Here is a 56093-nt window from a genome sequence, read left to right as displayed (position 1 = left end):
GTCCACGAGACACTCGTCGAGCAGATCGTCGCACTCACCGGGCGCAGCATCGACGAGATCGACCCCGAGGGCGGGTACTGATCCCGAGCCGCACGTCACACGGCACGACGACGCAGCTTGCGCCGTTCTCGCTCCGACAGGCCTCCCCAGATACCGAAGCGCTCGTCGTGGGTGAGGGCGTACTCGAGGCACTCGCCACGCACCGAGCATGCCTGGCAGACCTTCTTGGCCTCGCGCGTGGAACCGCCCTTCTCGGGGAAGAAGGCCTCCGGATCGGTCTGCGCGCAGAGGGCATTGTCACGCCAGGAGAGCTCGCCGCCCTCACTGAGGTCCACCAGCGACAGCTCGCGCATCCGCACATCCTCTCCATCCGATCGGCGGACCACCGACATGACACTGGACACCATCTCGCAGAAGCTGGTCCGGCCCACCACGAGTGGACCGGCGAACCACGTCAGCGGAATTACATGGATGAAAGCTACCATGCAGGCCGTTTCGCCGCATGTCGAAGAAGATTCAAGCAACCGCTTGGCTGGACGATGTCATCCCCGTCCTGCCCCTCCGAATCCCACCTGACCAGGGATTTCAGGTAATACAAGAGTCAATTCATTCAGCTCTGAGAGAATTCCACCCCCTAGGGGTCTGCTGAGGGTCGGGTGGCTGCTGACCGGCTGCGAGCTGCCCGGCCGTCAGCCATGGCACGGACGGCCTCGGCGCGTCCTGCTCCGACTCACCTCCCGGACGGGACGGACCGCGGGCGCCGGACCCGCCGTCCTGCTCCAACTGCGGACCCTGCTCACCCGGATCGTGACCCGGTCCCCCAGGAACCATGGTCGCGGCATCAGCGGCCCTGCCCCAGGTACGCCCGGTGGCCTGCTCCGGAGCCCACACCGCACCCTGGGCCGGGACGGGATCACCGACAGCCCGGTCACCCGAATGCGCTCTGGCCGCCAGGAGCCGCCACAGCACGACGGCCGCAGCGATCTTGGCCGCCACCTCGAGCAGCCCGCCGATCGTCTCGAGGACCCGGGAGAAGACCGGGGCCTCGGCTCCGAGCACACCCACGGCGAGGATGAGGACGTCATAGCAGGCGGCCACCGACATGATGACCGCGGCGGTGCGCGTCAGCGCCCTGGCCCTGCCGATGGCCGCCGTGCCGAAGATGCAGACCAGGACCATGGTGACGTCGACGAGTGCCCACACGAGCGGGACGGCCGCCCCGGCCTGCCGGGCCGCGGCCGACAGACTCATCGATTCGTGCGTCATGCTCCAGCCGAGCCGCACACCACCGAGCACGAGGTAGGCCACCGTGACGGCGAGGACGAGCCAGGCGATCGGTTCACGCATTCGCAGCAACGTCCCGAGGACCCCGCCCCTGGACCGGCGGGGCCGATCAGGCGAGTTCGGCACCGTACTGCTCCTTGACGAGTCCGACGAGGGCCTTGACCTGCTGGGAGTCCGACAACGGGCAGACGAGAGTGGCGGTCGCGGTCCGGACGACGGCCATGTCCCTCAGTCCTGAGACGGCCAGCACCGACTGGCCGGGGTCGGCGTTGACGAGCAGGCATCCCGTACTGCCGGAGGCGACCACATTGCCCTGGGTGACATTGCCGTCACCGTCCTGACCGAGCTCGGCGTGCAGATCGGCGAAGCTCCCGACGTCCGCCCAGCGGGCGGTGAGGGCGACACCGATGACGTGGGCCCCGGTCCTGCCCTGACTGACCGGTTCCATGACGGCGAAGTCGACGGAGGTCTTGAACAGCTCGGGGTAGATCCGCTCGATCCGGTCGGGATGGGCGGCGAGCTCGGTGATCTTCTCGTAGCTGTCGGGCAGCAGCACGCGCACCTGGTCGAGCAGGCTCGCAGCACGCCACACGAACATCCCGGCGTTCCACCAGTACTGCCCGGAGGAGACGTACCGGGCCGCCAGTTCGGCGTCCGGCTTCTCCTTGAACTCGACGATCCGGGCCACGTCGGTGAACCCCTCGACGAATTCACCGCGGTGCAGATAGCCGTAGCCGGTGTGCGGCCCGGTGGGGACGATCCCGAAGGTGACGAGCGCCTGGTCGTCCGCCTCGGCCACATCGAAGGCCGTGATCAGGCGGGACGCGAACTCCTCGACGGGTTCGATGATCTGGTCTGCGGTGACCGTGGCGACCACGGCGTCCTCGTCCCGCCGGGCGAGCACGGCGGCGGGCCAGATGACGGCGTTGAGGGAGTCCCGGCCGACGGGCTCACCGAGGAGATTCTCGGGACGCAGCTCGGGCAGCTGGGCGGCCACCTCGGTGGCATAGGCCGCACCGGTGCACACGAGGACGTTCTCCGGGGCGACGACGGAGACGACCCGCTCGAAGGCCAGCTGCAGCAGGCTGCGGCCGTTGATCATCTTGAGGAGCTGCTTCGGCTCGCCCTGGCGACTCAGGGGCCACAGCCTGGTGCCGGAACCGCCGGCCATGATCACTGCGTATCTCACGCGTTCACCATAGGACCGTGCCGGGCCGGCACCCCGCAACCACGCGGCGCCACGCCGATCATCGGAGCAACCGGAAGGGTAAACCCTTAGCAAACCCCTAGGAAATACCTGAGGATTGCCTCAGGGTCTCGGGTATCGTTCGCCCCAGGACCGGCGTGCACCGGTCCTGCCGGTGGCATGGCGCGCCGTGACGGCGATCCGCTCTGGTCGTCGGCTCATGCCGCTAGGTTAGGTGCCATGGCTGACAGCAGGGACGAATCAAGCCGCCGGGAGGATCTGGACTGGCTCTACCACCGGGCTCCCGGCGACGAGGCGACGAGGACTCCCCCGGCGGCTCCGGCCACCAACATAGCCAATGACGCCGACATCAGCCGTCGCGAGCAGGCGTTCCTGGAACAGCACCGCCGGCAGCAGGCCGCGCAGGGCCGGTCTGCGCCGACGAGCCGGTATCCCCGCCAGCAGGGCCGGCCGGCGGCCTCGGGTTGGACGCGCCCCACCCGTGAGGACATCCGGCGTGAACCCGTCCCGGCTCCCGCTCCGGCCCCGGGACGCCGTGGCCGGCCGGCGAGGCCCCGGCGCAGGGGCCGTCGGCTGCGCCGCACAGTCCTCACCCTCGTCCTGGCGTGGCTGGTCTTCACGATCGCCACCCCCGGGTACGCCTGGGCCCAGATGGCGACGGTCGACTGGGAGCCCGCCTACGCCGACCGGATCGCCAACCAGCCGGGCTCGGCGATCCTGCTCGTCGGCTCCGACTCGCGCGAGGGCCTCAGCGACGAGGAGAAGGCCGAGCTGGGCACCGGCGATGCCGAGGGGCAGCGCACCGATTCGATCATGCTGCTCTACACCCCCCTGTTCGGTGACGCGGTTCTCATCTCGATCCCCCGCGACTCCTATGTGAGCATCCCCGGCTACGGCATGGGGAAGATCAACGCCGCCTACAGTTACGGCGGCCCGCAGCTGCTCACCCAGACCGTCGAGCAGGCCACCGGCATGCGCATCGACGGTTTCATGGAGGTCGGTTTCGCCGGCTTCGCCGCCATGGTCGACGCAGTGGGCGGCGTCGACGTCTGCCTGGACGAGCCGATGGCCGACGAGAAGGCGAACATCGACCTGCCGGCCGGGTGCCAGACGCTCGGCGGATCCGACGCGCTCGGCTACGTGCGCCACCGCTACGGCGACTCGGAGGGCGACCTGGGACGCGCCCGGCGTCAGCGGGAGGTCATCGCGCAGATCGCCACCAAGCTCAAGACGCCGTCCACCGTGCTCAACCCGGTGAAGTGGTGGCGCATCAACATGGCCATGTCGGGTGCCGTCAGCCGTGGCGAGGACATGGGGCCGCTCACGATGGGGGCCATGGCGCGGGGGGTCCTGTCGGTCGCCGGTGGCGGCGGGACGAGTCTGCAGGTGCCGCTCGAGACGGCGGAGGGCTGGTCCGCGGACGGCCAGTCCGTCGTCATCTGGGACAGCGAGCGGGCCTCGGCCATGTTCGGGGAGCTGTCCGAGGGGGACACGAGCAACATCGCCCAGTACGCCGACTGAGCACCGCCACGGCTCCCGGCCGCGGATCCGCGACGGAGCCGGCCTCGCGGCGGATCAGGCCCCGGCCCGCCGGCCTCGCACCCTCGCCCCCTTGTCGAGCGCCGTCTGGCGCAGGGCCTGCTGGAAGTCGACCATCTTCTCGGTGAGCTCCGGGTCGCCGCTGGCCAGGATGCGGACGGCCAGCAGCCCGGCGTTGCGGGCGTTGCCGATGGCCACGGTGGCGACGGGCACCCCGGCCGGCATCTGCACGATCGACAGCAGCGAATCCATGCCCTCGAGGTGCTTGAGCGCGACGGGCACGCCGATGACGGGCAGGGGAGTCAGGGCCGCGAGCATGCCGGGCAGGTGGGCCGCTCCCCCCGCACCGGCGATGATGACGCGCAGGCCGCGTTCGTGCGCCCGACGCCCGTAGGCGACCATGTCCTCGGGCATGCGGTGCGCCGAGACGACATCGGCCTCGTAGCCGATGCCGAACTCCTCCAGGGCACTCGCGGCCGGTTCCATCGTCGGCCAGTCCGAGTCCGAACCCATGACGATGCCCACGAGGGGCGTGGCCTCAGTCATTGTCTGCTCCCATCAGATAGGCGGCCGCGGTGCGGGCACGCGCCTGCACCTGGCCGCAGTCGTCGCCGTAGGCGGTCACGTGGCCGCGTTTGCGGCCCGGACGCATGCTCTTGCCGTAGAACTGCACCCGCAGGCCGGGGTCCGCGGCGGCGGCATGGGCGAAGTCGCCCACGACATCGTCGCTGCGTCCGCCCAGCACATTGCGCATCGTGCACCACGGGGCCCTGGCGGCGGTCGAACCGAGCGGCAGCCCGGCGACGGCGCGCAGGTGGTTCTCGAACTGGCTCGTCACCGCGCCGTCGATCGTCCAGTGCCCGGTGTTGTGCGGGCGCATGGCCAGCTCATTGATGACGACCCGGCCGTCGGGGCGCTCCATGAGTTCGACGGCGAGCAGGCCGACGACGTCGAGCGCGTCGGCGACGCGCCGGCCGAGTGCCTGGATCTCGGACTGCCGGGCATCGGACAGGCCCGGCGCGGGCGTGGTGGTCTCGACGCAGACGCCGTCCTGCTGGATCGTCTCGCTGACCGGGTAGGAGAGCACCTGGCCGTCGGGGGCGCGGACGACGATGACCGACAGTTCCCGGGTGAAGTCGATGAACTCCTCGCCGATGATGACGATGCGCTCACCCCCGCTCGCCGCCCCCGACTCGCGGAAGGGGCGTTCGGCGTCCCCGGGACCGTCGAGCCGCCAGACGCCGTGACCGTCATAGCCGCCCCGGGACGCCTTGGCGATGAGCGGCCAGCCGATCTCGGCGCCGAAGGCGCGCAGCGCGTCCGCGTCCGCACAGACGCGCCACGTCGGGCAGGGCAGGCCGAGGTCGCCGCCGAGCCGGGCGCGCATGCGGTGCTTGTCCTGGGCGTGGACGAGGGCCTGCGGACCGGGCCGGACGCCGACGCCGGACGCCTCGAGCCGGGCGAGCAGCCCGGTGGGAACGTGCTCGTGGTCGAAGGTGATGACATCACAGCCCGCGGCGAAGGCCTCGACGGTGGCCCGGTCGGTGTAGTCGCCGACCGTCACGTCGCGGACGACCCGCGCCGCGCTCACGTCAGGCCCCTCGGCAAGCAGTTTCACCGTGAGGTCGAGACCGATCGCCGCCTCGTACATCATGCGGGCCAGCTGCCCGCCCCCGATGATCCCCACCGTGCGCACCGCTCTCACGTCTCAACCCTAGCGGTGGCGTGAAAAGATGGGCCCATGAGCACTCACATCGTGGCAATGGGCGGTGGCGGTTTCTCCATGTCGAGCAACGGCGCCCCGACGAGCCTGGACCGTTACATCGTCGACCTGGCCGACAAGAGCGCCCCTCTCGTCTGCTTCGCCCCCACTGCCTCGGCGGACAACGCCACGTACATCAACCGCTTCCTCATGGCCTATTCGGGGCTCGGGGTCCGGACGATGGTGCTCACCCTGTGGCAGGGCGCGGCCGAGTCGGTCCGCCGCCTGCCCGAGGCCGACGTCGTCCTCGTCGGCGGCGGCAACACGGCCAATCTGATGGCCCTGTGGGATGCCCACGGCGTCTCCAGCGTCCTGCGTCGCATGGCGGAGGAGAACGGCCGGACCACGGTGCTCGGCGGCATCTCGGCGGGCGCCGCCTGCTGGTTCGAGGGCTGCCTGACCGATGCCTTCGGTGATCTGCGCGGCTGGCGCGGCGGGCTGGGCCTGCTGCCGGGCAGCTTCTGCCCGCACCTGGACGGCGAGGACCGCGGGGCGGTCTACACCCAGGCCGTCGCCTCCGGCATGATCGCCGGCGGTTACGGGGTCGACGACGGCGCCGCCCTGCACTTCATCGACGGGCAGCTGTCGAGAGTCGTCGCAGAACGCGAGGGCGTTCGTGCCCTGCACGTCGTGCCGAGCGACGAGCCCACCGCCTCGGGCGTCCTCACCGAGGTCCTCACCCCCGAGCTGCTCTGACCGGCGGGACCGACGGGCTCAGTTCCCCGGATGGTCCGTCACATCGGCGGATTGCTCCTCGAACATCCCGATGAGCAGGCGCACCGCAGTTGCGAGGTCCTCACGGGCCTCGTCGAGTCCGACGGTGTCGCGTTCGACGGCGTTCATGGTGGACATGAGCAGGCCCCGGGTCATGACGCCGGCGATCCGCGCCTTGGCCGGGTTGATCTGCGCCCAGAGGCGATCCAGACCGCTGAAGAGGGCGGCATGGGCCCGGCCGACGCTGCGTGCGGCGCTCGGTTTGAGACGACCGTCACCGACGCGCATCAGCCAGCCGTGACCGGCGATGGTGGCCTGCTCCAGGTTGGCGATGGCCCAGGCGACGATCTGCTCACGCGGGTCGTCGCTGGCGGCCAGGGCCTCCTCGACGGCCTTGAACCAGCCCGGCATGTAACGTTCGACGACGAGTCCGCGCAGGTCGTCGACGGACTCGACGTACCGGTAGATGGAGTTCCGGGCGACACCCGCGCCAGAACTCACGGCACCGGCGGTGAGGGCTGCGGGCCCCTCCTCGCGCAGGATCTGCTCGGCGGCGTCGATGAGGGAGGTCATGACCTGCTCGTGATGCTCGCGCACGGTCGGTGCGTTGATCTTCGGCATGTGCCCCTCTCCCTGTGACCGGTGCACCCACGACTCAGCCACGAGGTATGCGGCTCCGGCGCTGCGTCGATGGTATCCGGCGGCGCCGCCCGGCCTCAACGGTCTCACACGTCATGGATCTGATCGGCGTCGGTCACGTAGACCAGTTCCCCGAGCACGCGCCGGACGCCCGCCAGGTCGGGTACCGAGCGCAGCGTGAGCGGGGTCGGGCCCTGGGTGGCGACGATGACCGTGCCCGAGCCGAAGACCCGATCGGCGAGGCTGCGGTGGTAGGAGAGCCCGCTCACCCGGTTCAGTGCGACGTCGACGCCTGCGCGGCGGAGCAGGCCGGTACGCACCATGATGCGCCGGCTCGTGATCGTGTAGGTGGTGGACACCCAGCGCAGCACGGGCACGAGGACGAGCAGGACGGTCAGGACGGCGAAGACGGCGACGAGCGCCCAGTTGCCGACCGGTTTCACGCTGGCGGGCAGCGCCGCGAGCAGCACCCCCAGGCCGGCGGCGAAGAGGAACAGCACGAGGACGGGCCAGGTCAGTGCCCGCCCGTGGGGACGGCAGCGAACCATCACGTACTCGTCATCGGCGAACTCGCCGCGTCGTCTGCGCACCACACCATTGTTGCGCGTCCTGCGGCAGCCGCATCCCCGAGCCGGGGCGTGGGGTCTCAGCGCAGATGGATGACGTCACCGGCGCCGAAGGCGCGCCGCCTACCGGCGGCGTCCTCGATGAGGATGGCCCCGGTCTCGTCGACGCCGACGGCGGTGCCCTCGACGACGGCTGCCGTCGCGGACTCCACGTCCTGGTGGAGCCGGACGGCGCTGCCGATGGTGGCGCAGACGGACATGAACTCCCGGCGCAGCTGGCCGGTGCGCTGCCACTGCTCGAACCAGCGTTGCAGGCTCGTCAGGACGTGCGCGGTGACCTCGTCCTTGCCGCAGGGCAGTCCCGCCAGGTACAGCGAGGTGGCGGTCGGCACGGGCAGCTCGTCCTCGTCCATGGAGATGTTCAGTCCCCAGCCGAGCACCGCCAGGTCACCGACCCGTTCGCACAGGATGCCGCAGATCTTCCGGCCGTCCAGGAGCACGTCGTTGGGCCACTTCAGGCTGACGCGGCCGGGCGCGGCACCGGTGCAGGACTCGACGCCCTCCCGCACCGCCAGCCCCACGAGGATGCTCAACCATCCCCAGCGGGCCGGTTCGGGTCTCGGCGCGACGAGCACCGAGACGGCGATCGAGGTCCCCGGGGCGCCTTGCCACCGGCGGTCGAAACGGGCCCGGCCGACGCTCTGGTACTCGGCGACGAGGACGAGGCCGGGCCGGGCACCGGTACGGGCCCGGTCGGCCAGGTCCTCGTTGGTCGAGCCGGTCCGCTCGTACCACTCGATGGGACCCCAGCAACTGTCCGGGCCGAGCAGTTCGACCAGGTGGGGCACGTTCAGGGCGTCGGTGGCGGGCACGGCCAGCAGTCTATGCACACACCGGGGCGGACGTGCGCGGGGACTGGCCCGGGGCCGCCCGCTAAGGTTGGCCCCATGGCAATGGATCCGCACACCACCGCCGGGAAACTCGCGGACCTCGGCGAGCGCATCGACGAGGCCATCCACGCCGCGTCCCCGCGCAGCGTCGAGAGGCAGCACGCCCGCGGCAAGATGACCGCCCGGGAGCGCATCCTGGCCCTGCTGGACGAGGGCACCTTCACCGAGATGGACGAGTTCGCCCGCCACCGCTCGCACGCCTTCGGCATGGAGAAGCACCGGCCCTACTCCGACGGCGTCATCATCGGCCTGGGCAACATCCACGAACGCCCGGTCTGCGTCTTCAGCCAGGACGTCGGCGTCTACGGCGGTTCCCTCGGCCAGGTCTACGGCGAGAAGATCTGCAAGATCATCGACTTCGCCGTGAAGACCGGCGTGCCGCTCATCGGCATCAACGAGGGCGGTGGCGCCCGCATCCAGGAGGGTGTCGTCTCGCTCGGCATGTACGGCGAGATCTTCCGGCGCAACACGATGGCATCCGGCGTCATCCCCCAGATCAGTCTCATCATGGGCGCCGCGGCGGGCGGGCACGTGTACTCGCCGGCCCTGACCGATTTCGTCGTCATGGTCGACCAGACCAGCCAGATGTTCATCACCGGACCCGAGGTCATCAGGACCGTCACCGGCGAGGACGTCTCGATGGAGGAGCTGGGGGGCGGTCGCACGCACAACGCGATCGCCGGGAACGCCCACTACCTGGCCACCGACGACGCGGACGCCATCGAGTACGTGCGCGATCTCATCACCTATCTTCCCCAGAACAATCTCGAGGACCCCCCGGTCTACGACTACCCCGACGACATCGACGTGCCGATCACCGACCGCGACCACGCGCTCGACACGCTCATCCCGGACTCCCCGTCCCAGGCCTACGACATGCGCGAGGTCATCAGGACCGTCATCGACGACGAGGAGTTCCTCGAGGTCATGGCGCTGTACGCCCCCAACGTCATCTGCGGTTTCGGCCGCGTCGAGGGGCGCACGGTCGGCGTCGTCGCGAACCAGCCGACGAACCTCGCCGGCTGTCTCGACATCAACGCCTCTGAGAAGGCGGCTCGTTTCGTCCGCACCTGCGACAGCTTCAACATCCCGGTGTTGTCCTTCGTCGACGTGCCCGGCTTCCTGCCCGGTGTCGAGCAGGAGCACAACGGCATCATCCACCGCGGCGCGAAACTCATCTACGCCTACGCCGAGGCCTCGGTGCCGAAGATGACCATCATCACCCGCAAGGCCTACGGCGGCGCCTACATCGTCATGGGCTCGAAACACCTGGGAGCCGACGTCAACCTGGCCTGGCCGACGGCCCAGATCGCCGTCATGGGCGCCGAGGGCGCGGTCAACATCCTGTACCGCAAGCAGCTTGCCGAGGCGAGCGACCCGCAGGCCGAACGTGAACGCCTCAGGCAGGAGTACGACGACGAGTTGTCGAACCCGTACATCGCGGCCGAACGCGGCTACGTCGATCAGGTGATCTACCCGCACGAGACGCGCTCGCAGGTGGTGCGCTTCCTGCGTCTGCTGCGGTCCAAGCGCGAGGCGCTGCCCCCGAAGAAGCATGGGAACATCCCGCTATGAGCAACATCCCGCACACGCCACCGCACAGCATCGTCGAGTCGGCCGAGGGCGTGCAGATCACCCGCGGCAACCCCACCGATGAGGAACTCGGTGCGCTCACGGTCGTCCTGGCCGCCGAACTCGCCGAGGCCTCGATCCACGAGAACCTGGACCGCAACGAGATCCCGGGGTGGAAGTCGTACTGGCGGGTGATCCGCCAGCCCCTGGTGCCCGGGCGGGAGTTCTGGCGCAGCTCGCTGCGTTGAGAGCAGTTGCGAAGGAGATGATCATGCAGCTCGTTCTGGCGTCCTCGTCACGGGCCCGGCTCGGCACCCTGCGCGCCGCGGGGCTGCAGCCGGTGGCGATCCGTCCCGAGATCGACGAGACCGCCCGCATCGACGAGTCCGTCTCGGAGCTGGCCTGCCGCCTGGCCAGGCAGAAGGGCGAGAGCGTCCTGCAGATCCTGCGCGAGCGCGATCTGCTCGACCGTGAGACCGTGCTGCTGGCCTGCGACACGATGCTCGAGTTCGAGGGGCGGATCCATGGGAAACCGGGCACGAAGGCCTCCGTGATCTCACGCTGGATGCGGATGCGGGGACGCCAGGGCGTCGTCCACACGGGCCACTACGTCGCCGTCATCCGCGGCGGGCGGATCACCGAGTCCACCCGCGAGGCGGTCACCGTGCTGTCCTTCGCCGATCTGACCGAGCAGGAGATCGCCGACTACGCGGCGACCGGTGAGCCCGAGTCGGTCGCCGGCGGCTTCACCATCGACTCCTTCGGCGGCCCCTTCATCACCCGCATCGAGGGCGATCCGCACAACGTGGTGGGGCTCTCGCTGCCGCTCGTCCGCCAGATCCTGCTCGACCTGGGGGTCGCCTGGTTCGACCTGTGGCCGGTTCCGCCGGGCACCCAGGTCCGCGGCTGAGCAACCGTCCTCCCCCCATCAGGCCGCGCCGGCCCGGCCTCATGGCCGGTCTCAGCCGGGACCGGCGTCCGCCTCCAGGCGGCGCAGCGTCAGGCCGGCCTGCTCGCCAGTCATGGTGAAGGCGCCCTCCCAGCCACTGGTGGTGAAGACGATCGAGTCGCCGCTGGAGGCCTCGATCGTCCAGCCGGCTCCGGGCAGGACGGTCATGAGGTAGTCGTGCACCCGCCGGCCCTGCTCCTGGTCCATGAGGAGTGTCACCACGTTGTCCTGGTCGACGCGGCCGGTCAGCACGAGCCCGTCCGGGACGCGGAAGTCATCGGGTCCATGGCGAAAACCCAGCTCGGACAGCCGCACACCACCCGCGCCGGCCTCGGTGGTGACCTGTTGCCTGGCCGTGGACGAGGCGGCGGCAGGACTGGGCCAGGACGCGGCCTCACCCGAGGAGCATGCGGTCAGGGCGAGCAGCAGCACCCCCGCCGCGCCGAGGACGGTGCGGGGACGCAGGCGGTTCGACCGGGGCCAGTTCACCCCTCCAGGCTAGTGGCAAGCGCTGCCGCAGCGGTGGACACGAGCGCGTGGCGCTTCGGGGGTGCGGCACAGTTGGTACATGCCCGAAGGCCATGTGATCCACCGTCTCGCCAACCGCACCAACGAGTTGTTCGCCTCCCAGCAGGTCGCCGTGAGTTCCCCGCAGGGGCGGTTCGCGGAATCGGCCGCCCTCATCGACGGCACGAGGCTGGACCACGCCGAGACCTGGGGCAAGCACCTGTTCATCACCTTCGAGGCCGACACACCATCGAACATCCTGCAGATCCACCTGGGGCTCATCGGCCAGCTGACGTTCACGCCGCTCGCCGACCCGGTCGGCCAGGTGCGGGTGCGTATCGCCGACGACGCGTGGGCCGCCGACCTGCGCGGACCCCAGATGTGCCGCCTCATCACCGACTCGGAGCAGGCCGCGGTGACCGCGAAGCTCGGCCAGGACCCGCTGCGCACCGACGCGGACCCGCAGCGGGCCTGGGCGAGGGTGCACCGCTCGGCCAAGCCGATCGCCGCGCTGCTCATGGACCAGGGGATCTTCGCCGGCGTCGGCAACATCTACCGCGCCGAGGTGCTCTTCCGGCACCGCATCGACCCGGCCTGCCCGGGCAATGCGCTCGACCGCGCCAGTTTCGACGCGATCTGGACCGACCTGGTCGAGCTCATGACGCTCGGCGTGCGGGACGGACGCATCGACACCGTCCACCCCGAGCACACGCCCGAGGCGATGGGCCGCCCACCGCGCGTGGACGCCCATGGCGGTGAGGTCTACGTCTACCGACGCGCCGGCCTGCCCTGCCTGGTCTGCGGCACGCCGGTGGAGGAGGCCGCGCTGTCCGGCCGGCACCTGTTCTGGTGCCCGGGCTGCCAGCGTCGTCACTGAGCAGGACGTCCCGCCGTGGCCGGCGCGTCCGCGGAAGCCGTCACCGGCATGGGGGCGTGGCGAACGCCGATATCATGATTGCCCTACACTCGCCGTGTAGTGGGGGCGGGTTCTGCGTCCGCTCAGGCCTGACCGTTCAGGAGGAAACGTGGCTCTTGCCCACAGCACACGCACCATCTCGAAGGTTCTCATCGCCAACCGCGGTGAGATCGCGGTCCGCGTCATCCGCGCGGCCCGGGACGCCGGAATCGCCTCGGTCGCCGTCTACGCCGACTCGGACTCGCAGTCGCTGTTCGTCCAGCTCGCCGACGAGGCCTTCGCGCTGAACGGGTCGACGCCTGCCGAGACCTACCTCGATGTCGAGAAGATCCTGGCCATCGCCGAACGCAGCGGCGCCGATGCGATCCATCCCGGCTACGGTTTCCTGTCGGAGAACCCGGACTTCGCCCGCGCCGTCAGCGACGCGGGACTGGTCTGGATCGGCCCGCCGCCGGAGGCCATCGAGAACCTCGGCGACAAGGTGTCGGCTCGTTCGATCGCCACGAAGGTGGGGGCGCCGCTGGTGCCCGGGACCGTCGACCCGGTGGGTCCGGACGAGATCGTCGAGTTCGCCACCGAGTACGGCCTGCCGGTGGCCATCAAGGCCGCCTACGGCGGTGGCGGGCGGGGCCTGAAGATCGCGTACACGCTCGAGGAGATTCCCGCGATGTACGACTCGGCGACGCGCGAGTCCGTCGTTGCCTTCGGCCGTGGCGAGTGCTACGTCGAACGCTTCATCGACAGGCCACGGCACGTCGAGACCCAGTGCCTGGCCGACCAGTACGGCAATGTCGTGGTCGTCTCCACTCGTGACTGCTCGCTGCAGCGCCGCCACCAGAAGCTCCTCGAGGAGGCCCCGGCCCCGTTCCTGACCGACGAGCAGGTGGAGCGCCTCTACGCCAGCTCGAAGGCCATCTTCAGGGAGGCCGGGTACGTCGGCGCCGGCACCTGCGAGTTCCTCGTGGGCCGGGACGGCACGATCAGTTTCCTCGAGGTCAACACCCGTCTTCAGGTCGAGCATCCGGTCACCGAGGAGATCAGCGGCATCGACCTCGTCCGCGAGCAGTTCCGCCTCGCCTGCGGCGGCCGGATCGACTACCCGGACCCGCAGTTGTCCGGCCACGCCTTCGAGTTCCGCATCAACGCCGAGGACCCGGGCCGCGGCTTCATGCCGGCTCCCGGCACCCTGACTCGTTTCCGTCCCCCGTGCGGTCCCGGCGTCCGCATGGACGAGGGCTACCGCAGGGGCATGAGTGTGCCCGGCGCCTTCGACTCACTGATCGCCAAGCTCATCGTCACCGGCGCCACCCGGGACATCGCGCTGCAGCGCGCCCGTCGTGCTCTGGACGAGATGCGCATCGAGGGCATGCCGACGGTCCTGCCGTTCCACCAGAAGGTGGTCAACGACCCGGCGTTCACCGCCCCCGACGGTGCCTTCAGCGTGTTCACCACGTGGATCGAGACCGAGTTCGACAACGACATCGAACCGTACTCCGGAGAGCTCGGGGTCGCCGACGAGGCCCTCGAGCGCCGCCATGTCGTGGTCGAGGTCAACGGCCGGCGCCTCGAGGTCGTCCTGCCGTCCGGCCTGCAGGCCGCCTCCGGCCGGGGCACGGAGAAGCGCCGCAAGCCCACCAAGCGCGGCCGGGGCGGCGGAAAGCTGGTCGTCACGGGCGCCGAGCTCACCAGCCCGATGCAGGGCACCATCGTCAAGACCTCGGTCACCGAGGGACAGCGCGTGGAGGAGGGCGACACGGTGCTCGTGCTCGAGGCCATGAAGATGGAGCAGCCGATCGCCGCCCACCGCGCCGGCGTCGTCCACGAGCTCGTGGCGGCCGGTACGGCCGTGGCCTCCGGCGACGTGCTGTGCCAGATCACCGAGGAGTGAGGACGGCCCGGCCATGGGCCGGACGGCACTGCGCAGCGGCTCGCGCCGGCGGAATAGAGCCGCGCCTCGCGCGGTTGTACCGGATGTCGCACACATCAGCCGATCCGAACGAGGAGAACAACAATGAGCGCTACCGTTGTCGCCCCTGTCGCCACCGACACCGTCACCAAGGCCCTTCAGCAGGCCCTGGTCGACCTCACCGACCTCCACCTGCAGGCCAAGCAGGCCCACTGGAACATCAAGGGCGAGGGATTCCGCTCGCTTCACCTCTTCCTCGATGAGATCGTCGATGGCGCCCGTGACGCCGCCGACGAGGTCGCCGAGCGTCTCGCGGCCCTGGGCGGCACCCCGGACGGCCGCGCCGCCACGGTTGCCGCCACGAGCAGCCTCGACACGGTTGAGGGCGGCGACCTGAAGGTCGCCGACGTCTACGCGCAGTTCGCCGAGCGCACCGCCAAGGTCGCCGACGCCATCAAGTCCACGCTCGAAGCCGTCGACGCCGAGGACCACCTCACCAACGATCTGCTCATCGGCATCGCCTCCGAGCTGGAGAAGCAGGCCTGGATGCTGCGCGCCTCGCTCGCCTGAGGCGCCGCGCACCGGCCCGGCAGGGCTGGTCCATAATGCGTACGTGGCCGCGCCGAGGACATCCCGAGCCCCTGAGGGGCAGGATGCCTGGCGCGGCCACTGCGTTCTGCTCATCCCGGTCCCCCAGCTGGAACCCTTCGTCCGGGCGCGGACCGTCTTCTACGACGAGTCGTTCCTGAGCGCCGACCCGGCGTTCACGCACGCGCACGTCACGTTGCTCGCGCCCCTGGACCCGGCACCCGCCCATGACGAGGTGGCCCGGGCCCTGGCGGGCCATGGGCCCTTCGACTTCGTGCTGTCTCGCCTGGGCGTCTTCCGCGACGGCGGCATCCACCTCAAACCCGATCCGCCGGGGCCCTTCCGCGCGCTCATCGGCGCCCTCATGGCCGCCTACCCGCAGGTGAGGCCCTTCGGCGGACCGGATCCGGAACCGCATCTGACGCTCGACATGGTCTCCGGCGACGTGAGCCTCGCCTCCACCCGCGCCCTGCTGGGTGATCTCGTCCCGGCGCGCTGCAGGGCGGAGCGGGTCGAGCTGCACCGCTACGAGGCGAACGCCTGCCGTGTCCTCGACAGCTGGCCGCTGCCCGGCTGACCGCCTGGGACTTGTCCCCGCACCGCACCGTCCGGTAGACCGTTGTCCGTGGGTGCGCGAGAGGAGGTCCTCCGGGTCCTGGACGAGCTGGGGATCGGGTACGAGCTGACCGAGCACGAACCGGTGTTCACCATGGCTGCCGCCGCCCGGCTCGACGTGCCACGCCCCGAGGCGACGGCCAAGACGCTGTTCGTCCGGGACAAGAAGAAGCGCTCCTACTGGCTGCTGGTCGTCCCGCACGACGGGCGGGTCGACCTGGCCGAGGTGGCGGACCAGCTCGGCTCGGGCGGGCTCTCGCTGGCCTCCCCCGCGGATCTCGCGCGGATGCTGGGCGTCTCGCCCGGTCAGGTGGGGCCCTTCGCCGCGCTCAACGATGCGGCAGGACGGGTCGTGGTGTGCCTGGACGAATCCTTCGAGGGCGGATCAATCGCCACGCACCCGAACGACAACACCGCAACGGTGACGCTGAGCACGGTCGGCCTGCGCCGCTTCCTGGCCGCCATCGACCATCCCGCGCGGGCCCTGCGGGTCTGAGGGGCTCACGCCCAGGAGTGCAGCACCTTCATGTACTGGGCGCGTTCGTAGGCGGCCGGGTTCTCGACGGAGTGGGCGTCCATGGCGCCGCGCAGCTGGTCAACCGATTCGTAGTCTCGCGCCTCCAGCCAGTCGCGGGCCTCGTCGAGCATCGTCGTGACGGAGCCGGTGCCGCCGGTGAGGACGGCCGAGGTGGTGCAGGCCACCTGGGCGCCGACGATGAGGGACTTCACCACGTCGGCACCGGTGTGGACGCCCCCGGTGACGGCGATCTGCAGGCCCGGGCACTGGGCCGCGAGAATGGCGGTCCAGCGCAGGCGCAGTGGCAGCTCGGCCGGGGTCGACAGGGCCAGCTGCGGGGTGACGGCCAGGGCGGCGAGGTCGATGTCGGGCCCGTAGAAGCGGTTGAACAGCACCAGGGCGTCGGCGCCCTCCTCGTGGGCACGCGGGGCGAAGCTGGACAGTGAGGACAGGTACGGCGAGATCTTCAGGGCCAGTGGCAGGTCGCCGACGGCCTGTTTCACCTCGGCGATGACCTCGAGGTAGCCGTCCTCGACGTCTGAGGAGCTGCGTGCCGGATCAGCGGCGACGTCGTAGAGGTTGAGCTCGAGGGCGTCCGCGCCGGCCTCGGCGAGCAGCCTGCCGTAGTGCGCCCAGTCGCCGGGGCGGGTGCCGTTGAGCGAGGCGATGACCGGGATCGACAGGCTCGCCGTGGCGCCGGCCAGCAGTTCGACGTAACGGTCGGTCGCGGCGGAACCGCTCACGGGCACCTCGGCCAGCGGAGCGGAGTCGAATTCGGCGAAACCGTCGCCCATGTCGAGCACCGAGTTCACCGCCATCTCCTCGGCCTCGATCTCCTCGGCGAAGAGACTGGGCAGCACGACGGCGCCGGCGCCGGACGCCTCGAGTTCGACCAGCGTACCGAGCTCGTTGTTGAGCGGGCTGGCCGAGGCCACGACGGGGCTGGGCAGGCCGAGCCCGAGGTACGTCGTGCTCATCCGGGGACCGCTCATCAGGACTCCTTCCCCTCGGTCTCCGCGGCCTGGGCCGCCCGCTCGGCGGCCAGCCTCGCCCGGCGGGCAGCAATCGCCGCAGCCCGTTCTTCCTTCGACGGACGAGCAGCCGCCCCGTCCCCGGTAGGAGCCTCACCGGCAGCCGCCCGCTCGGCGGCCAGCCTCGCCCGGCGGGCAGCAATCGCCGCAGCCCGTTCTTCCTTCGACGGACGAGCATCGGCCCCCGGGGCGTCGTCTGCCGGGCTCCTGGTGCCCGTCGCCTGGCGGCGGGTGCTCTGCGCGGCGTCGCCGTCGGGGTTGGCCTTCGCGGCGGGCCGGACGACGACGGCGTCCTCGTCCTGCCGCTGCGGGTCCCCCGACCTGCCGGTGGGCAGGGCCCGTTCGATGCCGGCGACCTGGCTGTAGTAGCGCCAGCGCTCGTCGGCGTCGGCCTGGGCGAGTTTCTCGAGTTCTGCCGCCCGCTCCGGGTTGGAGCGTTTGAGCATCGCGAACCGCGCCTCCTTGGCCATGAAGTCGGCGATCCGGCCCGTGGGCGCCTTCGAGTCGAGGTGCAGCGGCACCGCGTGCTCGTCCTCACTGGGGCGGAAACGGTACAGGGGCCAGTAGCCGCTGGAGACGGCCTCGGCCTGGTGCGTCATGGACGTGCCCATGTCGATGCCGTGGGCGATGCAGGTGGCGTAGGCGATGACCAGGCTCGGTCCGGGCCAGGCCTGGGCCTCGCGCAGGGCACGAACCGTCTGCTGCTGGTTGGCGCCCATGGAGACCTGGGCGACGAAGACGTCGCCGTAGGCCTGGGCGATCAGACCCAGATCCTTCTTGGCACCGCCCTTGCCCTTCGCCGCGAACTTGGCCGCGGCCCCCCTCGGGGTGGCCTTCGATGCCTGACCGCCGGTGTTGGAGTAGACCTCGGTGTCGAGCACCAGGATGTTGACGTTCCGGCCGCTGGCGAGCACATGGTCGAGGCCGCCGTAGCCGATGTCGTAGGCCCACCCGTCGCCGCCGATGATCCACACCGACTTCTCGACGAGTTCGTCGGCCAGTGAGGCGAGGCGTCTGGCGGCGGCGTCGTCCCGGCCCGCCAGGACCTTCTTCAGCCGGGCGACGCGCTCCCTCTGGTCGACGACACCCTGCTCCTGGCTCATGTCGGCCTCGAGCAGGGCCGTGACGAGGTCGGGGTCGAGCCCCGGCAGCTCGCTGACGAGTCGCCGCGCCTCGTTGTGCTGCTGCTCCCAGGCCAGGCGCAGGCCCAGGCCGAACTCGGCGTTGTCCTCGAACAGCGAGTTGCTCCAGGCCGGGCCCCGCCCGTACGGGTCCTTCGCGTACGGGGCGGTCGGCAGATTGCCGCCGTAGATGGACGAGCAGCCGGTGGCGTTGGCCACGAGCATGCGGTCTCCGAACAGCTGGGTGAGCGTGCGGATGTACGGCGTCTCGCCGCAGCCGGCGCAGGCCAGCGAGAACTCGAACAGCGGCTGCAGCTGGGCGACGCCCTTGACCTGGTCGTGGCGCACCTTGGTGCGGTCGATCTCCGGCAGGCTCAGGAAGAAGTCGTAGTTGGTGCGCTCGGTCTCGAGGTGGTCGCGGCGCGGCTCCATGTTGATGGCCTTGTGCTTGACCTCCGTCTTGGACCTGGCCGGGCAGACGTCCACGCAGATGGAGCACCCGGTGCAGTCGTCCGGGGCCACCTGGACGACGAGCCTGTGGTCGGCCAGTTTGCGGTCGCGGTAGTTCTTCGACGCGAATCCCTCGGGGGCGTCGTCGAACTCCCAGGCGGGGGCGACCTTGATGCGGATCGCCGCATGAGGGCAGGCGATGGCGCACTTTCCGCAGTCGATGCACAGGCTCTCGTCCCAGATCGGGATCTCCTCGGCGATGCCGCGTTTCTCGTATTTGCTGGTGGCGATCGGCCAGGTGCCGTCGACGGGCATCAGGCTGACCGGCAGACGGTCCCCGTCACCGCGCAGCATGGCACCGGTGACGCGCTTGACGAAGTCGGGGGCCTCGTCCGGCAGCGGCTTCATGCGCGCCAGGCCGGAGAACTCCTCGCCGGGGGTGATGTGGATCATCTGGTCGATGGCCGCGTCGACCGCCTTGAAGTTGCGTTCGACGATGATGCGCCCGCGCTTGCTCAGATAGGTCTTCTCGATGCTCTCCTTGATCCTGGCGATCGCATCGGCCCGGTCGACGACGCCCGAGAGGTAGAAGTAGCAGGGCTGCATGACCGTGTTGATGCGCTGGCCCAGCCCCGCCTCACTGGCGACCCGGGTGGCGTCGATGACCCACAGGTCGAGCCCGCGGTCGACGATGATGCGCTGGACGTCCTCGGGGAGCCGGTCCCAGGTGCCGGTGCCGTACGGGGAGTTGATGAGCACTGTTGCACCGGGCTTGGCCAGGTCGAGGGTGCGCATCTTCTCGAGCATCTCGAACTGGTGCACGGCGATGAAGTCGGCCTCGTCGACGAGGTACGGGGCGTCGATGGGTTCGCTGCCGAAGCGCAGATGGCTGACCGTCGTGGCCCCCGACTTGCGGGAGTCGTAGACGAAGTAGCCCTGCGCGTAGCGGCCGGGTTCGGAGGCGATGATCTTCACCGAGTTCTTCGCCGCGCCCACGGTGCCATCCGCCCCGAGCCCGTAGAAGACCGCGGTCAGGCCCTCGGGCGTGATCGTGAAGTCCTCGTCGACCGGCAGCGACAGCCCCGTCACGTCGTCGTCGATCCCGACGGTGAAACGGCGGTGGGGCCCAGGGCCGGCAAGATCGTCGAAGACGGCCCTGGCCATGGCGGGGGTGAACTCCTTCGAGCCCAGGCCGTAGCGGCCGCCGGTGATCCGTGGCAGGCCGCCGGTGAAGTGCTCCCCGGCCTCTGCGACGGCCATGACGACGTCGGCGAAGAGCGGCTCGCCGGCGCTGCCCGGCTCCTTGGTGCGGTCGAGGACGGCGATGCGGCGCACGCTGGCGGGCAGGGCCCCGATGAGGGCCTCGGACGGGAACGGCCGGTACAGGCGCACCTGGGCGACGCCGAGCCTGGCGCCGGTGGCGTTGAGGGCCTCGACGGTCTCGCGGACGGTGGCCCCGGCCGAGCCCATGACGACGATGACGTCCTCGGCGTCGGGGGAGCCGACGTAGTCGACCAGGTGGTACTGACGTCCGCAGCGGGCGGCCAGTTCGTCCATGACGTCCTGGACGACTCCCGGCGTGACCTCGTAGAAGGGGTTGACCGCCTCACGGGCCTGGAAGTAGACGTCGGGATTCTGCGCGGTGCCACGCAGCTTCGGGTCGTCGGGGGTCAACCCGCGCTCGCGGTGCGCCAGGACGTCCTCCTCGCGGACGAGCGCGACGAGGTCGTCCTTGGTGAGGGTCTCGATGGTGTTGACCTCGTGGCTGGTGCGGAAGCCGTCGAAGAAGTGCAGGAAGGGTACGCGGGTGCGCAGTGTCGCGACGTGCGAGACGGCGGCGAAGTCGTGGGCCTCCTGCACGTTCGAGGCGCACAGCATGGCCCAGCCGGTCTGCCGGCAGGCCATGACGTCGGAGTGGTCGCCGAAGATCGACAGCGCGTGCGTCGCGATGGCGCGGGCGGCGACGTGGATGACGGCCGGGGTCAGCTCACCGGCGATCTTGTACATGTTGGGGATCATGAGCAGCAGCCCCTGGGAGGCCGTGAAGGTCGTGCCCATGACGCCCTTGGTGACGGCACCGTGCAGGGCACCGGCGGCACCGCCCTCGGACTGCATCTCGACGACGTCGGGGACGCCGCCCCAGATGTTCGTCCGGCCCGCGGCGCTCCACGCGTCGCAGCTCTCGGCCATCGCCGAGCTCGGGGTGATCGGGTAGATGGAGATGACCTCGCTCATCGCGTGGGCGACGCGGGCGGCCGCCTCGTTGCCGTCCATGGTCTCGCGACAGGCCTGCGACTGGGGCGCGCCGGAAGCGCCAGCCCTGGCGGGCACCGCGTGGTCGATGGTCCTCGCCTCGCCGGCGGGGCGGGCATACGTGGTCATACCGAACTCCTCCCGCCCTCCAGAATCCCACAGATTCCAAATCCCGCGGCTCGTGCGAGATGACCTCACAGCCGGCCCGGCGCCTCCGTGATGGCGCACAGCGGACCCTCAGTGCACCGAACGGATCAGCGCCGGCGCCGGCGCCGACTGGTGGAGGGTCGGGTTTCCTGCGGGAGCGGGCCGCGGTCCCGGCTTCCGGCTCCCGCCCGAGTCGACTAACCTGCCCACGTGACCGTCTTGCCCGCTCGCGGCGGCGCGCCCCGCTCCCGCTGGGCGCGCCCATTCTGCGCCCTGTGCTCGGTACTCCTGGTGAGCGTGGTGCTGCTCGCCGCGGCCCCCGCCCGCGCGGCGGCCGCACCGAACCCCGCCTCCGGGCGTTTCGTGAGCGTCGACGAACGCATCGAGCTGGACGAGCAGGGCCTCGCGCGGGTACGCATCGACCTCGTCTTCGATGCGGGGACAACGCCCCTCGACGGGCCGGTCATCCAGGTGCCGCGCCGCGTCGAGGCCGACGAGGACGACGGCCACCGGCGCTACCGCATGATCGAGACGTCCGACGTGAACGTCACCAGTTCGACCGGCGCCAGCACCGAGCTGCGCTCGGACCGGACACTGGACAAGCGCCTCTACCGGATCGGCAGCCGCAACGCGCGGGTCACCGGCGTCCAGCACTACACGATCACGATGACCGTCTCGGGGCTCGTCACTCCTGGCAGCGGGCTGGACACCTTCGCCTGGCCGATCGTCCTCGACGACGGCCCGGCCTGGGGCCGGCTGGCCGCTGTCGTCGTGGCCCCGGCCGATGCGCGCGACGGCGACTGCACATCGACCGGCGCCGCCACGTGCCAGGTGGTCACCGCCGGCACCGTCACCCGTTTCTCGGCGCAGGACGTGGCGGCCGGTGACACGCTGACGATCCGGACGCACTACCGGCAGGGTTCCTTCCGGGACGTCGACGAGTCGTACACGATCGTCAAGACCCTGGCGGACCGTTTCGCCCTCGACGGCCTCGACCTCGGCGGCGCGGTGGTGATCCTCGTCATCGGTGCCGGCGCCGTCCTCACCTATGTCATCCTGGCCAGCCGCGACCACCGCTGGGCCAGTCCGGTCCCGGGCACCATTCCCCCGCCATCGGGCACCCGGGTCGTGCGCGGCGTCGCCCGCCACCTACCACGGCGGTCCTGCCCGCCCGACGCCCGCCCTGCCGAGGTGGGCATGCTCATCGACGCCAGGCCGGAGTTCGCCCACATCACCGCGACGATGCTCGACCTGGCCGTCCGCGGCTTCATGACGATCCACCGCGAGGAGGATCACGCCTGGACCTTCCGGCGCACCACCAAGGAGGCCGGCTCCCTGGAGCTGTACGAGCGGACCGTGCTGAAGAAGATGTTCCCCAAGGTGAAGGGCCGTATCGTCACCGTCACCAGCACCCAGCAGATCTGCAACACCAAGGGCGGTTTCCTCACCACCATGGAGGGCATCGAACGGCGCATGACCGAGCTCGGCTGGTTCCGGGTGGCGCCCAACAAGGCGCGTACCCGCTGCCGCGCGATCGGCACGGTCGTCGGCCTGAGCGGTCTGCTCTCGGTCGTCCCCTTCGCGGGCCTGCTCGACCTCGGCCTGTGGTCGGTGGCGATCACCATGATCGGCCTGCTCATCCTGGCCGTCATCCCGTTCATGCCCTCGCGCACGCCGGTCGGCAGCGCGGTGCGCGAGCAGGCGCTGGGTTTCCGCTCCTTCCTGGCCGACCTCGACCCCGACAGCGTCGACTGGGTGGAGTCGGGCAACATCTTCGGCCGCTATCTGCCCTGGACGGTCACCTTCGGTGTCTCGAAGGCCTGGATCGACCGCTTCCAGGAACTCACCGACGAGGGCCGTTACCGCCCGAAGTTCGTCTGGTACGAGGGACTGTCGGCCTCCCCCCGGCGTGACCAGGGCGAACTCGAGGCGCTCAACCACCTGGTGACGGATTTCTCGTTCGCGCTGGCCCTGGCCGCGCGCTACGCCTCGACGGGCGCCGCCGAGGACACCACCACCCCGTGAGGAATCCGTCCCCGGCTCGTCTCAGCTCGCCGGGGCGAGCAGCCGCGGCAGCACCTGTGTCAGGGGCTCGTCCAGTCTGACGGCGGCCAGCTCGTCGGCCCTCGTCGCCCCGTGGTTGATGACGATGACGGGTTTCCCGGCCCGGGCCATCGCCCGGACGAAACGCAGGCCCGACATGACGGTCAGGCTCGAGCCGGCGACGAGCATCACCTCGGCGGCGTCGCACCAGGCGAAGGCCGAGACGACGCGGGCCCTGGGCACCGGCTCGCCGAAGAAGACGACATCGGGCTTGAGCAGGCCGCCGCACCACGGGCAGTCGGGGACGACGAAGTCCTGCCAGTCCTCGACCTCGGCGTCCGCGTCGGGACGCAGTTCGGCCTGCACGACGTCGTCCGCGGCCGGAACGGCCGGGTTGAGTTCGGCCATGCGGTCCTGCAGCGCCCGGCGGGCCATGATCCGGCCGCAGCCCAGGCACACCACGTCGGCGCTGCGCCCGTGCAGGGTGATGAGCTGGCGGCTGCCGGCCGCCTCGTGCAGGCCGTCGACGTTCTGGCTGATGATGCCGATCATCGGGCCGACCGTGTCCTGGTGCTCCCAGCGGGACAGCGCGTGATGGGCCTCGTTCGGCTCGGCGCGGTCGAGGCTGGCCCAGCCCCGGTAGTTGCGGGCCCAGTAGCGCCGCCGGGTGGCCGGGTCGGCGAGGAACTCTCCGTACAGGATCGGGGTGGCGCGCACCGCACGGGGCCCCCGGTAGTCCGGCACGCCGGAGGCCGTGCTCATGCCGGCGCCGGTCAGGACGACGGCCTGCCGGCCGCCGAGCAGTTCGCGGGCCTGCTCCACGGTGCCGTGCACATGGGTGGAGGGCTGCCAGCCGCTCGTCGCCTGCCGCGCGTGGAGCCGGATCCCGGCCGTCGGTGCATCGGTCACGCCCCCAGGGTAGCCGCAGCACCGGCGGCCCGGCCCCGGGCAGCGACCGGGCGACGAACCATGGCCCGTGCGCCGGGCGCGGTCAATGCGACGCGGGGCCCTGCCGCCGGCCGGCAGTCGACCGATCAGATGCGGGCCCACTCGGGGCCGTTGGCGGCGAGCGCCTCGTCCAGCTTGCGGAACAACGGCACCGGCTTGCTCAGCGGCGTACCGGGCACGACCGGACGGGAGGCCCACACGGCCTGCTGGCTGGCGTAGTCGCCCATGAGCACCGGGTAACCGTGCTCGGCCTCGCCCTGGCCCTCGGTGACCTGCCTGATCTGGGGCTGAGCGGCCCAGACGCCTTCGCCGCCCAGCATCTCGAAGATCTTCTGCGCGGCGTGCGGCATGAACGGGGTGAGCAGCGTGTTGGCGTCCTGCACCACCTGCAGTGCGGTGTTGAGGACGGTGTCCCGCCGGGCGGGATCGTCCTTGAGCTTCCAGGGCTCCTGCTGGGAGATGTACTGGTTGGCCAGCCCCACGATGCGCATGGCCTCGGTGATGGCCGCCTTGAACCGGCACTGCTCGATGAGGCCGCCGACGGTGCCGAAGGCGTCCTGGGCGGCGTCGAGCAGTTCCAGGTCCACCTGGGTGCGTTCGCCGGCCTCGGGGATGGCGCCGTTGTTCTTGAAGGCCATCGAGATCGAGCGGTTGACGAGGTTGCCCCACTCGTTGGCCAGCTCGTTGTTGTTGCGGCGGACGAACTCGTCCCAGGTGAAGTCGGTGTCCTTGTTCTCGGGGCCGGCCACGGCGATGTAGTAGCGCAGCGTGTCGGGGCCGAACTCGCGGATGAAGTCGCCGACGTAGATGACGACGCCGTGGCTCGTGTCGACCTTCGAGCCCTTCATCGTGAGGAACTCGCTGGAGACGACCTCGGTGGGCAGGTTGAGCGTGCCGAGTTCGGCGCTGCGGGCCCCGCCGTGGCTGCCCTCGCCGTTGAGGCCGAGCAGCATCGAGGGCCAGATGACCGAGTGGAAGACGATGTTGTCCTTGCCCATGAAGTAGTAGGAGCGGGCCTGCGGATCCTGCCACCAGGCCTTCCAGGCGTCGGGCCGGCCGGTGCGCCGGGCCCATTCGATGGAGGCCGACAGGTAACCGATCACCGCGTCGAACCACACGTAGATGCGTTTCATGTCCTCGTCCTGCCAGCCCTCGACTGGCACCGGGACGCCCCAGTCGAGGTCACGGGTGATGGCGCGGGGCTTGAGCTCCTTGGCGAAGTTGTAGCTGAAGTTCAGCACGTTCGGCCGCCAGTCGGTGCGCGAGTCGAGCCAGGCCATGAGGGCGTCGGCGAGTGCCGGCAGGTCGAGGAAGAAGTGCGTGGTCTCGACGAACTTCGGCTCCTCTCCGTTGATCCGGCTGCGCGGCGAGATGAGGTCGGTGGGGTCGAGCTGGTTGCCGCAGTTGTCGCACTGGTCGCCGCGGGCGCCGTCGAAACCGCAGATCGGGCAGACGCCCTCGACGTAGCGGTCGGCAAGGGTGCGGCCGGTGCTCGGCGAGATGGCGCCGAGCTGGGTCTGCTCGATGATGTAGCCGTTCTCGTGGAGGGTGCGGAAGATCTCCTGCACGACCGCCTGGTGGTTGAGGGTCGTGGTGCGGGTGTACAGGTCATAGCTGAGCCCCAGGCCGGCCAGGTCCTCGACGATGATGCCGTGGTACTTGTCGGCGGTCTGCTGGGGTGTCATGCCCTCGGCCTCGGCCTTCACCTGGATCGCCGTGCCGTGCTCGTCCGAGCCGGACACCAGCAGCACCTGGTGGCCCGCCATGCGCATGTAGCGCGCGAAGACGTCGGAGGGGACGCCGAACCCGGACACGTGCCCGATGTGGCGGGGTCCGTTGGCGTAGGGCCAGGCAGCAGTGGCGAGAATATGGGCGCACATGCGGCCAAGGATAGTAGGAGCGGCCCTGCCTCCGCGCGCCCGCCCAACCGCGCGCTCGCCCGCCCCGGCACCGCCCCACGGCATGCGGTCACCGGGTGCGGCCCGTCCGCACCCGGCGGGATGGCCCCGCGCCTGCGGTACGTGACACGTCGGGCATGCAGGAGCCGTGCGCGAACCGATAGTCTCGGACCGTCCCCGCGGACCGCCCAGCGGCCCGTCCCGGCCCCAGGAGGTCACATGAACGATGTCGTGTTCGAGGTCAACGACGGCACTGCCGTCCTGCGCCTGAACCGGCCGAGGGCGCTCAACGCCCTGTCCACCGAGATGTTCCAGGCGATCGCCCCGCAGCTGACCGCCTGGCGCGAGGACCCGGCCATCAGCGCCCTGCACCTGTACGGCGAGGGCCGGGGTTTCTGCGCGGGCGCCGACGTGCGCGCCATGCGCCAGATGATGCTCGACGGCGGCGTGGCGCCGGCACTGGAGTTCCTGGCCCTCGAGTACGCCACCGACAAGATCGTCGCCGGCTTCGGCAAGCCCGTCACCGCACACCTGCACGGCGTCTCGATGGGCGGCGGGCTGGGCCTGTCGATGCACGGCACCCGCCGTGTCGCATCCGCCGACCTGGCCATGGCGATGCCCGAGGTCCAGATCGGCCTGTGGCCCGACGTCGGCATGACCTGGGAACTCTCCCGGCTCCCGGGGCAGGCGGGCGCGTGGCTGGCCATGACCGGCCTGACGATCGACGCGGCCACCGCCTACGGGCTGGGTCTGGTCGACGAGGTGGAGGGCATGGACGCCCCACCGGTGCTCGACCTGGGCTGGGTGGACGAGTGCTTCGCCGGCGACGACCCGGTCGCGATCCTCGCGCGGCTCGAGGCCAGCGGCGACGAGCGGGCCCGTGAGGCGGCCCGCCAGATCCGGTCCAAGTCGCCGTTGTCGGTGTGCGTGTCGCTGGCCGCGGTGCGCCGCGCGGCCGCGCTGGCCGACCCGGCCGAGACACTCGACCAGGACCTGCGGATCGCCCGCGGCCTGCTGCCCGACTGCGACTTCGTCGAGGGCGTGCGCGCCCAGCTCGTCGACAAGGACCGCGACCCGCACTTCGCGCATGCGCGCGTCGAGGACGTCGACCCGGACCGCGTGCGGGCGATCGTCGGCTGAGCCGGGCTCGCTGCAGGCCGGCTCAGGACCTGGTGGCGGTGCCCTGCGCGAAGAGCAGGCGCCAGCGCGGCCGCCCGAGCGCGTCGTCGCGCACCCAGACCGAACTGCGCAGGCTCGACGCGGTCCGGGTGGTGGCGCGCCAGCGCAGCAGCACGGCGTCGGGGCCCAGCCGGGTGGCGCCCAGTGGCTCCAGCCGGGTCTCTCGTTCGAGGGGGGCGATCTGGGCGATGAGACGGCTGCGGGTCCAGATGCGGCCGTTCGCGTCGTGCTCGACGAAGTCGGGGTGCAGCAGTACGCGCAGCAGGTCCTGGTCGGATCTGACGGAGGCGGTGAGCAGGCTGCGTTCGGCGTCCCAGACCTCGGCCAGATCGTCGCGGGCCCGCGGGGGCTCGCTGAACAGATCGGGCTCGGCGGCGACGGGATCCGGGGCGCCCAGCACGCTCGCCGCGGCCATGGCTCGCCCTGAGCCACCGCCCGGGGCACCCGGCCGGTAGCCGGGACCGGGATCGGGCTCGCGGTGCTGCTGGTAGGCGGTGGCCGCCGCCCTGGCGCGGGCATCGGCCGCCTCGTTCATCCGGTGCCCGGCGTGGCCCTTGACCCATTCGAAGCTCACGTCGCGGCCCTCGAGGGCCTCGTCGATGGCCCGGAGCAGTTCGACGTTGAGGACGGGCTTGCCGTCCTTCTTCCGCCAGCCCCGGCGCTTCCAGCCGGGCATCCACTTGGTGACCGAGTTGATGACGTACTGCGAGTCGCACAGGATCCGCAGCGGCTGGTCGGCGTCGACGGCCGTGGCCCGCAGCAGGTCGAGCACGGCCATGAGCTCACCCATGTTGTTGGTGCCGCGCGGCCAGCCGCCGCTGGCCCAGTGCTCGTCGTCGATGTACCAGGACCAGCCCGCCGGGCCGGGATTGGACAGGGACGAGCCGTCTGCTGCAGCGATGATCACGCACCCATTGTGCCCGCCGGCCTCGATCAAGCGAGCCGGCTCACGCGCACCGAGGAGCGGACCCGTATGACGCCCAACCCTGTCGTGCGCTACCCTGCCCTGGGCTTAAACAGGTGTTCAGTTCTGCTTAAGTCCGCCCGTTGAGGACGACCGGCAGGATGGAGTGCACCGGCATGAGCACCATGGCATGGCAGATCGTGGCGATGGTCATCTACCTGGGGGCCATGGTGTGGATCGGTTTCTGGGGCAACCGCCAGACCGTCGACCTGGGCGACTACATGCTGGGCGGGCGGCGTCTGCCCCCGGCCGTCTCGGCGCTCAGCGCCGGCGCGGCGGACATGAGCGGATGGCTGCTCATGGGCCTGCCCGGCGCCGTCTACGCGTCGGGCCTGGTGGAGGCCTGGATCGGCGTCGGCCTGACCATCGGCGCCTGGCTCAACTGGAAGATCGTCGCCCCGCGGCTGCGCGCCTACACCGAGATCGCCCGCAACTCGATCACGATCCCGAGCTTCTTCGGCAACCGCCTGCACGACACCAGCGGCATCCTGCGCATCGTGACGGGCCTCATCATCCTCGTCTACTTCACCTTCTACATCTCCTCGGGCATGGTCTCCGGCGGCACCTTCTTCGAGTCGAGCTTCGGGCTGCCCTACATGTGGGGCATGCTGCTGGTCGCCGTCGTCACCGTGGGCTACACGCTCGTCGGGGGATTCCTGGCCGTCTCGTGGACCGACGTCGTCCAGGGACTCATGATGGTGGTCGCCCTCGTCGGGCTGCCCATCGTCGGCCTCGTCCACGTCGGGGGCCCCTGCGCGGCCATCGCCCAGATCCGCGCCGTCGACCCCGACCTGACCTCACTCATCCGCGGCGGCACCCTCATCGGCATCGTCTCTGCGCTGGCCTGGGGGCTGGGCTACTTCGGCCAGCCGCACATCCTCGTCCGCCTCATGGCGCTCAGCTCGCCGACCGAGGCCGGCCGCGCCCGCCGCATCGGCATCGGCTGGATGGTGCTGTCCTACCTCGGGGCCGTCGCCACCGCCCTCATCGGCGTGGCCGTCTACCGGCACGACACCGGCCGCCTGGACAACCCCGAGACGGTCTTCATCACGCTGGCGCAGCTGCTCTTCCACCCGCTCATCGCCGGCTTCCTGCTCGCCGCGATCCTCGCCGCGGTCATGTCGACGATCTCCAGCCAGCTCATCGTCACCTCCTCGGCGCTGGTCGAGGACCTCTACCGCGGCATCACCCACCGTCAGCTCTCCCCCACCGGCGGCGTCTGGGCGGGCCGCATCGGCGTGCTCGCCGTGGCACTCGTCGCCATGGCACTGGCCGCCGGGCGCAACGACACGATTCTCGGTCTCGTCGCCTTCGCCTGGGCGGGCTTCGGCGCCGGCTTCGGCCCGACGACCCTGCTCAGCCTGTGGTGGCGCAGGCTGACCACCGCCGGCGCGGCGGCCGGCATGATCGTCGGCGCCGCCCTCGTGTTCATCTGGGACCACCTCGGCGACGTCTACGGCGGCATTTTCGAGTTGTACGAGATCCTGCCCGGCTTCTGCGCGAACCTGATCGTCGCGGTCGTCGTCTCGCTCCTCACCCGCCGGCCGGACGACGGGGTCGACACCGAGTTCGCCCGCGCCGTGGAGCTGGCCGAGACCTGAGCCCCTGCCCGGAAGGGCCGGTTCTCTGACACAATCGGGCCAGCCCCACCAGATCGGCCCGTCAGGAGGCCTCATGTCCACGCCCGGCTCACCCCCACCCGGCTGGTACCCCGACCCGGCCGATCCCGCCTCCGGGCGCCTGCGGCACTGGGACGGCGCCGCCTGGGGCCAGCAGACCTCGGGCGGGCAGGGCACGCCCGGCGGCGGATCCCCCGGCGGCCAGGGACGGCGCCTCGCATGGGTGGTCGCCGTGATCGCCGTGCTGGTCCTCGCGGTGATCACCGTCGTGCTCCTCGGGCGAGGGCGCGGTACCCCGGACGTCGAGGACACGAACACGGCCGCGGCCTCGGGCACGCCCTGGGACGAGATGAGCAGCCCCTCGCCGTCGGCGAGCCCCTCCCCCAGCGGGCTGTGCCTCACCCAGATGAGCGCCACCGACGCGACACCGGCGCGCAACCGGCCGCTCACCGCCGGCAGGCTGACGATGCCCGTCCCCGACGGCTGGTCCGGGCCGATCCGCGAGTCTCGGGTGCCGAACTCGGACACCGGCTGGGCCTACTACACGCGACTGGGCATCGACATGCCGAACTGGGTGGCCCAGCAGACCATCGGCACGCTGCGTCCCGAAGCGGTCACCACGACCGAGGAGACCGCGCTCGAGATGCTGGCGTGCCTGCCCGGCAGCGTCTTGTACCAGTCCGTGACGGCGGCGATCGCCGAGCATCAGACCACCTCGATCAGCATCGACGGCGTGCCGGCCACCCAGGTCGACGCCACGCTGTCGATCAAGAGCGACAAGCTGGCGACGGAGGCCTCGATGATCCGCATCATCGTCGTCGCGGTCGCCGGCACGGCGAGTTTCTACCTCTCGGCGGTCCCCGCCGAACGCACCGATCTGCTGGCGGTCGCCGACCGGACCGCCGCCGGGCTGAGCGTCGCCGGCTGACCGCCCCGGACCACCGGGCGCGACCCAGGGCGGTCGGCAGCCGCCACGGCACGAGGCGTCAGCGCAGCGAGGTGTGGTGCTCGATCGAGTCGACCGCCCAGACCGCCAGGATGACGGCGAGCAGGAACGGTATGAACACCGACCCGATGCCGATGACGGTGGGATCCCCGTTCGTGCGGATCGCCTCGAGCAGGGGCGTCGCCATGTCGCCGTGAACGATCCGGCGTTCCACCAGGTCCACGCCGACCGGGACGAGGAAGGTGCTCAGCACGGACAGCACCTGGTTGACGAGCTCGAGCAGGACGAGGCCGATGACCGGTGCGCCGAAACCGAGCCGGTTCCAGCGGGACCGGGCGCCGATGCTCATGACCGCCGCGCACTCGACGACAAGACACAGCGTGGAGAAGATCATGATGGCGACCCCGGCCCAGAAGAACCTGGCGCCGGTGACCTCGATCAGTCCGCGCACGGTGTCCAGCACGTCGCCGGCCGTGCCGCCGCCGGGCAGGCCGAGCAGCCAGGCCCGCAGGAACAGCATGGCCGGGACGACGACGAAGCAGGCCAGGGTCCAGATGCCGGCGTGGGTGAGTTTGGCGGCGAAGATCTGCCGGCCGCGCACCGGCAGGGCGAAGGTGAAGTAGCCGCGCCGGCCGTACATCGTCTGCCAGTAGGCGAAGCCGAGGTAGCAGAGCACCGGGACGGGCAGGGCGCCGAAGGTGATCATGGCGAGCGTCGCGCAGGACTGGCCGAGGACGGGGACCGGGAGCATGCCGAACCCGGTGAGGAGCAGGCCGGTGAGCACGTCCAGTCCGACGACGACGAGACAGGTGCGGCCGTGGGAGCGGAACTCCTGGCCGAGAAGCGTGGTGAACATCAGCGGTACTCCTTGCGGAAGAAGGCGTCCAGGCTCATGCCGTGGCGTTCGCGCAGGTCATCGGCGTCGTCTGCCATGAGGACGGCGCCCTCGCGCATGAGGACGACCGAGTCGACGATCGCCTCGACGTCGGCGATGAGGTGGGTGGAGATGAGCATGAGGGCGTCGGGGTCGAAATCGCGCAGGATGCCGTCGAGGATGATCTCGCGGGCCACCGGGTCGACGCCCGAGATGGGCTCGTCGAGCACGAAGACGCGGGCGCGCCGGCTCATGACGAGGGCGATCTGAAGCTTCTGGCCCATGCCCCGGGACATCTCCTTGAGCGAGCGGTCGGCGGGCAGGCCGAAGAAGCGCACCGTCTCGCGGGCCTTGTCGGCGTCGAAGTCGGCGAAGAACCGAGCGTAGAGCTCGATCGCCTGCTCGGGCCTGAGGGCCGGGTCGAGGAACTCGGCGTCGCCCAGGTAGGACACGAGCGCCTTCGTCCGGGGGCCGGGCGCCGAACCGTCGATGGCGACCTCCCCGGTCCAGTCGGCGAGCAGACCGGCCAGCACCTTGAGGAGGGTGGTCTTGCCGCAGCCGTTGGCGCCCAGCAGGCCGACGATGCGCCCGGCGGGCAGGTCGAGGTCGAGGCCGGACAGTGCCGGGGTGCGGCCGTAGTACTTGGTCAGGCCCGCGACGTGGACGAGCGGCGGTGAACCGTCCGGGGCCGGTGGGATGGCCAGTGCGTGCGTCATGTCAGTGTTCATCGGAGTCATCCTGATTGTCGTCGTGGTCGCCGGCATCGGCGCCGGAGGCGCCGGGCCAGCACTCGGTGAGCAGGTCGACGGCCCGGTCGAGGTCGAGGCCGACGGCCGACGCGTCGTCGCGGTAGGCCCGGGCTGCCCCCATGGCGAGTTCGCGGCGGATCGCCTCGACGACACCGGCATCGGCCGTGACGAAGCGCCCCGAGGTGCGCTCCGTCGCGGTGAGACCGGCGCGGTCGAGTTCGGCGAGGGCGCGCTGCACGGTGTTCGGGTTGACCCCGGCCTCCTGGGCTAGTTCGCGCACGCTGGGGACGCGTGACTCCGGCGCCCACTGGCCAGTGACGATGCGGCGCCGGAACTCCTCGACCAGTTGAACCCAGATCGGCCGGGTGTCGTCCACCTGCACGAGTCCTCCTGCTCATTCCCATGGCCCGGGAAACCCGCGCCAGTTGTGTCATTACCTTAATACAGTGATACATCCGTGGCAAGGTGTCCGGCGGCTCAGCCGCGAGACCGGTGGCACGACGACGAAACCGTGGCGCGGTGACGACCACCGCTGCGGCGAACGGCATGACGGCGGCTCACCGGCAGGACGCCGCCTCCGTGACGAACGGGGACACGGCCGCCGGACGGGACCGGCCGGGCTCGTCTCAGCGGCCTCCGGCCGCGTGGATGAGGGCCTCTGCGGCGTCGAGGATGTAGCGGGTCTGGCCCTGCCAGTCGACCTCCTGGCCGCGATAGGGCCCGGTGGCCAGCGAGATGGCCACCCCGGCGGCCCGCAGGCGCAGCTGGACGGGGTCGACGCGGCGGTCGAAGACCGTCATGAGGTCGTTGCGCAGCACGGTCACCCTGGCCGTTTGCACCGGGTCCATGCGCTGCACCGTCGACAGGTGGGCGATGAGGCAGGCCAGGTCGTCCACCCGCTGGCCCGGCCCGCAGGCGTCGACGTCGAGGAGCCCGACGATCCGGCCATCCGCCAGATGGACCTGGCCCTCGTGGAAGTCCCCGTGGGTGGCCTCGGCGCCGTGGCCGGAACCGGTGCTGCCGCCGACGATGGCCGCGGTCATGGCCTCGAGGCGTTCGGCCTCGGCGGGCAGCTGGCTCGCGACGATGCCCGCGTAGTGGGCCGTGGCGTCGGCCCAGGCGGCGCGTCGTGGCAGCGCGGCGAGTTCGCCGGGCAGCGCGTCGAGCAGCGCGACGATCTGCTCGCCGCTCACCTGCGGCACCGCCTCGAAGAGCAGGCGCGCCATGGGCCGCCCTGGCAGGGCCTCCGTGATGAGCAGGTGGTCGGCGGTGATCCCCATGATCCTGGGCACGGGCAGGCCGCCGCGCGTGAGGATCTCCAGGCGGGAGACGGTCCGGTTGAGCTGCTCAGGCCCCTGAACCTTGACGTAGTAGCTCGGCCCGCCGAGCACGTCGATGCGGATGACGGCACGGCGCCTTGGCCGGTAACTGACGACGGTGATGGTCAGCCGCGCCGGGTCCGGTGCGCCGGGGATCAGCCCGCGCCGGGCCAGGATGCCGATGGCCGAGCCGGCCCGGGTGATACGGGCCAGTCCGGGCAGGTCAGGGTCGTCGGGGTAGATCCAGGTGGCGACGCGGTGACCGTGGCGTTCGAAGATCTGGGCGCCGGTGTCCTGGGGGGCCGGGCCGCCGGGACGGGCGGTGATGCCGACGAGTTCGGTACGGCCCTCGCCGCCGGCGATCTGCGCCTGGTAGGTGACGGTGAGCGCCCTGCCGGGCTCGTGGTCGACGTGGTCGAGCCTGGCGCCCGCCATCTCGTGACCGCGGGCGGCCAGCACGGCGGAGACGAGCCCGATGCCCCCCGGCCCGGTCAGCTCGGCAACGATGCGGGCATCCTCGCGCGCGGCGCGTACCGAGGCGCCGGCATGGGGAGCTGACCTGTCGAGTATCACGGCATCACGCCCGGGGCCCGGTCGTCGGCGTGCTCGGGTTCGGTGGCCGGATGGGTGCGCTCCCGGGCCTGTGAGGCCGGGGCAACCGGATCCGAGCCGGCGGCGGTCCGGTCGGCCTGGTCGCCGGAGGGTTCCCCGATCCGGGTGTCCTCGGCGGGCAGCGCCTGGACGCTGAGCCAGGCGATGCGGCGTCCGTCCATCTGGGTGACCCGCATCTGCACCAGGTCCTCCGGTACGTTCTCGTCGGCCCCGGCGGCGGCTCGTGCGAGGGCGACGGTGATCGTCTCGCCGACCTCCGGGATCGCCCCGTAGCGGGCCATGAAGTAGCCGGCCAGGGTGTCGTAGGGCCCCTCGGGCAGCAGATGGCCGGTGATGTCCGCGAAGTCCTCGAGTGTGGTCATGCCGTCGATGTCGCGGTCCAGGCGGTGCCGGCGGATCTCGGGGTCGATGACGTCGTACTCGTCGGTGATGTCACCGATGAGTTCCTCGACGAGGTCCTCGAGAGTGACGATGCCTGCGGTGCCGCCGTACTCGTCCTGGACGATGGCCAGGTGGGAGTGGGCGCGGCGCATGTCGGACAGGGCCCGCGGCACGCGCACGGTCTCGGGCAGGCGGAGCACCGGGCGGACGATGCGGTGCAGTCTGGTGCCGGGAGCGTTGGCGGCCGGACCCATCAGATCGCGCACGTGCAGAAAACCAAGCACCTTGTCGGGTGCGCCGTCGATGACCGGATAGCGGCTGTGCGGGGAGTTCTGCACCCTGGCCATGACATCCTCGACGGTCATGTCACCGGGCAGGAACTCGACCTCGGTACGGGGCACCATGACCTCGCGGATCGAGTGCTCACCGGCACTGAAGACCTCGTCGACGATGTGCTTCTGATCGGCACCCAGCGAGTTCGCGTTGATGAGCATGGCGCGGAGCTCCTCGTCGCTGACCGCCTCCTTGCTGGTATCGGGGTCCATGCCGGCCAGGCGCACGAGCAGGTTGGTGCAGAAACCCAGCGCCCAGATGAGGGGGCGGAAGAAACGGGCGATCCCGTTGATGAAGGGCGCCAGGGCCAGGGCGATCGCCTCGGGACGCTGGAGGGCCAGGCGCTTGCTGAACAGTTCGCTGATGACGATGGAGCCGAACGAGATGAGTGCGGTGACGACGATGACGGCCAGCACCCTGGCGGCGGGCTGGCCGAGGCCCCAGCTCGCGAACAGCGGGGCCACCCACTCCCCCGCGAGCGAGTCCGAGCCGAACGCCGAGGACAGGAAGCCGGCCAGCGTCACGCCGATCTGGACGGCGGACAGGAAGCGGTTGGGATTGCCCGTCAGCTGCTCGACGGCCCGGCCCCGGCTGCCGCGCCTGGCGAGCGCGGTGATCTGGCTCTCGCGCAGGGAGACGAGAGCCATCTCGGCGGCGGAGAAGACACCACCGATGAAGAACAGCAGGAGGATGAGTCCGATCGACGCCCACAGCGGCATGTCAGCATCCCCCCGCAGGGCCGATGGCAGGGCGAGCCGGACTGTGACCCTCCGGGTCAGGGCCGGCCTCGGGGGAGGCGCTTCGGGTGCGCAGCTGGCTCACGTGTTCAGGATATCCGCCCTCCGGCAGTCGAGGGCGGATCCCGGGCTCAGGCCCTTGCCCTGGCAAGGCCCTCGTCGAGGGCGGCGAGGAACTGCTCGGTGGTCAGATAGGGCTGGTCCCCGCCGACGAGCAGCGCCAGGTCCTTGGTCATCCGCCCGGACTCGACGGTCTGGACGCAGACCTGCTCGAGGGTCCTGGCGAAATCGGTGACCTCGGGGGTGCCGTCGAGGACGCCGCGGTGCTTCAGCCCGCCGGTCCACGCGAAGATCGAGGCGATCGGATTGGTGCTGGTGGCCTCGCCTCGCTGGTGGGCGCGGAAGTGACGGGTGACGGTGCCGTGGGCGGCCTCGGCCTCCACGGTGCGGCCGTCCGGGGTCATGAGGACCGAGGTCATGAGGCCGAGGGAGCCGAAGCCCTGGGCGACGGTGTCGGACTGGACGTCGCCGTCGTAGTTCTTGCAGGCCCACACGTAACCGCCCTCCCACTTGAGGGCGCTGGCGACCATGTCGTCGATGAGGCGGTGCTCGTAGGCCAGTCCGGCGGCGGCGAAGCGGTCCTTGTACTCCTCGTCGAAGACGCGGGCGAAGACGTCCTTGAAGCGGCCGTCGTAGGCCTTGAGGATCGTGTTCTTGGTGGACAGGTACACCGGGTAGCCGCGCTGCAGACCGTAGTTGAAGCAGGCGCGCGCGAAGCCCTCGATGGACTCGTCCAGGTTGTACTGCACCTGGGCGACACCGGGACCCGGGTAGTCGTAGACGACGTGCTCGATGGGCGCGGAGTCGTCCTCGGGGGTGAAGGTGACGGTGAGCCGACCGACGCCGGGTACACGGAAGTCGGTGGCCTTGTACTGGTCGCCGAAGGCGTGCCTGGCGACGACGATCGGCTTGGTCCAGCCGGGCACCAGCCGCGGGATGTTCGAGATTACGATGGGCTCACGGAAGATCGTGCCGCCCAGGATGTTGCGGATCGTGCCATTGGGCGAGGGCCACATCTTCTTCAGGCCGAACTCGGCCACGCGGGCCTCGTCGGGGGTGATGGTGGCGCACTTGACACCGACACCGTGCTTCCTGATCGCCTGGGCCGCGTCGACGGTGATCTGGTCGTCGGTGGCGTCACGGCTGGTGATGCCCAGGTCGTAGTACTCGAGGTTGACGTCGAGGTACGGCAGGATCAGGCGATCCTTGATGAACTGCCAGATGACACGGGTCATCTCGTCGCCGTCGAGTTCGACGACGGTGCCCACGACCTTGATCTTGCCCATTGCTGCGCCTTCCGAGTGGATTCTGTCGAAGTGAAGATATCCGACGGGACCGCCCCTCGTCGCCCTGGACCACGCACTGGGCCGGAGCGGTACGCATCACGGCGACGGCGCATCGGGACACGAACCCGCACGGGTGACGAGATCGATCTGGCCGCAGCCGCAGAATGAACGGCCCCCTGCCGTTCATGAGAAGGATTCCAGGCGGTAGTGTCGGCGTTAACTCACCTACTCATGGACGAGGAGAATCTCTTGAGCACTACACCCGTCAAGGTGGCCGTCACCGGCGCCGCCGGCCAGATCTGCTACAGCCTCTTGTTCCGCATCGCCTCCGGCTCGCTGCTCGGCGACACACCGGTCGAACTCCGCCTGCTCGAGATCACCCCGGCTCTGCCGCGCCTCGAGGGCGTCGTCATGGAGCTGGACGACTGCGCATTCCCGAATCTCGCCGGCGTCGAGATCGGCGACGATCCCGAGAAGGTCTTCGACGGCGCCAACCTGGTCATGCTCGTCGGCGCCATGCCCCGCAAGGAGGGCATGGACCGCAGCGATCTGCTGAGCGCCAACGGCAAGATCTTCACCGCGCAGGGCGCCGCCCTCAACAAGGTGGCCGCCTCCGACGTGAAGGTGCTCATCACCGGCAACCCGGCCAACACCAACGCGCTCATCGCCATGCACAACGCGCCCGACATCCCGAACGAGCGGTTCAGCGCCCTGACCCGTCTCGACCACAACCGCGCCAAGACTCAGCTGGCGAAGAAGCTCGGCGTCAACGTCGGCGAGATCACCAACATGACCATTTGGGGCAACCACTCCAACACCCAGTACCCCGACCTGTTCAACGCGAAGGTCGGCGGCAGGTGCGCCTACGACCTGGTCAACGACCAGGCCTGGTACGAGAACGAGTACATCCCCACCGTCGCCAAGCGCGGTGGCGCCGTCATCAAGGCCCGCGGCGCCTCCTCGGCCGCCTCCGCCGCCAATGCGACCGTCGAGGCCATGCGCGACTGGGTGTACGGCACGCCCGAGAACGACTGGGTCTCGATGTCCGTCGTCTCCGACGGCTCCTACGGCGTGCCCGAGGGCCTCATCTCCTCGTTCCCCGTCACTGTCACCGACGGCGCGTACGAGATCGTCCAGGGCCTGGAGATCAACGACTTCGGCAAGCAGAAGATCGCCGAGACCGTCGAGGAGCTGCAGACCGAGCAGGGCGCCGTGCGCGAACTCGGGCTCATCTGATCCGCTGATCTCATCGACCGCATCGGCGGGCCGTCCCCTGGGGCGGCCCGCCGGTCCGCGTCGTGGGGCGGTCACGCCGTCGCCCCGGCTCGGGGGAAGGGCTCACAGGCGACAGGTCTGGGTGTAGCCGATCTCCGCCGTGTACGCCCGGGTCTTGGCATCGACCTCGGAGTAGAAGCCGTCCGGGCTCTCCGTCAGCGGCAGTTCCCGCGTCTCGGCGTCGGCAGCACCGGCAAGGGCGGCGAGCTGCCACAGATGGGTCCCGGTGTCGAGCTGGACGTCGGGGGCGATCCGCCACCCGATTCCGGCCCAGCTGCCCGGCCTGGCCTTCAGCCGGGCGGTGATGGCCCCGAACACCTCCCCGGCCCGGCGGGCTCGACCGTCCTGGCCCTCCGGGTCGTCCACCCAGGTGCCGTCGATGAGCACCTGCCCCTGCCGGCTGCGCACATAGGCCAGGGCCGTCCGGCCGTCGACGTGGTGGGGGCCCGCGGTGATCTCGAGGGCCGCCCGTTCGTCCCGCATGTCGCGCTGGACGGTGATGTCGATGCCGCCGAGGGCGTCCACGAGTTCGACGAAGGCACGCAGATTGACCGCCACCACGTGGTCGGCGGGGATGTTGAGGGTGAGGCAGACCTGGTCGACGAGGGTCTGCGGGTCATCCTGCCAGGCCAGCCCGAGCCGACCCGACAGGCCCCGGCCGATCTGGTAGTGCACGTCGCGGCGCACGCTCGTCAGGTGCCACTGACCGTCGCCCTGCGTGGCGACGAGGATGACGTCGGCGTTGGCCGCCGCGTCCCGGTGACCGTCCTGGTCGCCGATGTCGGTGCCCTCGGCCTGCTGCGTCCGGTCGTCGAGACCCAGGATGAGCCAGGTGCTCGGGCCGTCGGCGGTGGGCATGCGCAGCGCGACATCCCCGAAACGACGGTCGACCACCCCCACCGTGATGGTGCACAGCAGGGCGAGGAGGACGACGAGGGCCACGAGAGACGACAGCACCCGGTGGCGTCGGATGAGACCACCGGGTGCTGTCATGATGAACTCGCTAGGCGTCAGTGCCTGGCGGCGCCAGCCGCGAGCACGCCGCCTGGCGAGACCGACCAGTCAGGTCAGCGACGTCCGTCCGAGCCGGTCTTCGGCAGGGACTGGGGGCGGTTGCTGTTCTTCTTGGAGACGGGCCCGTTGTCAGCAGGCTTGTCCGAGCCGGCGCTGGCCTCGCCGCTGTCACCGTCCTTCTGGGGGGCATCCCAGTAGTAGCCCGTGCTGGCCATGACCGAGTTGCCGGCCGGATCGTTACCGACGGCCTCGAGACGGAAGTTGCCGCTCTTGTCGTAGGGCAGGACGACGGACAGGGTGATCTTGCCGTCGGCGTCGGCGGTGACGGTCCAGGAGTGCAGAACCTCGTCGGAGGCGCGATCGTAGTTGGCATCGGCGTCGTAGAGGTTGATCGTCACCTCGGAGTTCGGGGCGAAGCCGGAACCGGTGATCTCGACGGTGTCACCCGAGGTCCACGTGGACGGGGTGATGTCGAGCACGCCCTCCTGGTTGACCGAGGCGATGGCCGTGGCTTCCTCGGGGTTGCCGGCGTAGTCATTGCAGTACAGCTCAGCCGTGACGATGCCCGTACCGATGTAACCGATCTGGACGGTGTCGGTCTGGGCGGTGCCCTCATGGCTGGGCACCTCGACAGCACCCTGCGGGACGCCGCCGAGGGAGACGACGATGGTGCCGCCCCAGCCGTTGGCACAGTTCGCGTCGGCCGTGATGTCGTGGGCCGAGGGCTGGTTGAGGGTCAGGGTGTCGGCGGGGTTCGCCATGGCGCTGCCCGCGCCCAGTACGATCCCCGAGCCCACGAGGGCTGCAGCGGAAAGACCGGCCGCGGTCTTCTTCAGAATCGACATAGTCAGGGTTCTCCTAGTGGTTCTGGGCGCACCACCCTGGCACACCCGGAAGTGATTCCACCCTAAGACAAATCTCGGTTTTCTCTCAAGATTCCCCTCAAGAAGACCCCTCGATCATCACCCTGGGATATATCATCATTCCTTGTGAACCAACGATTGCCGATATTAAATTGAATTATCCATCATCTCAGCCTAAGAGAAATAATTCTCAGCCGAACGCACCGGAGAACCGTAAGGGACGTAACCGTCCGGTGTCATCGGCATGCCCCGCAGATCGTACACGACGGTCTCGCACCCATCACTTGGGCGGGACGACGAGTGCCACGAGCCAGATGACGGCGCCGGCACCGAGCATGCACAACACGTCGAACCAGCGTTTGCGGACCGCGAGCATGCCGGCCCATCGGGTCGGCAGCACCCAGCGGACGACCCCGGCGGCCAGGGCCGCGGCACCCATGACGAAGGCGCCGCGCCGCCAGTGCCCCGATGCGGCGACGACCATGCCGGCGACGAACAGGGCCAGCACCGCCAGGGCCGGCACCTGGAAGCGGCGACGACCGATCGCGGGATCGGCGCCGAGCGGGGCGATCGGCTCGGCAGGGGGAAGATCGGTGGGCGGCGAGGCGTCGCGCCCGGGCTGGCGGGCGTTCACGACGGCCGTTGCAGGCCGGTCAGCGCCTCGGCGCGATCGACCACGTTGGCCAGCAGCATGGCTCGGGTCATCGGGCCGATACCGCCGGGGTTGGGCGTGACATGGCCGGCGACGTCCCACACGTCAGCGGTGACGTCGCCGACGGGCTTGCCGTTGACGCGGGTGACCCCCACGTCGACGACGACGGCGCCCGGCTTGATCATGCTGGCGGTTATCAGGCCGGGCCGACCGGCGGCGGCGACGATGATGTCGGCCCGCCGGGTGTGCTCGGCGAGGTCCCTGGTGCCGGTGTGGCACCAGGTGACCGTCGCATTGTTCTCGCGGCTGGTCAGCAGCAGCCCAAGCGGCCTCCCGACGGTGGTGCCTCGGCCGATGATGCACACGTTCGCCCCGTCGAGCTGGATCTCGTAGCGGCGCAGGAGTTCGACGATGCCGCGCGGGGTGCACGGCCGCGGGCCTGGCTGGCCGAGGACGAGTTTGCCGAGATTGTCTGCGGTGAGACCATCGGCGTCCTTGTCGGGGTCGATGAGCTCGAGCACCCAGGTGGGATCGATGTGGCTCGGCAGGGGCAGCTGCACGATGTAGCCGGTGCACATGGACGAGTCGTTGAGCACCCTGATGGAACGCTCGACCTGCTCGGCCGTGGCGTCGACCGCCAGGTCGACCCGGAACGACTCGATGCCGACCTGCTCGCAGTCGCGGTGCTTGCCGTTGACGTAGATCTGGCTGGCGGGGTCGTCCCCGACCAGGACTGTACCCAGACCCACGGTCGCTCCCTGGGCGTGCAGGGCGTCGACGCGGACCTTGAGCTCGGCCTTGATCTGGTTGGCAACGGCCTTGCCATCCATCAGAATTGCTGTCATGCGGCATGCACCTCGTCTCGTGGTCAGTGGAAGAAGTGTCGGTTGCCGGTGAGGTACATCGTGACACCGGCCTGCTGCGCCGCCTCGATGGTCTGCTCGTCACGGATCGAGCCACCGGGCTGGACGATGGCGCGGACCCCGGCCTCGATGAGGATTCCCGGGCCATCGCTGAACGGGAAGAAGGCGTCCGACGCCGCCACCGCGCCCTTGGCGCGTCCGGCGGAGCGCTCGACGGCCAGGCGGCAGGAGTCGACCCGGTTGACCTGCCCCATGCCGATGCCGACGGAGGCGCCGTCGTGGGCGAGCAGGATGGCGTTCGACTTGACCGAGCGGCAGGCCCGCCAGGCGAAGAGCAGGTCGGCGAGGGTGGCCTCGTCGGCCGGGTCACCTGCCACGAGCCGCCAGCCGGAGGCCTCGTCGCCCGGGGCGTCCAGCCGATCGGGCTCGCTGAGGAGGAGACCGCCGGAGAGCTCGCGCCACATGAACGGGGCCGGACGGTAGTCCTCGGCCCTCAGGATGCGCAGGTTCTTCTTGGTCTGCAGCAGTTCCAGGGCGGCCGGTTCATAGTCGGGGGCGACGATGACCTCCGTGAAGATCTCCTTCACGGCCTGGGCCATCTCCAGGCTGACGGGGCGGTTGGCCGCGATGACACCACCGAAGGCCGACAGGGAGTCACAGGCGTGGGCCTTGCGGTGGGCCTCGGCGACATCGGCGGCGATGGCGATGCCGCACGGGTTGGCGTGCTTGATGATCGCCACGGCCGGCTCGTCGAAGTCATAGGCGGCGCGGCGGGCGGCGTCGGTGTCGGTGTAGTTGTTGTAGCTCATGGCCTTGCCGCCGAGGAGTTCGGCGCCGACCAGGCCGGCGTCGGCGCCGGCCATCGAGTAGACGGCGGCGCGCTGGTGCGAGTTCTCGCCGTAGCGCAGGTCGCGCACCTTGGTGGCGGCGAGGCCGGTGAAGGAGGGCATGCCCTCATCGGTGGCCTGCCCGGCCATCCAGCTCGCGACGGCCGCGTCATAGGCGGCGGTGTGGGCGAAGGCCTGTGCGGCCAGCACGCGGCGCTGCGCGAGCGTGAAACCGCCGTCGGACAGGGCCTCGATGAGCTGGGGGTACTGGTCGGGGCTGGTGACGATCGCCACCGACGGATGGTTCTTGGCGGCGGCGCGGACCATCGAGGGCCCGCCGATGTCGATCTGCTCGACACATGCGTCGGCGTCGGCGCCGGAGGCGACGGTCTGGGTGAACGGATAGAGGTTCGACACGACCAGGTCGAAGGGCTCGACGCCGAGCTCGTGGAGCTCCTCGCGGTGCGAGGCGAGGCGCCGGTCGGCGAGGATGCCGGCGTGGACCATCGGGTGCAGGGTCTTGACACGGCCATCGAGGCACTCGGGAAAGCCGGTGATCTCCTCGACCGGGGTGACGGCGAGCCCGGCCTCGGCGAGCCTGGCGGCGGTCGAACCGGTGGAGACGATCTCGACGCCCGCCGCGGCCAGGGCCTCGCCGAGCGGGACGAGACCGGTCTTGTCGTAGACGCTGACCAGTGCGCGCCGGATCTGGTTGCGGGTGGAGTCCTCGCTCATCATGTGCCCTTTCTCGTGGCGGTCTGCTGTCCCGCCGTGTGCTGGGCCGCCAGTTCGTTGACGGTCCTGACCAGCAAGGTGCGCTCGGACACCTTGATGCGCTCGTGCAGTGTCGGCTCATCGTCGCCGGGAAGGATCTCGACGGGGACCTGGGCGATCATCTGGCCCGTGTCGACGCCCTCGTCGACCCAGAAGATGGAGCAGCCCGTACTCGTCGCGCCCGCCTCGAGGGCGTCGCGGACCGCATGGGCGCCGGGGAAGGCGGGCAGCATCGAGGGGTGCGAGTTGATCATGCGGCCACCGAAACGACTGGTGAACGGGGTGCCGAGGATCTTCATGAAACCGGCCAGGACGACGAGGTCGGGCTTGTGAGTGGACACCGCCTCGGTGAATGCCCGGTCCCAGGCCTCGCGTTCGGCCGAGCCGCGGGCCAGCAGCCTGGGCATGGGGACCGTGAAGGTGGGTACACCCGCCCTGCGGGCACGCTCAATGCCGGCGCAGCTGCCGTTCTCCGAGCCCACGGCCACGATCCGGGCGTCGAGACGACCCTGCGACTGGGCATCGAGGAGGGCCTGCAGGAGCGTGCCGGAGCCGGAGACGAGGACGACGACGCGATAGGCCACGGCGTCAGTCTAGCCCGCAGCGGCCCGGTTGGCCGCCCCGCGCTCTCGGCGGCGGGCCGTGAGGAAGCCGCCGAGCATGCCGCCGGCACCGAGGACGGTGGGCGCCAGGACGAGGAGTCGTCCCAGCTCCGGCCCCATGGCCGCGAGGCGCTGGGTGCCGAGCGCACCGTGGGAGAACACGGCGAGCAGGCACAGCAGCAGACCCGCGAGGACACCGACGAGGAGCCCGTAGAGGGCCCCCTCGTCGGCGCCCGGTTCGCGCTCCGGCAACGCCCGGCGGGCCTCGTCGCAGCGGGCGCGCACGCAGATGTGGGCGCCGAGCGCGCCGGCCGTGGCAGCGAGCAGGAGCCAGACGACGATCATGGCCGGGTGGGCGTCGCCGGTGGACATGGCGACGAGGAGCGGGATCTGCGGCAGCGGCCCCGTCGAGGATCCGAGCGGCGCGATGAATGCGCCCTGGCCCAGTGAGAAGCCCGCGCCCAGCACCCACGAGCAGGACCAGATGACCATCGACGGCACCCAGAGCATCTGGACCACCGAGAGCAGCACCGAGCCCGGCCCGCCGGCCCCGAGCAGATCGTGGACACCGGTGATGGCCGCACGGTTGACGACCAGGACGGCCGCCAGGCGCGCGCAGCCGACCAGGACGATCCCGGCCAGCCCCGCCAGCACCCCGGCGAGGACCCCGGTCGACCAGCCGCCCTGGCTGAGGCTGACGGGCTCCCAGCCGAGTGCCCTTCCGGAGGCGAGCAGGGAACAGCCACCGCCGATGAGCAGCCCGTTGACGAGGGCGCGGCTGAGCTCGGCGGGTTGACCGGCGAGGATCGTCACGACGACGAGGATGAGGGCGTAGGAGCACCCGGACCACAGAGCCAGCCGGCACGACAGGGAGCGCAGGTCCGACTGTCGGCGTGCCCGGACGGGGCCCTCGATGAGTTCGTCGGCGGCGCGGCGGGCGATGGTGCGGGACAGCCAGCCGACCAGCAGACCGATGATCGCCGTGAAACCCAGGGGGACGAGGAAGAACACGCCACCATCGAGGTGTGCCGGAACGCCGTTGGCCAGCAGCCAGGCCCGGGCCGAGGCGACGAGGAGGGCGCCGAGACCGATTCCCGGTTCGACGATCCAGGCGAGACCGCAGACGAGGAAGACGGGCAGCCAGCTGATGAAGGCGACCCCGAACGCGGCGGAGATGGTGGCGCTGCGCCACGACAGCCCCCTCAGTTGGGCACGGACGCCGCCCCGTCGCGAGCCTGCGGACCCCTCTCCAGGACCCTCGATGACCGCTGACATCACACCTCCCTCGATCGGCCCCGACGATACCGAACCGGTCCCGGCCGGCGGGTCAGACGCACGGGACGGAACCGGGGCCGGGGCGGGTTCAGAGTTTCTCGAGCGGCGCGAACCTCAGGGCCAGGCGTTTGATGCCGCTCGACCCGAAATCGACGTCGGCCCTGGCGTTGTCGCCGCTGCCGCTGACCGCGACGACCGTGCCCAGCCCGAAACTGTTGTGCAGGACCCGGTCACCGGGTTCGAGGGCGAGGATCCTGGCGGTCCTCGGCATCCGGCCGGTGCCCGTGCCGAACACCGCGACCGGATCCTCTCGGTCCCGCGGCGAACCCGCCGAGCGCTGCGAGGCCCCGATGCGGGACCCGGCCCGGACGGCCCAGGTGTCCAGCTCGGCGCCGGTGCGCTGCCAGTCGACGAGTTCGGCGGGAATCTCCTCGAGGAAACGGCTTGCCGGGTTGTACTGCGGGGCGCCCCAGGCCGAACGGACGGCCGCCCGCGAGCAGTACAGGCGACGGCGGGCGCGGGTGATGCCGACGTAGCTCAGCCGGCGTTCCTCGGCGAGCTCGGTCGAGCTGGCCAGGGCCCGCAGGTGCGGGAAGACGCCGTCCTCCATGCCGGTGAGGAAGACGTTGTCGAACTCCAGGCCCTTCGCGGTGTGCAGGGTCATGAGCGTGACGAGACCCGGCGAGTCGGGGTCCGCGTCGGGGATCTGGTCGGAGTCGGCGACCAGGGCGATGCGTTCCAGGAAGGCGCCGAGCGAGTCGTCGCCGCTCATGGCCCGGGCGTCCAGCTCCTCGTCGTCATCGGCGACCTGGTCGGCCTGCAGGTCCACGACGTGGGCCTGGGAGACGAACTCCTGGGCGACCGCCACGAGTTCGACGAGGTTCTCGACACGGGTCTCGTCCTGCGGGTCCTTCGACGCCTTCAGCTCATCCAGCATGCCGGAGTCCTTCAGCACGGCGGCCAGCACCTGATCGGCCGGGACCCCCTCGTCGACGAGGCCGCGGAAGCCGTTCATGAGCTCACCGAAGGCCCGCACCTGCTTGAGCGAGCGGGCCGCGATGCCGGGGACCTCGTCGGCCCGGTCGACGGCCTCGGCGAAGCTGATCTGCTCGTTGGCCGCGAAGACCTCCAAGGCGGCCTCGGTGCGGGCCCCGAGGCCGCGTTTGGGGACGTTCAGGATGCGGCGCACCGAGACGTCGTCGGCACGGTTGGCGATGGCCCGCAGATAGCTGAGGGCGTCGCGCACCTCGCGCCGCTCGTAGAATCGCACCCCTCCGACCACGCGGTACGGCAGGCCGAGCCGGATGAAGACCTCCTCGAACGGCCGCGACTGGGCGTTGGTGCGGTAGAAGACTGCCGTGTCGGAGTACGCGCAGCCCTCCTCGTCGTGCAGCCGGTCGATCTCGTCGGCGACCCACCGGGCCTCGTCGTGCTCGGTGTCCGCGACGTAGCCGATGATGTGCTCGCCGCCGGCCACCTCGCTCCACAGCTTCTTGGCCGGCCGGTCGGGGTTGTTGCTGATGACGGCATTGGCCGCCGACAGGATCGTCTGTGTGCTGCGGTAGTTCTGCTCCAGCAGGATCGTGCGGGCCCCGGGGAAGTCCTGCTCGAAGTCGAGGATGTTGCGCACATCGGCGCCCCGGAACGCGTAGATCGACTGGTCCGAGTCGCCCACGACCATGAGTTCGGGCGGCGGCATCACCGGGGCGCCGGGCAGCGGGTCGATCGGTGAGCAGAGCTCTCGGATGAGCATGTACTGGGCGTGGTTGGTGTCCTGGTACTCGTCGACGAGCACCTGCCGGAAGCGACGGCGGTACTTCTCGCGGATGTCGGGGTGCGACTGGAAGAGCCTGACCGTCAGCATGATGAGGTCGTCGAAGTCCATCGCATTGGCGGCGCGCAGGCGCCGGTCGTACTCGGCATAGGCACGTGCGTAGAGCTCGTCGTTGCCGCTGGCGGAGCCGGCGAGCGCCTCGCTGGGCCCGCGCAACTCGTTCTTGGCGTTCGAGACCCAGCTGAGCACCGTCCGGGGCGGGAACTTCTTGGCGTCGATGTTCTCGTCGCGCAGCACCAGGGCCATGAGCCGGCGGGCGTCGGTGTCGTCGTAGATCGAGTAGTTGGGGCGCAGGCCGAACTCGGGGGCCTCGCCCAGCTCGGACCGCAGGATGCGGACGCACGCCGAATGGAAGGTGGAGACCCACATCAGGCGGGCGCGCCGCCCGACGAGTTCGCCGACCCGCGCCCGCATCTCGGCGGCGGCCTTGTTGGTGAAGGTGATGGCCAGGACCGAGCCGGGATGCACGCCGCGCTCGGAGATGAGATGGGCGATGCGCCGGGTCAGCACGCGTGTCTTGCCCGATCCGGCCCCAGCCACGACGAGGACGGGCCCGCCGGCGTGGACGACGGCCTCGCGCTGAGGATCGTTCAGGCCGGTGAGCAGACGGTCGGCATCCTCACCGGCGCCGCCGGGAGCGGCTGCCGCCGGGGATTCGTGGAGGCGGGCGAGGCCTGCACCGAAGGCGGCGAACAGGTCGGTCGGGGCATCATCAGTCATGGCGTCTCAATGGTAGGCGCCTCATGGACACTGGAGCGCCCCAGCTGCTCATGACTGCCGGGTGCAGCGCCTCGGCGCTCCCCTCCGAGTCAAGCGGCGGGCTCGGCCGCCAGCACGTACCGCGCCGCTGGACAGCGCCGGATCGGGCGTCCGGGCCGGACCGTCCCGGCCACGGCATGCGTCCCCGGAGACCTGCTGATTCATCAGCGTGACCAGGAAACGCTGCCCCTGCCCGGACGTCTGGAGCCCCACCGAGGTGTCGTTGAGCCGGTGGCAGCCGAACTGCCTGTCCCCGCGGGGACCAGGGCCTGCCTCGGTGCAACGAGTTGCCGGTCAGGCCCTCGTCCGTTCAGCGGGTACCGGACGGCAGAACCAGGTGCTGCCCATAGAATCCCGGCATGCCCCTGATCCCTCGTCGCGTGAAACGGGCCGTCGGCATCACCGCGGTGTCCGTCCTGGCCGCCCAGGTCACCGCGGCAGCAGCCGTCATGATCAACGACCACCTGCGCAAACGCCGCAAGGGTCCGCCCGAGTTCCCCCACCTTCCGGTGACGGAGGCCATCGCCCACCATGACGAGGTGAGGATCTACTCGTTCGGCGAGGACCTCTACCCCGACATGCTCGCCGCGATCGACACGGCCACCGAACGCATCTACTTCGAGACCTTCATCTGGAAGGGCGACGAGATGGGCCGGCGTTTCAAGCGGGCGCTCATCCGTGCCGCCGAGCGGGGCGTCGAGGTCTACGTCGTCTACGACACTTTCGCGAACATGGTCGTCGATCCCAGCTTCTTCGAGCTGCCCACGGCGGTGCACGTCAAGACCCACCCGCTGGTCCAGTCCGCCGCCTTCTGGAACCTGCGCTACTCGGGCCGCGACCACCGCAAGCTGCTCGTCGTCGACGGCGCCGTGGCGTTCATGGGCGGCTACAACATCGGTTCCCTGTACGCCGACTCATGGCGTGACACCCACGGCCGCTTCACCGGCCCCTGCGTGGCCGAGTTCGAGAATGCCTTCATCGACTACTGGAACATGCGCCCGGTGCACCTGTTCTGGTGGCGCCCCTCCTCCCGTGTCGAGCTTCCGGACACGATTCACCGCAGCTGGGGCGGGCCGATCACCGTGCAGCGCAACGTGCCACGCTGGTCGGTCTACCCGATCCGGAACATGTACCTGGAGGCGATCGACCGGGCCCGGAAGAACATCTGGCTGACGACGGCCTATCTGATCCCGGACAATGATTTCCGGACCGCCCTGGGCCGCGCCGCCAAACGCGGGGTCGACGTGCGGATCATCGTCCCGGCCGAGTCGAACCACATCCTCACCGACTGGCTGAGCCGGGGCTTCTACTCGGGCATGCTGCGCGACGGCATCAGACTGTTCCTCTACCAGAACGCCATGGTCCACGCGAAGACCGCGACGATCGACGGGCAGTGGTCGACGATCGGCACCGCCAATCTCGACCGTCTCTCGCTGGTGGGCAACTACGAGATCAACGCCGAGATCATTTCCCCGGCGGTCGCTGCCGCGCTCGAGACGATCTTCGTCACCGATCTGACGAACTGCCGTGAGATCGACCTGGAGAGCTGGGAACGGCGCACCCCGGCAGCCAAGTTCACCGAGGGGCTGCTGGCGCCCTGGCGTCCGTTCTTCTGATCCCGGCCCGGGTCAGGAACGGTTCGACTCAGACCAGCTTGCGGTCATCAGACCAGCTTGCGGTCAGTGGCCCACTTGGTCAGCTCGTGACGGTTCGACAGCTGGAGCTTGCGCAGCACGCTCGACACGTGCGTCTCGACCGTCTTGATCGAGATGTACAGTTCCTTGGCGACCTCCTTGTAGGTGTAGCCGCGGGCGATGAGCTTCATGACCTCGCGTTCGCGCTGGCTGAGACGGTCGAGGTCCTCGTCGACGCTGGCGACCGAGATGGAGCCGGAGAAGGCGTCCAGGACGAAGCCGGCCAGGCGAGGGCTGAACACCGCGTCGCCGGTGGCGACCCGGCTGATGGCGTCGACCAGGTCGTCGGTGCTGATGGACTTGGTGACGTAGCCGCGGGCTCCGGAGCGGATGACGCCGATGACGTCCTCGGCCGCGTCGGAGACCGAGAGGGCCAGGAAGGTGATCTCCGGCTCGCTCCGGTGCACCCGGGTGACGACCTCGGCGCCACCGCCGCCGGGCAGGTGGACGTCGAGCAGGACGACATCGGGCTTCGTGTCGAGGATGACCGAGACGGCACTCGGCACGTCCTCGCCCTCGCCGACGACGTCGACCCGGTCGGGCGCGGAGCTGGTGAGTTCGTGGCGCACACCCGCACGGAAGATCGCGTGATCATCCACGAGGACGACCCGCCACGGCCCCTCGTGCACGGGCTGGTCGGGACTCACGAGAGCCTGCGGGAGGTTGGTCATCGGATCATCTCCAGTCTCACTTCGGTGCCTTCACCAGGGGCCGTTCGGATGACCGCCCGGCCGCAGTGGCGTTCCATGCGTTCAATGATCGATCTTTTCACACCCATCCGGTCATCGCCGATCTGGTTCGGATCAAAACCCCTACCCCGGTCGCGAACGAACACCTCGACCAGCTCGGGCCCCACCTCGGCGTAGACGTCGATCTTGGTGGCGCCGGAATGTTTCGAGGCGTTCACCATCGCCTCCCTGGCCGCCCGCAGCATGGCCTCCAGCCCGGGCGTGTTCTCCGCGTCGCCGACGCAGACCACCTCGATGGGGACGCCGAGCTCGTCCTCGACCTCGGCGCCGGCCTCGACCAGGGCCGCCTTGACAGTCTCGGGGCCCGGTTGCTCGCCGTACAGCCAGGCGCGCAGTTCGCGTTCCTGGCGGCGGGCGAGGGAGGCGACGGCCTTGGGGTCGCCCGCCTGGCGCTGGATGAGAGCGAGTGTCTGCAGGACGGAGTCGTGCAGGTGGGCGGCCATGTCGGCCCGGGCGTCCGAGACGATCTTCGCCTCGCGGGCGGCCGCGAGATTGTTCCGCATGCGGTTCACGGCGGGCGCGGCGACGACCCCGAAACCGATGAGGGTCAGTGCCGCGACGGCGAGCATGGACGGCAGATAGGGCTGGCCGATCTGGTTGTAGGCGAGCAGCGAGATGGCCGCGCCGAGCAGGATCAGCGCCATGCCCATGCGCACCAGCAGCGCCCAGCGCTCCTGGCTGACGAGCGGGGCGAGCCAGCGCGGGGTGCGGTGGTCCTCCACCGTGAACTCAGGTGATTCTGCCTGCCGCCAGACCAGGGCGATCCCCAGGCAGGCCAGGATGATCGGCCAGAAGAAGACCCCGCCCGGACTGATGTTCAGCATGCGTACGAGCATGAGCACGCCGGCGCACAGCACGAGCACCGCCACCGCACTACCCTTGTTCGCTGAGCGCGTACCTCGGGTGGGGCGTCGCATGTCGGCGCGGCGGGCCATCTCCAGTCCGGGAGCCTCGTGCGACGGCGCCTTGGCGGGAATGAGCAGCCAGGCCAGACCGTAGAAGATGATGCCGAGATAGTCGGCGCCGACGAGCATGACGAAGCACACCCGCACGATCCACACCGGCCAGCCGAGGTGCTCGGCCACACCGGAGCACACGCCGCCGAACCACCGCTGGTCAAGCGGACGTCGCAGTCTGGGGCGGGAGGGGCGATGGCCAGCCGACGAGTCGTCGGCAGGGCGCGCGGGAGATGGGCCGTGGGGAGCCTGCCGCGGGCCGGCAGCCGCCGGTACGGGCACCGCAGCGCCCGTGCCCTGCTCCCCGGCGAAGGGCCCGTCCGGATTCCTCACGCCACAATCTTTGCGCACCGCGGGACTGCGCGGAAACGACACTGCCCGGGATTGGACGAGAGGACGACTCCGAGCAGGGGGTCATTTCAGGGGGTCCGGCGTGGGCGGGGCCTCCGACATGCACGACACTTGAACTCATGGGGAACGGACACGGCCTGGGCGACGCGACGGCGTCAGATACCGCGCCGGCCCCGATCCGGGGCCCTGCCGGCCTCATCGTCCGGGACCCCGGCAACGGCGTCATCAGCGGTGTCTGTGCCGGCATCGCCGAACGCACCGGGCTCGATCCCCTGCTCGTGCGCATGGTCGCGGTACTGGCGGGCCTCAGCGCCGGGCTCGGCATCGCCTGCTACATCACACTGTGGCTCACCACACCCACTGTCCACAATCCCGGCAAACTGCCCCTGCCCGGCATCAGAGGAACCGGCTGGTTCGGTTTCGCGGTGCTGCTGCTGGTGACTTGCGCCGGCGCGGTCTTGGTCGTGCGTGCCCTCGTCCCGTTGACCTGGTGGCCGGCCGCTCTCATCGCACTGGCCATCGTCGTCATGCGGCTAGCCCGCCCGGCGATTGACGCGCACGAACGCCGCCGCAGGGCCGCCGCGGCCCATCCAGCGCCGGCGCGCAGTACCAGACCCGTCACGATCATCACCTGGATCACGCTCCCGGCGGCGGCAGCGGCCGGCGCGGCCATGTTCCTCCTCGTCGACGCACGCCCCCTGGCCCGTGTGGTCTGCGGCGTCGCGGCGGCCCTCGGCACGATCGGCGCCGGCCTGGTCCTGACGAGCCTGTGGGGCATCTCACGTCTGTTGCGTGACGTGGGAGCCGTTCTCGGCGTCATCATCCTCATCCTCGACACGCCCTTCATCACCACCCTTGGCCTCCAGACCCGGTCCAGTGGCTACGACGCGGACCAGGGCTGGGGCAGTTCCGACGCGGTTGTCGTGAAGGACCAGAACACGATTCTCGACCTGGGTTCCCTGCCGGCCCAGGGCAGCGAGGTGACGGTCGAGGTGCACGACTCGAGCGTGCACGTCATCGCCCCCGGCAACCGCACCGTCACGATCGAGTACAGCTGCTTCTTCTCCGAACTCACCCTGCCCTCGGGCGGCGGTTGCGCCAGTATCGGCTCAGGCGTGTGGACCAACGGCATCACGACCGGCCCTGGCCGGACCGGCGGCACCGAGGCCCGCTCGAGCGCTCCCCTGCACGTGACGGTGCGGCTCGTGCGCTCGCAGATGGAGGTGACCCGATGAGCCAGGCCGACAACGGGCGCGCCCCACAGCGCTCCGCATCCTTCGTCTGGGGGCTGTTGTTCATCGTCGCCGCCATCCTGACTGTGCTCACCTCGAACCGCCTGGTCAGCCATGACGCCGTGCGCTTCGGCTTCCCGCTGGCCCTCATCGTCATTGGGCTGCTGGGGCTGATGGTCGGCAGTACCGGCACGAGGAGCAGAATCAGGAGCACGGGGGCGGGGGCACCCGGCGCCCCCGTGATCCGTGACACGAAAGACCCAGTACGTGACGCAAGAGAGCACGGCACAAGAGAAGAAGGAGAACACTGATGGCCGCCAAGAAACTCACCAGGAGCCGCGACCACCGGATGATCAGCGGTGTCGCCGGCGGTATCGGCGACTACCTCGGCATCGACCCCAACATCGTCCGCATCGTCTTCGGAGTCTTCGCCTTCGTCACCCTCGGCGGGGCCATCCTCGTCTACCTGATCGGCTGGCTGCTGCTGCCCGACGAGTTCGATGACGTGCGCGGCTTCGACCAGGTCAAGAAGAAGCTCGACGAGTTCGGCGGCAAGAAGTCCGACGGCTACACGCCCTGATGAGGCAGGGCCGCTCACCACGCCGACGCGCAGCACGACAGCGGCGGGGCCGCCCTCTTCGCACGCGCCCTCCGGCAGCGCACCGTTCCGGGTGCCGCCGGTTCAGAACAGCGTCGACAACGTGACGTCCTGGCCGCTCACCGCGACCCTCATGCCATCCCCGGTGGCCTCCAGGCCCGCATAGCCGAGCCCGCCGGGCAACTCGGGGAGGATGAGCCGGTCCTGGGCATCGGCGAGGACTGCCTGGACGAGCGTGTCGGGCAGGTCCACGGTGGCGACCGAGACCTGGGCGTCGGTGAGCGTGACCGTGCCGCTGGACGCGACGGTCGGCACTGCCGTCACCGTCACCGGCACCTCGGCGCCGAAGATCTCCACCGAGGTGGTGGCCTGGATGGTCCCGCCCTCTCCCGCGCTCACGGACATGCCCGAGGCCGTGCTCACGTCGTCCCAGCTCATGACGGCCGAGGCATCGAGGACACCGGCCGTCAGCTCATCGGCCGATCTGACATGGCTCAGGTCGGCGAAATCACCATGGACCGCCTGCAGCGTCAGCTGCTGGCCCTGGACGCTCACGTTGACCCGGTCGATGTCGAGGCTCAGGTCGTCGAGTGTTCCGGATGTGAGCACCGACACCAGGATCCACTGGGAGGTCGAGGCGTGCACCGTCGAGGGATCGACACCCAGCTGGGCGGCGACCCGGGACTGCACGGCGCGCATCGCCACGTACCGCGAGATCCCGACCGCCGCACCGGCGAGCACCAGGACGAGGACGAGGAGACCGCACGAGATCTTCAGGCCACGAGACATGAGCGGCTCACAGACCGAGGATCTCGTCCATGCCCACGGTGAGGCCCGGCCGGTCGATGACGGCCCGCACGCCCGCCAGGACGCCCGGCATGAAGGAGACGCGGTCGTAGGAGTCGTCGCGGATCGTCAGGCTCTCACCGGCGGTACCGAGCAGCACCTCCTGGTGGGCGACCAGGCCCTGGAGCCGGACGGAGTGGACCGGCACGTCGTCGACGCGGCAGCCCCGGGCGCCGTCGAGTGCGGTCTGGGTGGCGTCGGGCATCGGCCCGCAGCCAGCGGCCCGGCGCGCCGCCGCGATCCGCTGGGCTGTGCTGGCGGCCGTCCCTGAGGGTGCGTCGAGCTTGCGGGGATGGTGCAGCTCGACGATCTCGACGGAGTCGAAGAAGGGAGCTGCCTTGGCGGCGAAGGCCATCATGAGGACGGCGCCGATGGAGAAGTTCGAGGCGATGAGGACACCGACCGCCGGATCGGCACCGAGCCAGGAGCGCACCTGGCCGAGGCGTTCCTCGTCGAAGCCGGTGGTGCCGACGACGGCATTGACACCGTGGTCGATGCACCACTTGATGTTGTCCATAACGACGCCGGGCTGGGTGAAGTCGACCATGACCTGAGCGGCCTCGGCCGGCGCGCGGTCGTCGCCGGCGTCGATCCGGGCGACGAGCTCGGTGTCGGACGCCCCCTCAACCGCATCGCAGACGGTGGAGCCCATGCGGCCCCTGGCACCGAACACACCGACCTTGATCATCGCTACCTCGCAGTCCTCGTCCAACAGGTCGCCGACCAGCCTACTAGCGGTCCGGCGGGGAGCAGTTGCTCTGCCCCTTGGCATACCCGGACGGAGCGAACGTCCACGACACGCGGAACCACAATCCCGGTTCTCCACAGATTCGGGTGGGGTCTTTCGGGTGTGGGTGGGGTGGTGTGACCATGGTGGGGTCACTGCTGGTTCTGGGGGTGATGGGCATGGATCGGTGGCGTGTTGGTCTGGTGGCGGTTGGCCTGTGTTCGGTCCTGATGCTGGCCGGGTGTGGGCGGGGTGATTCGCCCGGGCCGGGTGGTTCGTCCGTTGGTTCCTCGCCGGTGTCGTCGGGGCCGGTCTCGTCCTCGCCTTCGTTGACTGAGGACGAGTTGTACGCGGAGGCCGAGCGGGTCTACCGGGCATATTTCGAGTTGGAGCAACAGGCATTTCTCGAAGGCGGTGTCAATGGCGTGCCGGCCGAGATGAACGAGTACATCATGGGACGATACGCCAAAGGCGAGGCGTCCATGCTTGCTGATCTTGCGGAGCGGCAAGTCAAGATGCAACCCGGCACACGCTCAGGCCTCACAATTCTCGACCAGCGACCAGCAGACCCCCCAGATGATTCGGTCATCGAGCTAGCAGTATGCATTGACTCAACCATCAGCCCTTTGATCGATTCGTCCGGAAATTATGTTTCTGGTGGATTCGATGTGAACAATCTGTTCTTCAAGTACGACACGGATGGCGCACTTAAGATATTTGGCTCGAACGGTGAAACGGTGGATTCATGCCCCGCCTCATAACAGTCTTGACCTCACTCGCACTTGCTACGGCAAGTCTCACATTACAACCAGCTATCGCATATGGCTGCGATTCAAGTGATCCCGGTTGTATCAGCTCTGACACGCCGCGGTTCAATGGTGACACCACCATATATGATTCTGGTTTGGATTATTCGGTGTCGGTGTCCGAGTCATACCAGGCCCCCGGGGCAGACAACGCCAGCGACTACAGGCCGATGACCGGCACACCCGGCCAGGCGCCGGTGGGCCCGGCCCAGCCA

The 56093-nt window shown here is 70.0% G+C and carries 53 protein-coding genes (1 of these 53 running past the window's edge); 21 read left to right on the top strand and 32 right to left on the bottom strand.

The window, feature by feature from the left end; all coding sequences use genetic code 11:
• Positions 1-81 carry the 3' end of a metallopeptidase family protein gene (locus tag D9T14_RS05010; RefSeq protein ID WP_119161189.1) on the top strand. Its footprint begins 357 nt before the window's first position, so only the last 81 of its 438 coding nucleotides appear in the window; the start codon falls outside the window, past its left edge; its stop codon occupies positions 79-81.
• A 14-nt stretch (positions 82-95) separates the two neighbouring features.
• On the opposite strand, the gene D9T14_RS05005 is transcribed toward D9T14_RS05010, so the two are convergent.
• From D9T14_RS05005 to D9T14_RS04995, 3 genes are all read right to left on the bottom strand, one after another.
• Positions 96-353 carry a WhiB family transcriptional regulator gene (locus D9T14_RS05005; RefSeq protein ID WP_170175725.1) on the bottom strand — a complete coding sequence of 86 codons (258 nt, stop codon included), beginning with the start codon at positions 351-353 and terminating at the stop codon, positions 96-98.
• Positions 354-606: 253 nt separating this feature from the next.
• On the bottom strand, positions 607-1347 hold the full coding sequence (locus D9T14_RS05000) for a hypothetical protein (RefSeq protein WP_119161188.1): 741 nt from the start codon (positions 1345-1347) through the stop codon (positions 607-609).
• Positions 1348-1393: 46 nt separating this feature from the next.
• On the bottom strand, positions 1394-2473 hold the full coding sequence (locus D9T14_RS04995; RefSeq protein ID WP_119161187.1) for a mannose-1-phosphate guanylyltransferase: 1080 nt from the start codon (positions 2471-2473) through the stop codon (positions 1394-1396).
• A gap of 237 nt (positions 2474-2710) precedes the next feature.
• Between D9T14_RS04995 and D9T14_RS04990 the strand changes: the two genes are divergently transcribed.
• Positions 2711-4012, top strand: a complete 1302-nt coding sequence (locus tag D9T14_RS04990) for an LCP family protein (protein WP_119161186.1) — start codon at positions 2711-2713, stop codon at positions 4010-4012.
• A 54-nt stretch (positions 4013-4066) separates the two neighbouring features.
• On the opposite strand, the gene purE is transcribed toward D9T14_RS04990, so the two are convergent.
• Both purE and D9T14_RS04980 read right to left on the bottom strand, forming a co-directional pair.
• Complete coding sequence (gene purE / locus D9T14_RS04985; RefSeq protein WP_119161185.1) at positions 4067-4576, bottom strand: 5-(carboxyamino)imidazole ribonucleotide mutase; 510 nt, start codon at positions 4574-4576, stop codon at positions 4067-4069.
• The gene (locus D9T14_RS04980; protein WP_119161184.1) at positions 4569-5735 is read right to left on the bottom strand and encodes a 5-(carboxyamino)imidazole ribonucleotide synthase; all 1167 of its coding nucleotides are present in this window, start codon (positions 5733-5735) and stop codon (positions 4569-4571) included. Before D9T14_RS04980 ends, purE begins: the two co-directional genes overlap by 8 nt.
• A 36-nt stretch (positions 5736-5771) precedes the next feature.
• Between D9T14_RS04980 and D9T14_RS04975 the strand changes: the two genes are divergently transcribed.
• A complete protein-coding gene (locus D9T14_RS04975) occupies positions 5772-6488 on the top strand; it encodes a Type 1 glutamine amidotransferase-like domain-containing protein (protein WP_119161183.1) in 717 nt (238 codons plus the stop codon).
• Between the two features lie 18 nt (positions 6489-6506).
• Here D9T14_RS04975 and D9T14_RS04970 read toward each other — a convergent pair whose 3' ends face one another.
• From D9T14_RS04970 to D9T14_RS04960, 3 genes are all read right to left on the bottom strand, one after another.
• A complete protein-coding gene (locus D9T14_RS04970) occupies positions 6507-7127 on the bottom strand; it encodes a TetR/AcrR family transcriptional regulator (protein ID WP_119161182.1) in 621 nt (206 codons plus the stop codon).
• 104 nt (positions 7128-7231) lie between these two features.
• Entirely contained in the window at positions 7232-7735 is a 504-nt protein-coding gene (locus tag D9T14_RS04965; protein ID WP_126464240.1) for a PH domain-containing protein, read from the bottom strand.
• Positions 7736-7791: 56 nt separating this feature from the next.
• The gene (locus tag D9T14_RS04960; protein WP_232012285.1) at positions 7792-8583 is read right to left on the bottom strand and encodes a biotin--[acetyl-CoA-carboxylase] ligase; all 792 of its coding nucleotides are present in this window, start codon (positions 8581-8583) and stop codon (positions 7792-7794) included.
• 75 nt (positions 8584-8658) lie between these two features.
• On the opposite strand from D9T14_RS04960, the gene D9T14_RS04955 reads away from it, so the two are divergent.
• From D9T14_RS04955 to D9T14_RS04945, 3 genes are read left to right on the top strand one after another with little or no spacing between them, the layout of a single operon-like run.
• Positions 8659-10236, top strand: a complete 1578-nt coding sequence (locus D9T14_RS04955; protein WP_119161180.1) for an acyl-CoA carboxylase subunit beta — start codon at positions 8659-8661, stop codon at positions 10234-10236.
• Entirely contained in the window at positions 10233-10481 is a 249-nt protein-coding gene (locus D9T14_RS04950; RefSeq protein ID WP_119161179.1) for an acyl-CoA carboxylase subunit epsilon, read from the top strand. The genes D9T14_RS04955 and D9T14_RS04950 overlap by 4 nt, the downstream gene beginning before the upstream one ends.
• Before the next feature lie 23 nt (positions 10482-10504).
• The gene (locus D9T14_RS04945; protein WP_374955776.1) at positions 10505-11143 is read left to right on the top strand and encodes a Maf family protein; all 639 of its coding nucleotides are present in this window, start codon (positions 10505-10507) and stop codon (positions 11141-11143) included.
• 51 nt (positions 11144-11194) lie between these two features.
• On the opposite strand, the gene D9T14_RS04940 is transcribed toward D9T14_RS04945, so the two are convergent.
• Positions 11195-11671, bottom strand: a complete 477-nt coding sequence (locus D9T14_RS04940) for a hypothetical protein (protein WP_119161177.1) — start codon at positions 11669-11671, stop codon at positions 11195-11197.
• A gap of 79 nt (positions 11672-11750) precedes the next feature.
• Here D9T14_RS04940 and D9T14_RS04935 point away from each other — a divergent pair, with 79 nt between their 5' ends.
• The 5 genes from D9T14_RS04935 to D9T14_RS04915 all read left to right on the top strand — a co-directional run bounded on the left by D9T14_RS04935 (position 11751) and on the right by D9T14_RS04915 (position 16210).
• Complete coding sequence (locus tag D9T14_RS04935) at positions 11751-12566, top strand: Fpg/Nei family DNA glycosylase (RefSeq protein ID WP_119161176.1); 816 nt, start codon at positions 11751-11753, stop codon at positions 12564-12566.
• A 148-nt stretch (positions 12567-12714) separates the two neighbouring features.
• Positions 12715-14493, top strand: a complete 1779-nt coding sequence (locus D9T14_RS04930; protein ID WP_119161175.1) for an acetyl/propionyl/methylcrotonyl-CoA carboxylase subunit alpha — start codon at positions 12715-12717, stop codon at positions 14491-14493.
• Positions 14494-14616: 123 nt separating this feature from the next.
• Complete coding sequence (locus D9T14_RS04925; protein WP_119161174.1) at positions 14617-15081, top strand: Dps family protein; 465 nt, start codon at positions 14617-14619, stop codon at positions 15079-15081.
• 43 nt (positions 15082-15124) lie between these two features.
• Positions 15125-15676 carry a 2'-5' RNA ligase family protein gene (locus D9T14_RS04920; RefSeq protein ID WP_119161173.1) on the top strand — a complete coding sequence of 184 codons (552 nt, stop codon included), beginning with the start codon at positions 15125-15127 and terminating at the stop codon, positions 15674-15676.
• Between the two features lie 48 nt (positions 15677-15724).
• Positions 15725-16210, top strand: a complete 486-nt coding sequence (locus D9T14_RS04915; RefSeq protein WP_119161172.1) for a prolyl-tRNA synthetase associated domain-containing protein — start codon at positions 15725-15727, stop codon at positions 16208-16210.
• A gap of 5 nt (positions 16211-16215) precedes the next feature.
• Here the strand turns inward: D9T14_RS04915 and D9T14_RS04910 are convergent, their stop codons facing one another.
• Both D9T14_RS04910 and nifJ read right to left on the bottom strand, forming a co-directional pair.
• A complete protein-coding gene (locus tag D9T14_RS04910; protein WP_119161171.1) occupies positions 16216-17223 on the bottom strand; it encodes a dihydroorotate dehydrogenase-like protein in 1008 nt (335 codons plus the stop codon).
• The gene (nifJ, locus tag D9T14_RS04905; protein ID WP_232012287.1) at positions 17223-21215 is read right to left on the bottom strand and encodes a pyruvate:ferredoxin (flavodoxin) oxidoreductase; all 3993 of its coding nucleotides are present in this window, start codon (positions 21213-21215) and stop codon (positions 17223-17225) included. Before nifJ ends, D9T14_RS04910 begins: the two co-directional genes overlap by 1 nt.
• A gap of 228 nt (positions 21216-21443) precedes the next feature.
• Between nifJ and D9T14_RS04900 the strand changes: the two genes are divergently transcribed.
• On the top strand, positions 21444-23258 hold the full coding sequence (locus tag D9T14_RS04900; RefSeq protein ID WP_119161170.1) for a DUF2207 domain-containing protein: 1815 nt from the start codon (positions 21444-21446) through the stop codon (positions 23256-23258).
• A gap of 21 nt (positions 23259-23279) precedes the next feature.
• On the opposite strand, the gene D9T14_RS04895 is transcribed toward D9T14_RS04900, so the two are convergent.
• A complete protein-coding gene (locus D9T14_RS04895; RefSeq protein ID WP_119161169.1) occupies positions 23280-24185 on the bottom strand; it encodes a Sir2 family NAD-dependent protein deacetylase in 906 nt (301 codons plus the stop codon).
• Between the two features lie 125 nt (positions 24186-24310).
• Positions 24311-26104, bottom strand: a complete 1794-nt coding sequence (gene metG / locus D9T14_RS04890) for a methionine--tRNA ligase (RefSeq protein ID WP_119161277.1) — start codon at positions 26102-26104, stop codon at positions 24311-24313.
• A 237-nt stretch (positions 26105-26341) separates the two neighbouring features.
• On the opposite strand from metG, the gene D9T14_RS04885 reads away from it, so the two are divergent.
• Positions 26342-27262, top strand: a complete 921-nt coding sequence (locus tag D9T14_RS04885) for an enoyl-CoA hydratase/isomerase family protein (protein WP_170175726.1) — start codon at positions 26342-26344, stop codon at positions 27260-27262.
• A gap of 22 nt (positions 27263-27284) precedes the next feature.
• Here the strand turns inward: D9T14_RS04885 and D9T14_RS04880 are convergent, their stop codons facing one another.
• The gene (locus D9T14_RS04880) at positions 27285-28208 is read right to left on the bottom strand and encodes a ribonuclease HI family protein (protein ID WP_119161167.1); all 924 of its coding nucleotides are present in this window, start codon (positions 28206-28208) and stop codon (positions 27285-27287) included.
• Positions 28209-28381: 173 nt separating this feature from the next.
• Between D9T14_RS04880 and putP the strand changes: the two genes are divergently transcribed.
• Positions 28382-29866 (top strand): sodium/proline symporter PutP, encoded by a 1485-nt coding sequence (gene putP, locus D9T14_RS04875; RefSeq protein WP_119161276.1) that lies wholly within the window; start codon positions 28382-28384, stop codon positions 29864-29866.
• A 73-nt stretch (positions 29867-29939) separates the two neighbouring features.
• Positions 29940-30812: a DUF2510 domain-containing protein gene (locus D9T14_RS04870; RefSeq protein ID WP_119161166.1), complete on the top strand. Its 873-nt coding sequence runs from the start codon at positions 29940-29942 to the stop codon at positions 30810-30812.
• Between the two features lie 58 nt (positions 30813-30870).
• Here the strand turns inward: D9T14_RS04870 and D9T14_RS04865 are convergent, their stop codons facing one another.
• From D9T14_RS04865 to D9T14_RS04840, 6 genes are all read right to left on the bottom strand, one after another.
• On the bottom strand, positions 30871-31686 hold the full coding sequence (locus D9T14_RS04865; protein WP_119161165.1) for a hypothetical protein: 816 nt from the start codon (positions 31684-31686) through the stop codon (positions 30871-30873).
• Positions 31686-32432, bottom strand: a complete 747-nt coding sequence (locus tag D9T14_RS04860; RefSeq protein ID WP_232012288.1) for an ABC transporter ATP-binding protein — start codon at positions 32430-32432, stop codon at positions 31686-31688. The genes D9T14_RS04865 and D9T14_RS04860 overlap by 1 nt, the downstream gene beginning before the upstream one ends.
• Positions 32422-32835 (bottom strand): GntR family transcriptional regulator, encoded by a 414-nt coding sequence (locus D9T14_RS04855; protein WP_119161163.1) that lies wholly within the window; start codon positions 32833-32835, stop codon positions 32422-32424. The genes D9T14_RS04860 and D9T14_RS04855 overlap by 11 nt, the downstream gene beginning before the upstream one ends.
• Positions 32836-33079: 244 nt before the next feature.
• Positions 33080-34345 carry a phosphotransferase gene (locus tag D9T14_RS04850; protein ID WP_119161162.1) on the bottom strand — a complete coding sequence of 422 codons (1266 nt, stop codon included), beginning with the start codon at positions 34343-34345 and terminating at the stop codon, positions 33080-33082.
• A complete protein-coding gene (locus D9T14_RS04845) occupies positions 34342-35817 on the bottom strand; it encodes a hemolysin family protein (protein WP_119161161.1) in 1476 nt (491 codons plus the stop codon). The genes D9T14_RS04850 and D9T14_RS04845 overlap by 4 nt, the downstream gene beginning before the upstream one ends.
• Before the next feature lie 149 nt (positions 35818-35966).
• Complete coding sequence (locus D9T14_RS04840; protein WP_119161160.1) at positions 35967-37181, bottom strand: NADP-dependent isocitrate dehydrogenase; 1215 nt, start codon at positions 37179-37181, stop codon at positions 35967-35969.
• Positions 37182-37430: 249 nt separating this feature from the next.
• On the opposite strand from D9T14_RS04840, the gene D9T14_RS04835 reads away from it, so the two are divergent.
• Complete coding sequence (locus tag D9T14_RS04835; protein WP_119161275.1) at positions 37431-38417, top strand: malate dehydrogenase; 987 nt, start codon at positions 37431-37433, stop codon at positions 38415-38417.
• Positions 38418-38519: 102 nt separating this feature from the next.
• Here the strand turns inward: D9T14_RS04835 and D9T14_RS04830 are convergent, their stop codons facing one another.
• From D9T14_RS04830 to pcrA, 8 genes are all read right to left on the bottom strand, one after another.
• On the bottom strand, positions 38520-39449 hold the full coding sequence (locus D9T14_RS04830) for an LCP family protein (RefSeq protein ID WP_119161159.1): 930 nt from the start codon (positions 39447-39449) through the stop codon (positions 38520-38522).
• Positions 39450-39523: 74 nt separating this feature from the next.
• On the bottom strand, positions 39524-40315 hold the full coding sequence (locus tag D9T14_RS04825) for a neocarzinostatin apoprotein domain-containing protein (protein ID WP_119161158.1): 792 nt from the start codon (positions 40313-40315) through the stop codon (positions 39524-39526).
• Between the two features lie 298 nt (positions 40316-40613).
• Entirely contained in the window at positions 40614-40967 is a 354-nt protein-coding gene (locus tag D9T14_RS14145; protein ID WP_197720563.1) for a DUF3017 domain-containing protein, read from the bottom strand.
• The gene (locus tag D9T14_RS04815) at positions 40964-41830 is read right to left on the bottom strand and encodes a bifunctional methylenetetrahydrofolate dehydrogenase/methenyltetrahydrofolate cyclohydrolase (RefSeq protein ID WP_119161157.1); all 867 of its coding nucleotides are present in this window, start codon (positions 41828-41830) and stop codon (positions 40964-40966) included. Before D9T14_RS04815 ends, D9T14_RS14145 begins: the two co-directional genes overlap by 4 nt.
• A 23-nt stretch (positions 41831-41853) precedes the next feature.
• Complete coding sequence (gene purH, locus D9T14_RS04810) at positions 41854-43410, bottom strand: bifunctional phosphoribosylaminoimidazolecarboxamide formyltransferase/IMP cyclohydrolase (protein ID WP_119161273.1); 1557 nt, start codon at positions 43408-43410, stop codon at positions 41854-41856.
• A complete protein-coding gene (purN, locus tag D9T14_RS04805) occupies positions 43410-44033 on the bottom strand; it encodes a phosphoribosylglycinamide formyltransferase (RefSeq protein WP_119161156.1) in 624 nt (207 codons plus the stop codon). The genes purH and purN overlap by 1 nt, the downstream gene beginning before the upstream one ends.
• Before the next feature lie 9 nt (positions 44034-44042).
• Positions 44043-45326: a cell division protein PerM gene (locus tag D9T14_RS04800; RefSeq protein ID WP_119161155.1), complete on the bottom strand. Its 1284-nt coding sequence runs from the start codon at positions 45324-45326 to the stop codon at positions 44043-44045.
• An 88-nt stretch (positions 45327-45414) separates the two neighbouring features.
• Positions 45415-47880 (bottom strand): DNA helicase PcrA, encoded by a 2466-nt coding sequence (gene pcrA, locus D9T14_RS04795; protein ID WP_119161154.1) that lies wholly within the window; start codon positions 47878-47880, stop codon positions 45415-45417.
• A gap of 398 nt (positions 47881-48278) precedes the next feature.
• On the opposite strand from pcrA, the gene D9T14_RS04790 reads away from it, so the two are divergent.
• Positions 48279-49535: a phospholipase D-like domain-containing protein gene (locus D9T14_RS04790; protein ID WP_119161153.1), complete on the top strand. Its 1257-nt coding sequence runs from the start codon at positions 48279-48281 to the stop codon at positions 49533-49535.
• A gap of 47 nt (positions 49536-49582) precedes the next feature.
• On the opposite strand, the gene D9T14_RS04785 is transcribed toward D9T14_RS04790, so the two are convergent.
• Both D9T14_RS04785 and D9T14_RS04780 read right to left on the bottom strand, forming a co-directional pair.
• Complete coding sequence (locus D9T14_RS04785) at positions 49583-50284, bottom strand: response regulator (protein ID WP_119161152.1); 702 nt, start codon at positions 50282-50284, stop codon at positions 49583-49585.
• Entirely contained in the window at positions 50281-51600 is a 1320-nt protein-coding gene (locus D9T14_RS04780) for an ATP-binding protein (RefSeq protein ID WP_259340968.1), read from the bottom strand. Before D9T14_RS04780 ends, D9T14_RS04785 begins: the two co-directional genes overlap by 4 nt.
• 188 nt (positions 51601-51788) lie before the next feature.
• On the opposite strand from D9T14_RS04780, the gene D9T14_RS04775 reads away from it, so the two are divergent.
• From D9T14_RS04775 to D9T14_RS04765, 3 genes are read left to right on the top strand one after another with little or no spacing between them, the layout of a single operon-like run.
• Positions 51789-52904, top strand: coding sequence for a PspC domain-containing protein (locus D9T14_RS04775; RefSeq protein ID WP_170175728.1), 1116 nt, complete (start codon positions 51789-51791; stop codon positions 52902-52904).
• The gene (locus tag D9T14_RS04770) at positions 52901-53212 is read left to right on the top strand and encodes a hypothetical protein (protein ID WP_119161150.1); all 312 of its coding nucleotides are present in this window, start codon (positions 52901-52903) and stop codon (positions 53210-53212) included. Before D9T14_RS04775 ends, D9T14_RS04770 begins: the two co-directional genes overlap by 4 nt.
• Positions 53212-53481, top strand: coding sequence for a PspC domain-containing protein (locus D9T14_RS04765; protein ID WP_119161149.1), 270 nt, complete (start codon positions 53212-53214; stop codon positions 53479-53481). The genes D9T14_RS04770 and D9T14_RS04765 overlap by 1 nt, the downstream gene beginning before the upstream one ends.
• Before the next feature lie 102 nt (positions 53482-53583).
• Here the strand turns inward: D9T14_RS04765 and D9T14_RS04760 are convergent, their stop codons facing one another.
• Entirely contained in the window at positions 53584-54288 is a 705-nt protein-coding gene (locus tag D9T14_RS04760; protein ID WP_119161148.1) for an LmeA family phospholipid-binding protein, read from the bottom strand.
• Positions 54289-54295: 7 nt separating this feature from the next.
• On the bottom strand, positions 54296-55033 hold the full coding sequence (gene dapB, locus D9T14_RS04755) for a 4-hydroxy-tetrahydrodipicolinate reductase (RefSeq protein ID WP_119161147.1): 738 nt from the start codon (positions 55031-55033) through the stop codon (positions 54296-54298).
• Between the two features lie 182 nt (positions 55034-55215).
• Between dapB and D9T14_RS04750 the strand changes: the two genes are divergently transcribed.
• Entirely contained in the window at positions 55216-55833 is a 618-nt protein-coding gene (locus D9T14_RS04750; RefSeq protein WP_119161146.1) for a hypothetical protein, read from the top strand.
• The last annotated feature ends 260 nt before the right edge of the window (positions 55834-56093 follow it).

It is taken from the genome of Propionibacterium australiense (assembly GCF_003666605.1).
In the GTDB taxonomy this organism is placed as follows: Bacteria; Actinomycetota; Actinomycetes; order Propionibacteriales; family Propionibacteriaceae; genus Propionibacterium; species Propionibacterium australiense.
The sequence above is the reverse complement of the archived record's forward strand: the minus strand, read 5'-3'. Positions and strand labels throughout refer to the sequence as shown.

What these genes read in the sequence shown, in the direction of transcription:
- D9T14_RS04870 (WP_119161166.1), top strand. Translation starts at nt 29,940, where the DNA reads ATGTCCACGCCCGGCTCACCCCCACCCGGCTGGTACCCCGACCCGGCC.
- D9T14_RS04830 (WP_119161159.1), bottom strand. Translation starts at nt 39,449, where the DNA reads ATGACAGCACCCGGTGGTCTCATCCGACGCCACCGGGTGCTGTCGTCT.
- D9T14_RS04815 (WP_119161157.1), bottom strand. Translation starts at nt 41,830, where the DNA reads ATGACAGCAATTCTGATGGATGGCAAGGCCGTTGCCAACCAGATCAAG.
- D9T14_RS04825 (WP_119161158.1), bottom strand. Translation starts at nt 40,315, where the DNA reads ATGTCGATTCTGAAGAAGACCGCGGCCGGTCTTTCCGCTGCAGCCCTC.
- D9T14_RS04770 (WP_119161150.1), top strand. Translation starts at nt 52,901, where the DNA reads ATGAGCCAGGCCGACAACGGGCGCGCCCCACAGCGCTCCGCATCCTTC.
- D9T14_RS04935 (WP_119161176.1), top strand. Translation starts at nt 11,751, where the DNA reads ATGCCCGAAGGCCATGTGATCCACCGTCTCGCCAACCGCACCAACGAG.
- nifJ (WP_232012287.1), bottom strand. Translation starts at nt 21,215, where the DNA reads ATGACCACGTATGCCCGCCCCGCCGGCGAGGCGAGGACCATCGACCAC.
- D9T14_RS04945 (WP_374955776.1), top strand. Translation starts at nt 10,505, where the DNA reads ATGCAGCTCGTTCTGGCGTCCTCGTCACGGGCCCGGCTCGGCACCCTG.
- D9T14_RS04790 (WP_119161153.1), top strand. Translation starts at nt 48,279, where the DNA reads ATGCCCCTGATCCCTCGTCGCGTGAAACGGGCCGTCGGCATCACCGCG.
- D9T14_RS04925 (WP_119161174.1), top strand. Translation starts at nt 14,617, where the DNA reads ATGAGCGCTACCGTTGTCGCCCCTGTCGCCACCGACACCGTCACCAAG.
- D9T14_RS04865 (WP_119161165.1), bottom strand. Translation starts at nt 31,686, where the DNA reads ATGTTCACCACGCTTCTCGGCCAGGAGTTCCGCTCCCACGGCCGCACC.
- D9T14_RS04955 (WP_119161180.1), top strand. Translation starts at nt 8,659, where the DNA reads ATGGCAATGGATCCGCACACCACCGCCGGGAAACTCGCGGACCTCGGC.
- D9T14_RS04840 (WP_119161160.1), bottom strand. Translation starts at nt 37,181, where the DNA reads ATGGGCAAGATCAAGGTCGTGGGCACCGTCGTCGAACTCGACGGCGAC.
- D9T14_RS04775 (WP_170175728.1), top strand. Translation starts at nt 51,789, where the DNA reads ATGGGGAACGGACACGGCCTGGGCGACGCGACGGCGTCAGATACCGCG.
- D9T14_RS04750 (WP_119161146.1), top strand. Translation starts at nt 55,216, where the DNA reads ATGGTGGGGTCACTGCTGGTTCTGGGGGTGATGGGCATGGATCGGTGG.
- D9T14_RS04765 (WP_119161149.1), top strand. Translation starts at nt 53,212, where the DNA reads ATGGCCGCCAAGAAACTCACCAGGAGCCGCGACCACCGGATGATCAGC.
- D9T14_RS04975 (WP_119161183.1), top strand. Translation starts at nt 5,772, where the DNA reads ATGAGCACTCACATCGTGGCAATGGGCGGTGGCGGTTTCTCCATGTCG.
- D9T14_RS05000 (WP_119161188.1), bottom strand. Translation starts at nt 1,347, where the DNA reads ATGCGTGAACCGATCGCCTGGCTCGTCCTCGCCGTCACGGTGGCCTAC.
- D9T14_RS04950 (WP_119161179.1), top strand. Translation starts at nt 10,233, where the DNA reads ATGAGCAACATCCCGCACACGCCACCGCACAGCATCGTCGAGTCGGCC.
- pcrA (WP_119161154.1), bottom strand. Translation starts at nt 47,880, where the DNA reads ATGACTGATGATGCCCCGACCGACCTGTTCGCCGCCTTCGGTGCAGGC.
- putP (WP_119161276.1), top strand. Translation starts at nt 28,382, where the DNA reads ATGAGCACCATGGCATGGCAGATCGTGGCGATGGTCATCTACCTGGGG.
- D9T14_RS04785 (WP_119161152.1), bottom strand. Translation starts at nt 50,284, where the DNA reads ATGACCAACCTCCCGCAGGCTCTCGTGAGTCCCGACCAGCCCGTGCAC.
- metG (WP_119161277.1), bottom strand. Translation starts at nt 26,104, where the DNA reads ATGTGCGCCCATATTCTCGCCACTGCTGCCTGGCCCTACGCCAACGGA.
- D9T14_RS04990 (WP_119161186.1), top strand. Translation starts at nt 2,711, where the DNA reads ATGGCTGACAGCAGGGACGAATCAAGCCGCCGGGAGGATCTGGACTGG.
- D9T14_RS04760 (WP_119161148.1), bottom strand. Translation starts at nt 54,288, where the DNA reads ATGTCTCGTGGCCTGAAGATCTCGTGCGGTCTCCTCGTCCTCGTCCTG.
- purH (WP_119161273.1), bottom strand. Translation starts at nt 43,410, where the DNA reads ATGAGCGAGGACTCCACCCGCAACCAGATCCGGCGCGCACTGGTCAGC.
- D9T14_RS05005 (WP_170175725.1), bottom strand. Translation starts at nt 353, where the DNA reads ATGCGCGAGCTGTCGCTGGTGGACCTCAGTGAGGGCGGCGAGCTCTCC.
- D9T14_RS04885 (WP_170175726.1), top strand. Translation starts at nt 26,342, where the DNA reads ATGAACGATGTCGTGTTCGAGGTCAACGACGGCACTGCCGTCCTGCGC.
- D9T14_RS04860 (WP_232012288.1), bottom strand. Translation starts at nt 32,432, where the DNA reads ATGAACACTGACATGACGCACGCACTGGCCATCCCACCGGCCCCGGAC.
- dapB (WP_119161147.1), bottom strand. Translation starts at nt 55,033, where the DNA reads ATGATCAAGGTCGGTGTGTTCGGTGCCAGGGGCCGCATGGGCTCCACC.
- D9T14_RS04800 (WP_119161155.1), bottom strand. Translation starts at nt 45,326, where the DNA reads ATGTCAGCGGTCATCGAGGGTCCTGGAGAGGGGTCCGCAGGCTCGCGA.
- D9T14_RS04845 (WP_119161161.1), bottom strand. Translation starts at nt 35,817, where the DNA reads ATGCCGCTGTGGGCGTCGATCGGACTCATCCTCCTGCTGTTCTTCATC.
- D9T14_RS04970 (WP_119161182.1), bottom strand. Translation starts at nt 7,127, where the DNA reads ATGCCGAAGATCAACGCACCGACCGTGCGCGAGCATCACGAGCAGGTC.
- D9T14_RS04910 (WP_119161171.1), bottom strand. Translation starts at nt 17,223, where the DNA reads ATGAGCGGTCCCCGGATGAGCACGACGTACCTCGGGCTCGGCCTGCCC.
- purE (WP_119161185.1), bottom strand. Translation starts at nt 4,576, where the DNA reads ATGACTGAGGCCACGCCCCTCGTGGGCATCGTCATGGGTTCGGACTCG.